Source organism: Porphyrobacter sp. SLTP (assembly GCF_009905735.1).
GTDB lineage: Bacteria > Pseudomonadota > Alphaproteobacteria > Sphingomonadales > Sphingomonadaceae > Erythrobacter.
In genome coordinates, this window is record NZ_JAAALE010000018.1 from 1 (window position 1) to 56,209 (window position 56,209).

At 66.0% G+C, this 56,209-nt stretch carries 53 protein-coding genes (1 of these 53 cut by a window edge); 36 read left to right on the plus strand and 17 right to left on the minus strand.

The window, feature by feature from the left end; genetic code table 11:
- On the minus strand, window positions 1–349 hold a 349-nt coding region (locus GVM20_RS13415; RefSeq protein ID WP_166547700.1), incomplete at its 3' end, for a phosphotransferase.
- Between the two features lie 15 nt (window positions 350–364).
- On the minus strand, window positions 365–1,354 hold the full coding sequence (ispH, locus tag GVM20_RS13420; protein ID WP_166547701.1) for a 4-hydroxy-3-methylbut-2-enyl diphosphate reductase: 990 nt from the start codon (window positions 1,352–1,354) through the stop codon (window positions 365–367).
- Between the two features lie 71 nt (window positions 1,355–1,425).
- Between ispH and GVM20_RS13425 the strand changes: the two genes are divergently transcribed.
- The 9 genes from GVM20_RS13425 (at window position 1,426) to tatC (ending at window position 8,961) form a co-directional block, all read left to right on the plus strand.
- Complete coding sequence (locus GVM20_RS13425) at window positions 1,426–2,076, plus strand: hypothetical protein (protein WP_166547702.1); 651 nt, start codon at window positions 1,426–1,428, stop codon at window positions 2,074–2,076.
- A 201-nt stretch (window positions 2,077–2,277) separates the two neighbouring features.
- Window positions 2,278–4,026 (plus strand): arginine--tRNA ligase, encoded by a 1,749-nt coding sequence (gene argS, locus GVM20_RS13430; RefSeq protein ID WP_166547703.1) that lies wholly within the window; start codon window positions 2,278–2,280, stop codon window positions 4,024–4,026.
- Window positions 4,027–4,068: 42 nt separating this feature from the next.
- Window positions 4,069–4,749, plus strand: coding sequence for an SPOR domain-containing protein (locus tag GVM20_RS13435; RefSeq protein WP_166547704.1), 681 nt, complete (start codon window positions 4,069–4,071; stop codon window positions 4,747–4,749).
- Between the two features lie 144 nt (window positions 4,750–4,893).
- Complete coding sequence (nagZ, locus tag GVM20_RS13440) at window positions 4,894–5,916, plus strand: beta-N-acetylhexosaminidase (protein WP_166547705.1); 1,023 nt, start codon at window positions 4,894–4,896, stop codon at window positions 5,914–5,916.
- Window positions 5,913–6,701: a segregation and condensation protein A gene (locus GVM20_RS13445; protein WP_166547706.1), complete on the plus strand. Its 789-nt coding sequence runs from the start codon at window positions 5,913–5,915 to the stop codon at window positions 6,699–6,701. Before nagZ ends, GVM20_RS13445 begins: the two co-directional genes overlap by 4 nt.
- Entirely contained in the window at window positions 6,698–7,321 is a 624-nt protein-coding gene (gene scpB / locus GVM20_RS13450; protein WP_166547707.1) for an SMC-Scp complex subunit ScpB, read from the plus strand. Before GVM20_RS13445 ends, scpB begins: the two co-directional genes overlap by 4 nt.
- A 107-nt stretch (window positions 7,322–7,428) precedes the next feature.
- Window positions 7,429–7,677 (plus strand): twin-arginine translocase TatA/TatE family subunit, encoded by a 249-nt coding sequence (locus GVM20_RS13455; RefSeq protein WP_166547708.1) that lies wholly within the window; start codon window positions 7,429–7,431, stop codon window positions 7,675–7,677.
- A 38-nt stretch (window positions 7,678–7,715) separates the two neighbouring features.
- On the plus strand, window positions 7,716–8,162 hold the full coding sequence (gene tatB / locus GVM20_RS13460; RefSeq protein ID WP_166547709.1) for a Sec-independent protein translocase protein TatB: 447 nt from the start codon (window positions 7,716–7,718) through the stop codon (window positions 8,160–8,162).
- Entirely contained in the window at window positions 8,155–8,961 is an 807-nt protein-coding gene (tatC, locus tag GVM20_RS13465; protein WP_166547710.1) for a twin-arginine translocase subunit TatC, read from the plus strand. The genes tatB and tatC overlap by 8 nt, the downstream gene beginning before the upstream one ends.
- Here the strand turns inward: tatC and GVM20_RS13470 are convergent, their stop codons facing one another.
- Entirely contained in the window at window positions 8,962–10,617 is a 1,656-nt protein-coding gene (locus tag GVM20_RS13470) for an amidohydrolase (RefSeq protein WP_166547711.1), read from the minus strand. It lies immediately after the preceding gene.
- A gap of 154 nt (window positions 10,618–10,771) precedes the next feature.
- Here GVM20_RS13470 and GVM20_RS13475 point away from each other — a divergent pair, with 154 nt between their 5' ends.
- The 4 genes from GVM20_RS13475 to GVM20_RS13490 all read left to right on the plus strand — a co-directional run bounded on the left by GVM20_RS13475 (window position 10,772) and on the right by GVM20_RS13490 (window position 19,682).
- Window positions 10,772–12,034, plus strand: a complete 1,263-nt coding sequence (locus GVM20_RS13475) for a threonine ammonia-lyase (protein WP_166547712.1) — start codon at window positions 10,772–10,774, stop codon at window positions 12,032–12,034.
- 208 nt (window positions 12,035–12,242) lie between these two features.
- Window positions 12,243–13,100 (plus strand): arginyltransferase, encoded by an 858-nt coding sequence (locus GVM20_RS13480; protein ID WP_166547713.1) that lies wholly within the window; start codon window positions 12,243–12,245, stop codon window positions 13,098–13,100.
- Window positions 13,069–15,450: an autotransporter assembly complex protein TamA gene (locus tag GVM20_RS13485; RefSeq protein ID WP_166547714.1), complete on the plus strand. Its 2,382-nt coding sequence runs from the start codon at window positions 13,069–13,071 to the stop codon at window positions 15,448–15,450. The genes GVM20_RS13480 and GVM20_RS13485 overlap by 32 nt, the downstream gene beginning before the upstream one ends.
- A complete protein-coding gene (locus GVM20_RS13490; RefSeq protein ID WP_166547715.1) occupies window positions 15,450–19,682 on the plus strand; it encodes a translocation/assembly module TamB domain-containing protein in 4,233 nt (1,410 codons plus the stop codon). The genes GVM20_RS13485 and GVM20_RS13490 overlap by 1 nt, the downstream gene beginning before the upstream one ends.
- On the opposite strand, the gene GVM20_RS13495 is transcribed toward GVM20_RS13490, so the two are convergent.
- On the minus strand, window positions 19,676–20,227 hold the full coding sequence (locus tag GVM20_RS13495; protein ID WP_166547716.1) for a lysozyme: 552 nt from the start codon (window positions 20,225–20,227) through the stop codon (window positions 19,676–19,678). The two genes, GVM20_RS13490 and GVM20_RS13495, sit on opposite strands and share 7 nt — an antisense overlap.
- A 204-nt stretch (window positions 20,228–20,431) precedes the next feature.
- On the opposite strand from GVM20_RS13495, the gene GVM20_RS13500 reads away from it, so the two are divergent.
- Both GVM20_RS13500 and GVM20_RS13505 read left to right on the plus strand, forming a co-directional pair.
- The gene (locus GVM20_RS13500) at window positions 20,432–20,638 is read left to right on the plus strand and encodes a helix-turn-helix transcriptional regulator (RefSeq protein WP_166547717.1); all 207 of its coding nucleotides are present in this window, start codon (window positions 20,432–20,434) and stop codon (window positions 20,636–20,638) included.
- Window positions 20,638–21,291 (plus strand): hypothetical protein, encoded by a 654-nt coding sequence (locus GVM20_RS13505; protein ID WP_166547718.1) that lies wholly within the window; start codon window positions 20,638–20,640, stop codon window positions 21,289–21,291. The genes GVM20_RS13500 and GVM20_RS13505 overlap by 1 nt, the downstream gene beginning before the upstream one ends.
- 31 nt (window positions 21,292–21,322) lie before the next feature.
- Here GVM20_RS13505 and GVM20_RS13510 read toward each other — a convergent pair whose 3' ends face one another.
- From GVM20_RS13510 to GVM20_RS13540, 7 genes are all read right to left on the minus strand, one after another.
- A complete protein-coding gene (locus GVM20_RS13510; RefSeq protein ID WP_166547719.1) occupies window positions 21,323–24,490 on the minus strand; it encodes an autotransporter domain-containing protein in 3,168 nt (1,055 codons plus the stop codon).
- A gap of 123 nt (window positions 24,491–24,613) precedes the next feature.
- Window positions 24,614–25,573 carry a calcium/sodium antiporter gene (locus GVM20_RS13515; RefSeq protein WP_166547720.1) on the minus strand — a complete coding sequence of 320 codons (960 nt, stop codon included), beginning with the start codon at window positions 25,571–25,573 and terminating at the stop codon, window positions 24,614–24,616.
- Window positions 25,574–25,729: 156 nt separating this feature from the next.
- On the minus strand, window positions 25,730–27,139 hold the full coding sequence (gene glnA, locus GVM20_RS13520; RefSeq protein WP_166547721.1) for a type I glutamate--ammonia ligase: 1,410 nt from the start codon (window positions 27,137–27,139) through the stop codon (window positions 25,730–25,732).
- A 68-nt stretch (window positions 27,140–27,207) separates the two neighbouring features.
- The gene (locus GVM20_RS13525) at window positions 27,208–27,546 is read right to left on the minus strand and encodes a P-II family nitrogen regulator (RefSeq protein ID WP_086608397.1); all 339 of its coding nucleotides are present in this window, start codon (window positions 27,544–27,546) and stop codon (window positions 27,208–27,210) included.
- 220 nt (window positions 27,547–27,766) lie between these two features.
- The gene (argC, locus tag GVM20_RS13530; protein ID WP_166547722.1) at window positions 27,767–28,696 is read right to left on the minus strand and encodes an N-acetyl-gamma-glutamyl-phosphate reductase; all 930 of its coding nucleotides are present in this window, start codon (window positions 28,694–28,696) and stop codon (window positions 27,767–27,769) included.
- A 4-nt stretch (window positions 28,697–28,700) separates the two neighbouring features.
- The gene (locus GVM20_RS13535; protein ID WP_166547723.1) at window positions 28,701–29,063 is read right to left on the minus strand and encodes a hypothetical protein; all 363 of its coding nucleotides are present in this window, start codon (window positions 29,061–29,063) and stop codon (window positions 28,701–28,703) included.
- Window positions 29,064–29,154: 91 nt separating this feature from the next.
- Window positions 29,155–30,540 (minus strand): leucyl aminopeptidase family protein, encoded by a 1,386-nt coding sequence (locus GVM20_RS13540; protein ID WP_166547724.1) that lies wholly within the window; start codon window positions 30,538–30,540, stop codon window positions 29,155–29,157.
- A 64-nt stretch (window positions 30,541–30,604) separates the two neighbouring features.
- Here GVM20_RS13540 and GVM20_RS13545 point away from each other — a divergent pair, with 64 nt between their 5' ends.
- Together GVM20_RS13545 and map are read left to right on the plus strand one after the other, a co-directional pair.
- The gene (locus GVM20_RS13545; RefSeq protein ID WP_166547725.1) at window positions 30,605–31,447 is read left to right on the plus strand and encodes a PdaC/SigV domain-containing protein; all 843 of its coding nucleotides are present in this window, start codon (window positions 30,605–30,607) and stop codon (window positions 31,445–31,447) included.
- A 32-nt stretch (window positions 31,448–31,479) separates the two neighbouring features.
- Window positions 31,480–32,307 carry a type I methionyl aminopeptidase gene (gene map / locus GVM20_RS13550; RefSeq protein ID WP_166547726.1) on the plus strand — a complete coding sequence of 276 codons (828 nt, stop codon included), beginning with the start codon at window positions 31,480–31,482 and terminating at the stop codon, window positions 32,305–32,307.
- 58 nt (window positions 32,308–32,365) lie between these two features.
- Here map and GVM20_RS13555 read toward each other — a convergent pair whose 3' ends face one another.
- The 3 genes from GVM20_RS13555 to ccmA are packed head-to-tail and all read right to left on the minus strand — an operon-like array spanning window position 32,366 to window position 34,295.
- On the minus strand, window positions 32,366–33,028 hold the full coding sequence (locus tag GVM20_RS13555) for a hypothetical protein (RefSeq protein ID WP_353653165.1): 663 nt from the start codon (window positions 33,026–33,028) through the stop codon (window positions 32,366–32,368).
- The gene (locus GVM20_RS13560) at window positions 33,028–33,678 is read right to left on the minus strand and encodes a heme exporter protein CcmB (RefSeq protein WP_166547727.1); all 651 of its coding nucleotides are present in this window, start codon (window positions 33,676–33,678) and stop codon (window positions 33,028–33,030) included. The genes GVM20_RS13555 and GVM20_RS13560 overlap by 1 nt, the downstream gene beginning before the upstream one ends.
- On the minus strand, window positions 33,678–34,295 hold the full coding sequence (gene ccmA, locus GVM20_RS13565; protein ID WP_166547728.1) for a heme ABC exporter ATP-binding protein CcmA: 618 nt from the start codon (window positions 34,293–34,295) through the stop codon (window positions 33,678–33,680). The genes GVM20_RS13560 and ccmA overlap by 1 nt, the downstream gene beginning before the upstream one ends.
- 65 nt (window positions 34,296–34,360) lie before the next feature.
- Here ccmA and GVM20_RS13570 point away from each other — a divergent pair, with 65 nt between their 5' ends.
- The gene (locus GVM20_RS13570; RefSeq protein ID WP_166547729.1) at window positions 34,361–34,660 is read left to right on the plus strand and encodes a 4a-hydroxytetrahydrobiopterin dehydratase; all 300 of its coding nucleotides are present in this window, start codon (window positions 34,361–34,363) and stop codon (window positions 34,658–34,660) included.
- Entirely contained in the window at window positions 34,657–35,805 is a 1,149-nt protein-coding gene (locus tag GVM20_RS13575) for a hypothetical protein (RefSeq protein ID WP_166547730.1), read from the plus strand. The genes GVM20_RS13570 and GVM20_RS13575 overlap by 4 nt, the downstream gene beginning before the upstream one ends.
- 105 nt (window positions 35,806–35,910) lie before the next feature.
- Here GVM20_RS13575 and GVM20_RS13580 read toward each other — a convergent pair whose 3' ends face one another.
- From GVM20_RS13580 to GVM20_RS13590, 3 genes are all read right to left on the minus strand, one after another.
- On the minus strand, window positions 35,911–36,717 hold the full coding sequence (locus GVM20_RS13580; RefSeq protein ID WP_166547731.1) for an SDR family oxidoreductase: 807 nt from the start codon (window positions 36,715–36,717) through the stop codon (window positions 35,911–35,913).
- 83 nt (window positions 36,718–36,800) lie between these two features.
- Window positions 36,801–38,753, minus strand: a complete 1,953-nt coding sequence (locus tag GVM20_RS13585) for a S9 family peptidase (RefSeq protein ID WP_166547732.1) — start codon at window positions 38,751–38,753, stop codon at window positions 36,801–36,803.
- Window positions 38,754–38,814: 61 nt separating this feature from the next.
- Window positions 38,815–39,432: a DNA-3-methyladenine glycosylase family protein gene (locus GVM20_RS13590; RefSeq protein ID WP_166547733.1), complete on the minus strand. Its 618-nt coding sequence runs from the start codon at window positions 39,430–39,432 to the stop codon at window positions 38,815–38,817.
- Window positions 39,433–39,538: 106 nt separating this feature from the next.
- On the opposite strand from GVM20_RS13590, the gene GVM20_RS13595 reads away from it, so the two are divergent.
- From GVM20_RS13595 to murB, 17 genes are all read left to right on the plus strand, one after another.
- The gene (locus GVM20_RS13595; protein WP_166547734.1) at window positions 39,539–39,856 is read left to right on the plus strand and encodes a 2Fe-2S iron-sulfur cluster-binding protein; all 318 of its coding nucleotides are present in this window, start codon (window positions 39,539–39,541) and stop codon (window positions 39,854–39,856) included.
- A gap of 31 nt (window positions 39,857–39,887) precedes the next feature.
- Window positions 39,888–40,256, plus strand: a complete 369-nt coding sequence (locus tag GVM20_RS13600) for a DUF1905 domain-containing protein (RefSeq protein ID WP_166547735.1) — start codon at window positions 39,888–39,890, stop codon at window positions 40,254–40,256.
- A 195-nt stretch (window positions 40,257–40,451) separates the two neighbouring features.
- Entirely contained in the window at window positions 40,452–41,492 is a 1,041-nt protein-coding gene (locus GVM20_RS13605) for a cysteine synthase A (protein ID WP_166547736.1), read from the plus strand.
- Window positions 41,489–41,908 (plus strand): hypothetical protein, encoded by a 420-nt coding sequence (locus GVM20_RS13610; RefSeq protein WP_166547737.1) that lies wholly within the window; start codon window positions 41,489–41,491, stop codon window positions 41,906–41,908. Before GVM20_RS13605 ends, GVM20_RS13610 begins: the two co-directional genes overlap by 4 nt.
- Window positions 41,889–42,695 (plus strand): motility-associated ABC transporter substrate-binding family protein, encoded by an 807-nt coding sequence (locus GVM20_RS13615; protein ID WP_166547738.1) that lies wholly within the window; start codon window positions 41,889–41,891, stop codon window positions 42,693–42,695. Before GVM20_RS13610 ends, GVM20_RS13615 begins: the two co-directional genes overlap by 20 nt.
- 387 nt (window positions 42,696–43,082) lie before the next feature.
- Window positions 43,083–43,580 (plus strand): division/cell wall cluster transcriptional repressor MraZ, encoded by a 498-nt coding sequence (locus GVM20_RS13620; RefSeq protein ID WP_166547739.1) that lies wholly within the window; start codon window positions 43,083–43,085, stop codon window positions 43,578–43,580.
- On the plus strand, window positions 43,577–44,521 hold the full coding sequence (gene rsmH / locus GVM20_RS13625) for a 16S rRNA (cytosine(1402)-N(4))-methyltransferase RsmH (protein WP_166547740.1): 945 nt from the start codon (window positions 43,577–43,579) through the stop codon (window positions 44,519–44,521). Before GVM20_RS13620 ends, rsmH begins: the two co-directional genes overlap by 4 nt.
- Window positions 44,518–45,075, plus strand: coding sequence for a hypothetical protein (locus GVM20_RS13630; RefSeq protein WP_166547741.1), 558 nt, complete (start codon window positions 44,518–44,520; stop codon window positions 45,073–45,075). Before rsmH ends, GVM20_RS13630 begins: the two co-directional genes overlap by 4 nt.
- Window positions 45,072–46,814: a peptidoglycan D,D-transpeptidase FtsI family protein gene (locus GVM20_RS13635; RefSeq protein WP_199799614.1), complete on the plus strand. Its 1,743-nt coding sequence runs from the start codon at window positions 45,072–45,074 to the stop codon at window positions 46,812–46,814. The genes GVM20_RS13630 and GVM20_RS13635 overlap by 4 nt, the downstream gene beginning before the upstream one ends.
- Window positions 46,811–48,280 (plus strand): UDP-N-acetylmuramoyl-L-alanyl-D-glutamate--2,6-diaminopimelate ligase, encoded by a 1,470-nt coding sequence (locus GVM20_RS13640; RefSeq protein WP_166547742.1) that lies wholly within the window; start codon window positions 46,811–46,813, stop codon window positions 48,278–48,280. The genes GVM20_RS13635 and GVM20_RS13640 overlap by 4 nt, the downstream gene beginning before the upstream one ends.
- Window positions 48,280–49,770, plus strand: a complete 1,491-nt coding sequence (locus tag GVM20_RS13645) for a UDP-N-acetylmuramoyl-tripeptide--D-alanyl-D-alanine ligase (RefSeq protein ID WP_199799615.1) — start codon at window positions 48,280–48,282, stop codon at window positions 49,768–49,770. The genes GVM20_RS13640 and GVM20_RS13645 overlap by 1 nt, the downstream gene beginning before the upstream one ends.
- Window positions 49,771–49,792: 22 nt before the next feature.
- Window positions 49,793–50,863, plus strand: coding sequence for a phospho-N-acetylmuramoyl-pentapeptide-transferase (gene mraY / locus GVM20_RS13650; RefSeq protein ID WP_166547743.1), 1,071 nt, complete (start codon window positions 49,793–49,795; stop codon window positions 50,861–50,863).
- Window positions 50,864–50,875: 12 nt separating this feature from the next.
- The gene (murD, locus tag GVM20_RS13655) at window positions 50,876–52,246 is read left to right on the plus strand and encodes a UDP-N-acetylmuramoyl-L-alanine--D-glutamate ligase (protein ID WP_166547744.1); all 1,371 of its coding nucleotides are present in this window, start codon (window positions 50,876–50,878) and stop codon (window positions 52,244–52,246) included.
- Window positions 52,243–53,472 (plus strand): FtsW/RodA/SpoVE family cell cycle protein, encoded by a 1,230-nt coding sequence (locus GVM20_RS13660; protein WP_166547745.1) that lies wholly within the window; start codon window positions 52,243–52,245, stop codon window positions 53,470–53,472. The genes murD and GVM20_RS13660 overlap by 4 nt, the downstream gene beginning before the upstream one ends.
- Window positions 53,469–54,704, plus strand: a complete 1,236-nt coding sequence (gene murG / locus GVM20_RS13665; RefSeq protein ID WP_166547746.1) for an undecaprenyldiphospho-muramoylpentapeptide beta-N-acetylglucosaminyltransferase — start codon at window positions 53,469–53,471, stop codon at window positions 54,702–54,704. Before GVM20_RS13660 ends, murG begins: the two co-directional genes overlap by 4 nt.
- The gene (gene murC, locus GVM20_RS13670) at window positions 54,701–56,146 is read left to right on the plus strand and encodes a UDP-N-acetylmuramate--L-alanine ligase (protein ID WP_166547747.1); all 1,446 of its coding nucleotides are present in this window, start codon (window positions 54,701–54,703) and stop codon (window positions 56,144–56,146) included. Before murG ends, murC begins: the two co-directional genes overlap by 4 nt.
- Window positions 56,143–56,209 carry the start of a UDP-N-acetylmuramate dehydrogenase gene (murB, locus tag GVM20_RS13675; RefSeq protein ID WP_199799616.1) on the plus strand. The gene runs 899 nt beyond the window's last position, so only the first 67 of its 966 coding nucleotides appear in the window; its start codon is at window positions 56,143–56,145; its stop codon lies off the right edge, out of view. Before murC ends, murB begins: the two co-directional genes overlap by 4 nt.

Genomic DNA, 56,209 nt, shown 5'->3' on the forward strand with positions numbered 1-56,209 from the left:
GGGTGGGGGAGACGCCGGGGAGAAATTCGATCAGTGCGGCGGCCTTGCCTTCCACCATGCGGAACGACGCGCCCGCGCGGTCGTGCATGGTGCGCGGCACCGGACAGCCTTTGCCCGCCAGATGATCGAGCAGGTCGAGGAAATAGGGCAGATCGGCATAGTCGATCCGCCGTTCGTAGAGCGTCAGGATGAAGCGGGTGCCGCCACCATCGCGGCCCGTGGTCTCCACCAGCCAGTTCGAATTGGACACGCCCTCGGCAATGCCCTTGGCCGAGACCAGCTCGCCCACGTCATATTGCGCGATCAGCCGGGCGAGATCCTCCGCCCCGAGATGGGTATAGACCGCCAAGCGTGCCCCCGAAGCCTATTCGGTCAGCTGGCGCGGCAGCTTGAACACCATCTTCTCTTCGGCTGCGGTGATGGTCTTCTCGCTGATCGGGCGATAGGCCGCCAGCGCATCGACCACTTCGCGCACCAGAATTTCAGGCGCCGAAGCCCCGGCGGTGAGGCCCAGCGTCTTCACGCCTTCAAGCCAGCTGAAATCGATCTCGGTCGCGCGCTGGATCAGCTTGGCAGGCGTGCCCAGCCGTTCGGCCACTTCCACCAGGCGCAGCGCGTTGGACGAATTGGGCGAACCGATCACCAGCACCAGCTCGCAATCCTGCGCCAGTTCCTTGACAGCGGCCTGCCGGTTCGAGGTGGCGTAGCAGATGTCCTCCGCCCTCGGCCCCGAGATGTTGGGGTAACGCCATTCGAGCGCCTGAATCACTTCGCGCGTATCGTCCACCGACAGGGTGGTCTGGGTGAGGTAGGCCAGTTCCTCGTCGGAATCGAACGGCAGCTTGTCGACATCCTCGATCGTCTCGACCAGCGTCATCTGACCCGGCTCGACCTGACCCATCGTGCCGATCACTTCGGGGTGGCCTTCATGGCCGATGAAGATGATGTGGCGACCCTTCTCGATCTGGCGTTCGGCCTGACGGTGGATCTTGCTCACCAGCGGACAGGTGGCATCGACATAGAGCAGCTGGCGGCGGCGGGCTTCGGCCGGGATCGCCTTGGGGACGCCGTGGGCGCTGAACACCACCGGCGCATCGTCGGGCACTTCGTCCAGCTCCTTGACGAAAATCGCGCCCTTGGCCTTCAATTGCTCCACGACATACTTGTTGTGGACGATTTCGTGCCGGACATAGACCGGTGAGCCATAGCGTTCGAGCGCCTTCTCGACGATCTCGATCGCCCGGTCGACCCCGGCGCAGAACCCGCGCGGGGCGGCGATCAGCAGGTTGAGGGGTGGGCGCTCGGCAGTGGTGTCTGCGGTGGCGGCATCGGATGCTTGAAAGGGCGCGTTCATGTCGCTCCCTCTAGCGCTTTCATCACGTCCTCGCTAGGGCGCACGGGATCGTAAATTCGAGGACGGCTTTGATGATGCTTCGCGCACGCGCCTTTTTTGCCCTTTCCGCCGTGGCCGCGCTCGCGGCCTGTTCGAACGAGGGCGAGCTGGTGATCGATCAGGGCGTCGGTATCGCCAGCGTGCTGACCCTGTGCCCCTCGGTCGGCATTCCCGACTACACCGGCGATGTCACCACCTTCCGCAACCCGGCGGACACGACCACGGCCAGTCTGGATGTGAGCGCGGCGATGACCAATCTGCGCGCCACCTGCAACGACACGGGCGAACAGGTCTATTCCGAGGCGACCTTCACCGTGAACGCCCGCCGCAGCGACACCCGCGGCGCGCGCAATGTCGAACTGCCCTATTTCGTCACCGTCCTGCGCGGCGGCAGCGCGGTCGTGACCAAGCGGGTCGGCACTGTGACCCTCGCCTTCGCCGATGGGCAGGAACGCGCCACGGCGAGCGGCAAGGCGGGCAGCTACATCAACCGCGCCGATGCCGCGCTGCCCGAGGATATCCGCGAAAAGATCACCCGACGACGCCGCGCCGGCGACACCGAAGCGGCGCTCGATCCGTTGGCTGATCCCGAAGTGAAGGCCGCCATCGCTCGCACCCGCTTTGAAATGCTCGTCGGCTTCCAGCTGACCGAGGCGCAGCTGGCGTATAATGTGACGCGTTGATTTGTTGCGAAGGCGCCTCCGCGCCTTCGTCCTCGGTGCGTTGCCGCCGCTTCGCGTCGGAGCACCTGCGGGCGGCCGGTCGGCCTTACGGTCACTTCGTGACCGTTTGCCTCGTCACACTTCCCCCGTCCCGGGCTTGACCCGGGACCCCGCTTCCTATCTTGCACGCGCGATATTCCGCGCACATCGCACGAGACAACCATGACCCAACCCAAGACCCTTTATGCCGCCTATTCGGCGCTCATCGAAACCGTGCTGACCGATCTGGTCGCTGAAGGGGTGCTGCCTGCGGGCACTTCCTTCGCCAACGTCACGCTCGAACCGCCGCGCGATGTGTCGCATGGCGATCTGGCGACCAACGCCGCGATGGTGCTGGCCAAGGGAGCGGGCATGAACCCGCGCGCGCTGGCCGAGGCGATCACGGCCAAGCTCGCCGCGCATCCCACCATCACCAGCGCCGACATCGCTGGGCCGGGCTTCATCAACCTCCGGCTCGCGCCGCAAGCGTGGCTCGATGAATTGCAGGCGATCGTTGCGCTCGGCGATGATTACGGCCGCTCGGCGATGGGTGAGGGCCGCAAGGTCAATGTCGAATACGTCTCGGCCAACCCCACCGGCCCGATGCACATGGGCCATTGCCGCGGGGCGGTGGTGGGCGATGCGCTGGGCTCGCTGCTCGAATTCGCGGGGCATGACGTGATCCGCGAATACTACGTCAATGATGCGGGCGCGCAGGTCGATGTGCTCGCCCGCTCGGTGCATATGCGGTATCGCGAGGCGCTCGGTGAGGACATCACCATCCCCGAGGGCTTGTATCCGGGCGATTATCTCGTGCCGGTCGGCCAGCAGCTCGCTGCCGAGTTCGGCGAAAAATACGCCGCCGCGCCGGAAAGCGACTGGCTGATCCTGTTCCGCACCCGCGCGGTCGCGGCGATGATGGACATGATCCGCGCCGATCTGGCGACGCTCGGCATCCAGCACGACCTGTTCTCCTCCGAGGCCGAGTTGCAGGCCTCGGGCAAGGTCGACGCCGCCGAAGCGTGGCTGCGCGCGCACGACCTTGTCTATGACGGCGTGCTCGAAGCCCCCAAGGGCAAGGCCCCGCCGGAAGATTGGGAGCCGGTGCAGCTCCCGCTGTTCCGCTCAACCAAGTTTGGCGATGATCAGGATCGCCCGATCAAGAAGTCGAACGGGGCGTGGACCTATTTCGGCGCGGACTTGGCCTACCACTTCCAGAAGGCGCAGACCGCCGATGCGCTGGTGGACATCTGGGGCGCGGATCATGCGGGCACGGTGAAGCGGATCAAGGCCGCCGTCGCCGCGCTGACCAGCGCCGATGGCGCGCCGCCCAAGCCGTTCGAGGTCAAGCTCGTCCAGATGGTGCAGCTGCTGAAGGGCGGCCAGCCGTTCAAGATGTCCAAGCGGTCGGGCAATTTCGTCACGCTGGCGGACGTGGTCGACATGGTCGGCAAGGATGTGGTGCGTTTCACCATGCTCACTCGCAAGCCCGATGCGCAGATGGACTTCGATTTCGACAAGGTGGTTGAGGCGTCCAAGGACAATCCGGTGTTCTATGTGCAATATGCCCATGCCCGGATCCGTTCGACGTTACGCAAGGCAGCTGACGCCGGGCTATCACCGTCTGACGCAGATATCGCGCGGCTCGGCGCTGAGGAAATGGCGCTCATCGCCCGTGCGGCGCAGTTCCCGCGCGAGATCGAGGCCGCTGCCCGCGCTCGCGAACCGCACCGGATCGCGTTCTATCTCTATGATCTGGCGGCCGATCTCCATTCCTACTGGAATCTGGGTAACGACCGGCCGGAAAAGCGCTTCATCGTGGAACAGGATCCAGAGCTCACCGCGGCAAGGCTTTTCCTCGGCAGCGCAATCGGGCAAGTGATCAAGGGTGGTCTCGCCGTGTTAGGCGTCGAGGCTGTCGAGAGTATGTGACCGGGAGTTTTTGGCTCTTCGGGGGGGAAGCGAAAGATCACCATGATCGAGGCTGAGTACGAAGAACTGAACGACGATGGCGGCGAGCTGGATCTTGCTAACACGGACAGCCTGCCGTGGCTCGAATCCGATGAGGATGAGAGCGAAGCCGGTGGGCTTGATCCGGGGCAGATCATGCTGTTCGCCGCTGCACTGGTGCTGTTGCTCGGCGCGGTGGTCGGCGGGGTGTGGTTCATCTCGAACCGGGCCGCGGGCGGCGATGTGGTGGCCGATGGCAGCGTGATCCCTGCGCCTGAAGGCCCGGTCAAGCAGCGCCCTGATGATCCGGGTGGCAAGGAATTCGCCGGTACCGGCAATGTCGCGCCCGTGGTGGGTGAAGGCGGCTCGCGTCCGGCGGTGGTCGCCGAAGGCCCCGCGCCAACGCCGAGCGCTGTGCCCAAGCCGAGCGTCTCGACCGTTCCGATGGCGGTTCCGGCCGCGGGCGATATCCCCGGCGTCGGCGTGCAGCTCGCCGCCTACGGCACCCGCGCCCGCGCCGAACAGGGCTGGAGCGACGTGACCCGCCGCACCGATGCACTGACCGGGGTCAAGTACCGGATCGTCGAAGGCAAGGTCGACATTGGCACGGTCTATCGCTTGCAGGCCGTGGCCGGCAGCCGTGCCGAGGCGGATCGGTTGTGCGCGGCGCTGAAGGCTGACGGGGTCGATTGCCAGGTGAAGTGAACGCCCCTGCCAGTGGCGGGGCAGTTGCAGGGTCATTGCCGGGTCATTGCCCAGTCGTTGCTGGTGCATTGTCCGGCTTTTCCCCGCTCTTGACCCCCTCTGGACCTTGCTAGACCCCGGTGAGCCTGCGATTTTGCGCGTCTTATGATTCCGGCAATCTTCGGCCTCAGCGGCCCGCATCTGACAGCGGACGAACGCGCCTTCTTCCGCGATGCGGACCCGGCGGGCTACATCCTGTTCGGACGCAATTGTGTCGATCCTGAGCAGCTGCGCGCCCTGACGGATGAGCTGCGCAGCATCCACGGGAGAGATCGCCTGCTGGTCTCGATCGATCAGGAAGGTGGCCGCGTCGCACGCCTCAGGCCGCCGCTGTGGGCGGGCTATCCTGCGGGGCAAGCCTTTGAGAAATTGTACGAAATCGCCCCCGCCAGCGCGATCGAAGCGGCCCGCGCCAATGCCACTGCGATGGGCCTCGAACTGTCCGCTATGGGGATCACGGTGGACTACCACCCCCCGCTCGACCTGCGCGTTCCCGGTGCCCATGATGTGATCGGCGATCGCGCCTTTGGAGCTGATCCGGTGCAAGTGGCGGCGCTGGGTCGGGCCGTGCTCGAAGGGCTGGCGGCAGGCGGCGTGACCGGCTGCATCAAGCATATGCCGGGCCACGGCCGTACCGATGTCGATACTCACAAGGCGCTCCCGACTGTGACGGCGTCGGTGGAAGACCTGGAAGACGACCTCATCCCGTTTTGCACGCTGAATCATGCACTTATCGGCATGACCGGACATCTCGTCTTCACCGCATGGGATGCAGAGAACCCGGCAACCCTTTCGGAAACCGTGATCCGCGACGTGATCCGGGGATCGATCGGGTTCGATGGCCTGCTGCTGACCGACGATATCGACATGGAAGCGCTCGGCGGCAGCATTCCCGAACGCGCCGCCCGCGCTCATGCGGCGGGGTGCGATATCATCCTCAATTGCTGGGCGAAAATGGACGATATGCAGGGCATCTGCGCCGTGCTTCCTGCAATGTCCGATGCCACCGCCGCGCGGCTCGACCGGGCGCTGGCAGGCACTCGCATCGCTTCGAGCATCGCGCCTGAAGCTGCTGAATTGCTGGCGAAACGCGACGCCTTGCTGGCACTCACCGGAACTCCTGCATGAGCGCTGACGAACCCTTCATGTTCCCGCCCGATGCTGGCCGCGCCGATGCGGACGCGCTCTATCTGGAGCTCGACGGCTGGGAAGGCCCGCTCGATCTGCTGCTTGATCTCGCGCGGCGACAGAAGGTTGATCTCCGGCAGATTTCGATCCTTGCGCTGGTCGATCAGTATCTCACCTATATCGAGCGCGCGGGCGCGATGAAGTTGGAACTGGCCGCCGATTACCTCGTGATGGCGGCTTGGCTCGCCTACCTCAAATCCGCGATGCTGCTGCCCAAGGCCGAGCAGGAAGATCCTTCGCCGGAAGAACTCGCCCTGCGTCTGCAACTGCGGCTGCAACGCCTTGGCGCGATGCGCGAAGCGGCGGCGCGGTTGATGGGGCGTGACCGGATCGGGCGCGATGTGTTTCTGCGAGGGCTCCCCGAAGGCTTGCGCACCGACCGCAAGACCGTGTGGCGCAGCGATATCTTCTCGCTGATCCAGGCCTATGGGCAGGTGAAGGCCCGCACCGCGCCGCGCATCTATCACGTCGCCAACCGCCCGGTGATGACGCTGGATTCCGCGCTGGAGCGGGTCTCGGCCATGCTGGGCGTGACGCTCGAATGGATGGAAATCCGCGACTTCCTGCCGCCCCATGCTTCGCCGGAACTGAAGCGTTCAGCGCTTGCCTCCAGCTTCGTCGCGGCGCTGGAATTGGCCAAGCGGGGCCGGGCCGAGATCGCGCAGGACGGCGCTTTCACCCCCTTGCGCATCCGCCGCTTGAAAGAAGGCGCCGCCGCCGTATGAGCGACGAGCCCGGCACTCTCGAACGCGCCGTGGAAGCCACGCTGTTTGCGTCGGAGGAGCCGCTCACCGTCGATGCGCTCGCCGCCCATCTCGGCGGGATTGCGCCCGGCGATGTGCAGGACGCGCTGGCAACGCTCGAAGCGCGCTACCGCCTGCGCGGGGTGCATCTGGTCGAGCGCGGCAAGCGCTGGCATTTCGAGACCGCGCCCGATCTTGCCCACTTGCTCCGGCGCGAGAAGGAGCAGGTCCGCCGCCTCAGCCGTGCGGCGACCGAGGTGCTGGCGATCATCGCCTATCACGAGCCTGTCAGTCGCGCCGAGATCGAATCGATCCGCGGGGTGCAGACCAGCGCGGGCACATTGGACGTGCTGATGGAGGCGGGGTGGATCAAGCTCGCCGGTCGCCGCGAAGTGCCGGGCCGCCCGGTGATTTACGCGACAACGCCCGAGTTTCTCGACCACTTCGGCCTCGCCAGCCGCCGCGATCTGCCGGGGATCGACGAATTGCGCGCCGCAGGGCTGCTCGATCCGGTGGATGAGGCGATGGAGGCCGCCATGCGCTTCGATCCCGACGACGCCGACGAAAGCGATGCGGCAGACGACGAGAATCTGGCAGACTGACTCGCAATTGCCGAAGGCTTGCCCTAAATGAGCCTCTAGCGAACGCCGGACAGCGATCCGGCCATGCGGCACCCACGCACCCCCGCCGCAGTTCAGGAGTTAAGACCATGGGTTTTTCGTCGATTTGGCACTGGGTCATTGTCCTGCTGATCGTGCTAATCCTGTTCGGACGCGGCCGCATTGCCGAGATGATGGGCGATTTCGGCAAGGGCATTTCGAGCTTCAAGAAGGGCCTCAACGAGACCGAGGACACCGCTGCCAAGGCGGTTCAGATCGAGCCGCCGGCTGCTGCGCCTGCCCCGACCGAAGCCCCGGCTGCCGCCCCGGCTGACAAGACCGACACCACCGGCGCCTGATTTCTCCCTTCTGAGGAGGCGGCGCGGCCGCATCTGACATGTTCGATATCGGCGTTGGAGAGCTGCTGGTCATTCTGATCGTCGCGGTCGTGGTGATCGGGCCGAAAGACCTGCCGCTTGCCATGCGCACGGCGGGGCGCTGGATCGGCAAGATGCGCCGGATCTCCGCCCATTTCCGCTCCGGCATCGACACCATGGTGCGCGAGGCCGAGCTGGAGGACATGGAAAAGAAGTGGAAGGCGCAGAATGAGGAAATCATGCGCCGTTCCGCCGCGCTCACCGAAGCCGAAGCTGGCGCGCCGGTGATGACCGGCCCGCCGCCGGTGGAGACGCCGCCGGTCAAGGCGCCGTCGCTGGAAAAGGCGCCAGCCGAGACACCGCCGGCCGATGTGCCCGCCGCCGAACTGACTCCAGAAACTGCCGCGCAGCCGCTGGCGCAGATGCCCACGCCTGAACCTGCGGCAAAGGGTAGCGCCGATGTTTAAGGTCGAGGATCTCGACGAGACCCGCGCCCCGCTGCTCGACCACCTGATCGAGCTGCGCACCCGCGTGATCCGCGCGCTGCTGGCGCTGGCGGTGGGGTTTGCGATCTGCCTCTATTTCGCGGACGAGATCCTCGGCATTCTGGTCTGGCCGCTGAAGCAGGCCTTCCCCGCGGGTGAGGGCCAGTTGATCTTCACGAAGCTGCCCGAAGTGTTCTTCGTCGAGCTGAAGGTCGCTCTGTTCGCGGGCTTCATGGTCAGCTTTCCGATCATCGCCAATCAGCTCTGGGCCTTCGTTGCGCCGGGGCTCTATGCGCGCGAGAAGAAGGCATTTCTGCCGTTTCTGTTCGCCACCCCGGTGCTGTTCGCAGCGGGCGCTTCGCTCGCCTATTTCGTGGTGATGCCGACCGCTTTCACCTTCTTCCTCGGGTTCGGGGGGACGGCAGGCGGGCTGGATGTGCAGGCTTTGCCCAGCGCGGGCGACTACCTGAACCTCGTCATGCAGTTCATCCTTGCCTTCGGGCTGACCTTCCTGCTGCCGGTGCTGCTGTTGCTGCTGCACCGCGCCGGGATCATCAGCCGCGCGCAGATGGTGGCCGCGCGGCGTTATGTGATCGTTGGCATCTTCATCATCGCCGCAGTGGTGACGCCGCCCGATCCGGGCTCGCAGATCATCCTCGCGATCCCGCTGTGGCTGCTGTTCGAAGCCTCGCTGCTGCTGATGCGCTTCCAGGAGAAGGCCGTCGCAGCGGACAAGGCCGCGCGTGAGGCGGAACTGGCAGCGCAGCAGGCGGCGGAATAGTTACTCCGCCTCGCGCACTTTCACGCCGCCGATCCACACCTGAAGCACCTTTGTTTCCCGCAAAGCCTCGGGCGAGGCGAAGAGCGGGTCGCGGTCGACCAGCAGGAAATCCGCCCGCTCTCCGGGGAGGAGACGTCCGAAGCGGCCTTCCGCAAACCCGGCAAAGGCGGCGTCCGAGGTATATCCGGCCAGCGCCTGTTCGCGGTTCACGGTTTCCTCGGGGAACCACCCGCCGAAGGGCTGGCCACTGGCATCCACGCGGCTGATCGCGGCGGCCATCCCCGCGAAGGGATCGGCGGGCTCAACCGGCGCGTCCGACCCGAAGGCGAGCCTGCCGCCAACGGTGATGACAGAGCGCCACGGATAGGCGCCATCCAGTCGGTTGGGCCCCAGCCGCGCTTCGGCCATCAGCCGGTCGGAGGTCTGGTGGAGCGGCTGCATCGAGGCGATCACCCCGTGCTTGCCCAGCCGCGCGATATCGACCGGGTCGATGATCTGCGCGTGTTCGATCCGCCAGCGCCGGTCGCCGGTGTAGCTTTCCGACAGTTCCTCAACCGCGGCGAGCACTTCGGCATTGGCCGCATCGCCGATCGCGTGAACGGCGGTCTGGAAATTGTCCATCGCCGCGCGGCTCATCAGGTTGCGCAGCTGCGCAGGGGTCAGCAGCGGCAGGCCCTTGGCGCCCGGATCGTCGTGATAGGGTGCCTTCAGGCTCGCCCCGCGCGATCCCAGTGCGCCGTCGAGATAGAGCTTGATCCCGCCCATCCGCAGCTTGTCGTCATAAAGCCACACGGTCGGCTCGGGCCCGGCGACGGTCTCCAGCGTCTCGAACGAATTGGCGTAGGACATGATGCGAATCTGCAAGCGGCCCGCATCGCCCGCGCGGCGATAGGTCGTCCAGTCGGGCATCTTGGTGCCCATGTCCGCAACTGCCGTGACACCGTAGCCGAGCAGCACCTCCTGCGCCTTGGCGAAGGCGAGGTCGCGGTCTTCGGGGCGGGGCGGGGGGACAACCTTGCCGACCAGCTGCACCGCATTGTCCACAAACACGCCCGCCGGGGCGCCCTTGGCATCGCGGATGATCTTGCCGCCCTCCGGGTCCGGCGTCTTGGCGGTCACACCCGCCGTGGTGATGGCGAGTGTGTTGCCCCAGTTGGCGTGATTATCCGCGCGTTCGAGCCACACCGGGCGGTCTGAGACCGCTGCGTCGAGTTCCGCCGCCGTAGGGAAGCGGCCCAAACCCCACTTCTCCTGATTCCACCCGCGCCCGATAATCCAGGGGCGGCCGGGATTGGCTTCGGCGAAGGCCTTGATCCTGGCGAGCGCGTCTTCGAGCGAGGTCGTGTTCGACAGGTCCAGCGTCAGCGCGGCAAAGCCGATATCCATCACGTGGACGTGGGCGTCGATCATGCCGGGGATCATCACGCGCCCCTCACCATCAAGGCGGTAATCGACCTGCGGGCGCTTGTCGCTGCGGGTCAGGACCTGCGTGATCTTGCCGTCCTCGTCGAACACGAGGCCGTTGAAGCGCTTGACCTTGCCCGCTTCGTCGATGGTGATCCCATCGACATTGTCGACCAGCGTATCGGCCCAGGCGGGTGCGGCCAGCACGAGAGCGGATACGGCAGCAAGAGCGGCGGAAACGGTGCGGAGCATGGCGGTCCTTGAACTTTCAGGAAAACACGTAAGGCAGCGGTGCCTATCGCTTTGCCGCGCGCTTGCCAACGGGGCTTGCCAGGACGGGGCGCATACGAAATCCGCGCAGGCCCGATTGCCCTTACGGCTGCAAGCCTCTAATCGCCCGGTCGCTATGTCGACACAAACAGCCTCAGCCAGCCCCAAGGGTGCCGCCGCTTCGCCGGCCGACCTGACCCTCGATCACGTGCGCGCCGCTGCGGCCCGCATTCGCGGCGCGGTGGTCGAAACGCCGATGATGCGCTCGATCACGCTGTCGGAGATTACCGGCGCGGATATCTGGCTGAAATTCGAGAACCTCCAGTTCACCGCCGCTTACAAGGAGCGCGGGGCGCTCAATGCGCTGCTGCTGCTGACCGAGGAACAGCGGTCGCGCGGTGTGATTGCGGCTTCGGCGGGGAACCACTCGCAGGGCCTCAGCTATCACGGCACCCGGCTGGGCGTGCCCGTCACCATCGTGATGCCGAAGCCCACGCCGACGGTGAAGGTGATGCAGACCGAAAGCGTTGGCGGCAAGGTGCTGCTCGAAGGCGAGACCTTCGATGAAGCCTATGCCTTTGCACGCAAGCTGGAGGGCGAGCTTGGCCTGACCTTCGTCCATCCGTTTGACGATCCCGACGTGGCCGCCGGTGCCGGCACGGTCGCGCTCGAAATGCTGGAAGTGAAGCCCGATCTCGATTGCATTGTCACGCCGATCGGCGGGGGCGGGCTGATTTCGGGGATGGCGACAGTTGCGAAGGCACTGAACCCCGACATCGAGGTCGTGGGCGTGCAGGCGGCGCTGTTCCCCAGCATGTTCGACCGGATCAAGGGCGCGAACTTGCCGTGCGGTGGGGACACGCTGGCCGAAGGTATCGCGGTTAAGGTGCCGGGCGATTTCACCGCCAAAGTGATCGCCGAAAAGGTCGACGACATTCTGCTGGTTGATGAACCCGCGCTCGAAAAGGCGGTGGCGCTGCTGCTCCAGATCGAAAAGACCGTGGTCGAAGGCGCGGGCGCTGCGGGGCTCGCGGCGGTGCTGGGCAGCCCCAAGCGGTTCAAGGGCAAGAGCATCGGTCTGGCGCTGTGCGGCGGCAATATCGACACACGCTTGCTCGCCAATGTGCTGCTGCGCGATCTGGCGCGGCAGGGGCGTCTGGCGCGGCTGCGGATTACGTTGCAGGATCGCCCCGGCGCGCTGTTCAAGGTGATGCGCCTGTTTGACGAGCACAACGTCAACATCATCGAAATCTATCACCAGCGCATCTTCACGACGCTACCGGCCAAGGGCCTGATCACCGATATCGAATGCGAAGCGCGCGACGCCGAGCAGGTCGAACGGCTGGTCGAAGGCCTGCGCGCGAAGGGCTACACCGTCCAGCTCGTCGAACTGGGCTGAAAATCCCGGCCAGAATGGAGGGGCGGGACGCGTGATCGTCCCGCATTGCGCCTGCTTGTCCGCATTTTTGCGGCGGGTTTCGCGTGTGCCTGAATAATTCGCGATATTTTCATGGTTAAAGGACTTTTACCGGAGCACGGGTGCGGGCATAAGATTTTCTTAACGATTTCGATCCCGCGATTCAGCGCAAGAAGGACTGGCCCCACACGTGACGGCACCAATCCGCTTTCCCCGGTTCTTCGTGACCAGCCCCGCGCCGTGTCCCTATCTTCCGGGTCGGAGCGAGCGCAAGGTCTTCACCGAACTGAAGGGACCGCACGCCGATCAGCTGAATGAAGCGCTCGGGCGGATCGGGTTCCGGCGCAGCCAGACGGTCGCCTATCGTCCGTCCTGCCTTGACTGCCAGTCCTGCGTTTCGGTGCGCGTGCTGGCGACCAAGTTCCAGCCCTCGGCCACCCAGAAGCGCGATCTGAAGCGCAATTCCGATCTCATCGTAACCGAATGCCGCCCCTGGGCGACGGACGAGCAATTCGAATTGCTGGCCCGCTATCTCGGCCACCGCCACCCAGATGGCGGGATGTCGGCGATGGACGAGCTCGATTATGCGGACATGATCGAGCACACTCCGGTCTCGACCGTGGTGACCGAATATCGCGAGCCGCTGCCCAACGGAAAGCCCGGACGGCTGGTGGGTGCCTGCCTGACCGACCGGCAGGGCGACGGGCTGTCGATGATCTATTCCTTCTATGAACCCGATTACCCGGCGCGAGCGGGCCTCGGCAATTTTATTATCCTCGATCATATTCGCCGGGCCGCGGCTGAGGCATTGCCTTACGTGTATCTCGGATATTGGGTCGAAGGCAGTCCGCGCATGCAATACAAGGTTCGCTACCGCCCCCTTGAGCGCCTGACGCGCGAGGGCTGGCTGCTGATGGAGCCGGGGGAGCAGCACCGGCTGATCGCGGCTGCCACCGCGCCGCGGCAGGCGCAGGACGAAAGCCCGGTCGAAATGGGCGCGGGCGTTCGGGGCAAGGATGGCCAACCTGTCAAGTTCTCGGCCAGTTGAAGCCCAGCGGCTTCTCAAACTCGGTCTCGCCATTGTTGCCGGATTGGGTCAGGGAGCGCTGGCGTTAAGCGCCTGTCCGGCGGCCGCGCAGCAGGCGGCCCCGGATGACGAACCGCGTCCGCTGCCCGCGCAGCCGCCCGAGGATGAGGCGGAAGACACGCCTGCACCCGCGCCGATTTCGATCCTCGATCCTGAGCCCCAGCCAGAACCTGTGCCGCAATCGCTCGACGATCTGATCCCGGCTGACGCTGTCACCAATCCCGATATCTGGGCCGCCGCCGGAGTGGCTGACTCTTCGCCGGTGGTGGTGCCCGATAGCGCGTTGGCCGATGCCGACAGCCCGCTGTCGGATGACGTCTTGGCCGAGTTTCTGCCCCCGCCAGACCCGGCCTTGCAGCCTGCGATCGACGGCATTTTTGCCGATTTCGCGCTGGAGGAGCCGCAGCCGCTCGACCCCGATCCCGAGCTTGAGGCGCTGGCGTCGATCGCCGCCCCGGTGCTGGGCGAATTGCCGGAACTGGCCGAAACCAAGATCGGCAACACCCTGGTGCTCGCTCTGCCGGCCGCCGCCGATGCCTTCCCCGAGAAGGACCAGTTCATTGAACGCTTCAAGGATCTCTCGACCTTGCGCGAATTCGACGATGGGGAGGAATCGCGCCCGCAAGTTGCCGCCCGCGCCCGCGCTGACGAGGAACTGCTCGGCGATATCCTGCGCACCTACGGCTATTACGATGGCGAGGTGGTGCGCCAGCTTTCGGGCGGTCGGCGCGCGGGCAATAACTCTGACGAAGCCGAACGGGCCGCAGAAAACGCCGCTCGTGAACCGAGCGTCCGCTTCGATATCCTCCCCGGCCCACGCTACAGCTTTGGCCGGATTGATCTTGGCGCGCTGCCTGCCCTGCCGGAACCTGACGCCAGTCGACTGACCGCCGCTTTCGGGATCAAGCCGGGTGACCCGCTTTATGCCGACCGCATTATCGAGCGGGAACTCGAACTGCGCGTTGCGCTCGGCGAAAGCGGCTATCCCTTCGCCGAATTGGCCGAGCCGGAATTGCTGATCGACCATGCCCGCACCGAAGGCGATCTGTCGCTGCTCGTCCAGCCGGGCGGCAAATTCGTGTTCGGCGAAGTCGTCAGCGCTGATCCCGGCTTCCTGTCGGGCCGGCACCTGTCGCGCATCGCCCGCTTCGATGAAGGCGACGTGTTCCAGCAAAGCCTTGAGACCGATTTGCGCCGCGCGATCATTGCCACTGGCTTGGTCTCCAGCGTGACCGTCACCCCGCGCGAAACCCGCGCGCCGCAGGATGGACAGCCGGGGGAAGTCGCGCTCGACGTCGCGTTCGAACGCGCACCCTTGCGCACCATCGCGGGCGCCATCGGCTACGGGACCGAGGACGGCTTCAAGCTCGAAGGTCGGTGGGAACATCGCAACCTGTTCCCGCCCGAAGGCGCGCTCAGGCTGCGCGGCATCCTCGGCACGCGTGAGGCGCTGGCGAGCGTCGGCGTCCGCCGCAACAATTTCCGCGGGCGCGATCAGGTGCTGACCGTGGATGTCTTCGGCAGCGACATCACCACGCAGGCGGTGGATTCGCGCGGCTTCGGGACGCGGGCGACGTTCGAGAAAGTGTCGAACATCCTGTTCCAGAAGCCGCTCAGCTGGCAAATCGGGGGTGAGCTGCTCTACACCGATGAACGCAACCGCACGGTGCGGGATGCGCCCGGCATCCCGTTGCCGCGCCGCACGTTCCTCATCGGCGGGGTGTTCGGCAGTGTGACGCTGGATGGCAGCGACGATCTGCTCGATCCGAGCGAAGGGTACCGCGCCACCCTGTTCCTCGCGCCCGAAGCATCGCGCTCGGAAGGCAGCCAGTCCTTCTATCTGCGCTCGCAGGCCGATGCGAGCTACTACAAGTCGATCGGATCGACGGTGCTCGCCACGCGCGTGCGGGCGGCGACGATTGTCGGCGCATCCTTCGATGACATCGCGCCATCGCGCCGGCTCTATGCAGGGGGCGGCGGTTCGGTGCGCGGTTACGGCTTCCAGGGTGTCGGCCCGCGCAATGATCGCGGCGAATCCACTGGCGGTGCGTCGCTGCTCGAATTCTCGCTCGAAGCGCGGATCGAAACGCCGCTGTTCGATGGCGCGGTCGAAGTCGTGCCGTTCTTCGATGCGGGCACCGTGGGGCTGGGCAGCACGCCCGACTTCCGCTTCATCCGCTACGGTGCGGGCGTCGGTCTGCGCTACAAGACCACCTTCGGCCCGATCCGCGTCGATGTGGCGACCCCGATCAACCCAACTGAGTTCGATAGCCCGGTGGTGGTCTATGTCAGTCTGGGTCAGGCGTTCTGATGGCCGAAGACACCGCAACCCCGCCGGACGTCGCGCCGCCCGCACGGCGACCCCGCGCGCGGCGCTGGGGCAAGCGGCTCGGCTGGGCGCTGGCGATTATCCTCGCGCCGTTCCTCCTCACCGCGCTGTTCTTCGCGACCCCGATTGGCAAGCGCTTCATCGCCGATCAGATCGCAGCCGTAGCCCCCGCTTCGGGCCTGCGCTTTACGGTCGGGCGAATCGAGGGTGATCTCTACGGGCAGGCGGTGCTCCGCACGGTGGTGGTGAGCGATCCCAAGGGCGCGTTTTTGACGATACCCGTGGTGCGGCTCGACTGGCGGCCTCTGAACTGGCTGTGGACCGGGCTCGATATCCGGGAAGTCACCGCACAGCGCGGGCGGCTGACACGGCTGCCTGAGCTGCTGCCGGGCGATCCCGATGCGCCGCTGCTGCCCGACTTCGATATCCGGGTCGACAAACTGGTGGTCGAGGATCTGGTGATCGCCAAAGGCGTCGCCACGCCGCAGGACGAGCGCGCCAATTTGACCGCACAGATCGATATCCGGCAGGGCCGCGCGCTGATCGACGCCAAGGCGCGGCTGGGGGCGCAGGATCGGATCACGCTGCTGCTCGACGCCGAACCGGATGGCGACCGCTTCGAACTCGCCGGAGACGCGCGTGCGCCTGCGGGCGGCGTGCTGGCCGGGCTGGCGGGGTTGGAGACGGGCTATGTCGGCCGGATCGTCGGCGATGGCACGTGGAAACGCTGGCGCGGTGCGGCAGCGGTGCGGCGCAGCGGCGCAGAAAGCGAACCGCCGCTCGCCGCCTTCCGCATCAGCAATGACGCAGGCACTTACGGCGTGCTCGGGCAATTGCGCGCAGGGCTGGGGGACGAGACCTTCACCGGCCGCGCGCTGGGGGAGACCCTGTCGCTAGCCGCGCGCTTCCAGCTTGAAAACAGTGTGGTCGAGGGCCGCGCGGCCGCCGTCTCCTCGGCGCTCGATTTGCGGGCGGCGGGCGTGGTCAACCTGGCCGACAATGTGGTCGACGGCGCGCGGGTGCGCCTCGCCTTGCGCGATGCCGATCTCTTGGGTGAGACCGTGCGGATCGAGGGCGGACGGTTTGCCGCGAACCTCGTCGGCGCTTTCGATGATCTTGCGATCAAGCACGAGATCGCGGTGGCAAAGCTCACCGCCTCTGGCGTCATTGCCACGGGGTTGGCGCAGGACGGCGCCGCGCGGTTTGACGGGACAGTGCTCAGCGTGCCCTTGGCGCTCACCGCCGAGCGGGTGACGACCGGCAATGCCTTTGCCGATCCGCGCCTTGTGAAGGGCCGGGCCAATGGCATGTTGACCTATGACACGGCCGCCCAGAAACTCGCGATTGACCGCACGCAGATCGTCTTCCCGGGGCTTGAGGCCACGCTCGCCCTGCGCGGCGATATTGGCGCGGGGGCCTATGCCATCGCCGGGCCAGTCACAGCCAGCCGCCTTGCCATCGAAGGCGCGGGCGATGTAACCGCCAATGCCAAGATCCTCGCCAAATTCGGCCCCTCGATCCCGTGGAGCCTGCGCGCCAATCTGGCGGGCGTGCTGAGCCGGATCGGCAATGCCACTATCGTCAACCTTGCGGGCGAGCAGGTGCGCTTCAAGGGTGAGCTGGGCATGGGCGCGGGCCAGCCGATCGTGCTGCGCAACACCGTGATCACCTCGCCCCGCCTCAATGCCAAACTGGACAGCAGGGTTGTTACCGGCGGCGGCGTGACCCGCACCGTGCTCGCCGGGAGCGGACGGCAGGCGCAATATGGCCCCTTCACCTTTGACGCCGAGATCGCAGCGGACGGTCCGCGCGCGGTGCTGGTGCTGGCCGATCCCTTGCCCGCCGCAGGCCTGAAGGACGTCCGCATCGCACTTGCTCCAAGCAAGGAAGGCTTCGGGCTGGATGTGGCGGGCGGATCGCTGCTCGGCCCGTTCGAAGGCGCGCTGCAATTGATCCTGCCCGCCAATGCCCCGACCCGCGTCATGATTGACCGGTTGGAAGTCTATCGCACCACCGTCACCGGCGAAGTGGTGCTGGCCGATGCGGGGCCTTCGGGTGATCTGCGTCTCGCGGGCGGCGGCGTGAACGGCACGGTCGCCTTCCGCCCGCAGCCGGGCGATGCCATCGGCTTTGCCGTCGATCTCGCCGCCCGCAATGCGCGCTTCGGCGGAGAGACGCCGATCAGCATCACCCGCGCCGATATTGCCGCGACCGGGCGCTATGACGACGGCAACACCAGTGTGGACGCTGACATTTCCGCGGCCGGGCTCGAATATGGCGGGCTGAGCCTCGCCAATCTCACCGCCAAGGCCGCTATCACCAATGGCCGCGGCAAGGTGACAGGCACGGTTGCCGGACGCCGGGCGGACCGCTTTGCGCTCAATTTCGACGCGAACGTTGCGCCTAACCAGATCGCGGCGGCCGCGCGCGGGCAATATGGCAACGCGCAGATCACCATGCCGCGCCGCGCGGTGCTGACCGCACTGGATGGCGGCGGGTGGAGCCTTGCCCCTTCGCAGGTCGGTTTCGGCGGCGGCTTTGCCATTGCGCAAGGCACCTTCGGCACTGGTACGACCGAACTGCAAGTCAAGCTCGCGCGGATGCCGCTGCGGCTGCTCGATCTGGTGGGGGCCGATCTGGGCCTTGGCGGGCGCCTGACCGGGGTGGTTGATTACCGCCAGCAGGGCCGCGCCCCGCCGACTGCCACCGCGCGCGGACGGATTGACCGCTTCAGTCGCGCTGGTCTGGTCTTGTCCTCGAAACCGATCAACGTGCTCGGCGTGGTCGATCTCTCGGCCGAGCGGATGACAGCGGCCGCGCGACTGTTCGAGGGTGACGCACGGCGCGGCGATGTCGCGCTGCGGATCGATGGCTTGGCGCAGGATGGCGCGCTGACCGACCGGTTGATGCGCGGCCGGCTTGGCGCGCGCCTCGCGTTTGACGGCGCGGCCGAGACCCTGTGGCGGCTCGCCGCGATCGAGGCGTTCGATCTCTCCGGCCCGCTGCGCATCGCCGCACGGGCGACCGGCACGCTCGCCGATCCGCGTATCACCGGCACCCTCGCAAGCGATGACCTGACCGTCGAAAGCGCGCTCACCGGCACGCGGGTCACCAATGTCAGCGCGCGCGGCCGCTTTGCCGGATCGCGGCTGGAATTGGTGCGCTTTGCCGGAGCGACGGCGGGCGGCGGCACGATCAGCGGGAGCGGCACGGTCGATCTGGCGGGCATCAGCGCCGCGCGCGGGCCGAAGCTCGATCTGCGCGCGTCGGTGAAGGATGCGCGCCTGCTCAATGCCAATGGGCTTGAGGCGACGATCACCGGCCCCTTGCGGATTGTCTCCAACGGGTTGGGCGGGACGATTGCCGGGCGCGTCAACATCAACCGCGCGCGCTGGGCATTGGGCATCGCGGCCGAGGATGTCGCTCTGCCGCGCATCGCCACGCGCGAGATCAATGACGATGACGGCCGCGCCCGCACCCAGGTCTCGGGCCGCGATGCGGCGTGGCGCTACCTCGTCAACGCCAGCGCGCCCAACCGGGTCGCGGTCGAAGGGCTGGGGCTGGAAAGCGAATGGGGCATCGACATCGCGCTCCGCGGCACGGTCGATGATCCGCGCATCGGCGGCACCGCCAAGCTGGTGCGTGGCGATTACACCTTTGCCGGTACGCGGTTCGAACTCACCCGTGGCCGTATCCTGTTCGACGTGGGTGAGCCGATCAACCCGCGGCTCGACGTGCTGGCCGAGACCGCGAAGAACGGCACCAATGTCGATATCGCGATCACCGGCAACGCCCAGTCGCCCAGCATCGCCTTCTCCAGCGATCCCGCGCTGCCCGAAGAGGAAATCCTGTCGCGGCTGCTGTTTGGCGGCTCGGTAACGTCACTGTCAGCGACCGACGCAGTGCAGCTGGCGGCCGCACTGGCGGCCCTGCAAGGCGGGGGCGGGGGGCTTGATCCGATTGGCAGCCTGCGCCGTTCGATCGGGCTCGATCAGCTGCGGATCATCAGCGCCGACCCGCTGATCGGGCGGGGCACCGGTATTGCCATCGGCAAAAATATCACCCGCGACATCTACGTCGAACTGGTGACGGACGGACGCGGCTACAGTGCCACCCAGATCGAATATCGCATCACCAGCTGGCTCGCGTTGCTGGGCACGGTGTCAACCATTGGGCGCGATTCGGTGCTGGTGCAGGTCTCGCGCGATTACTGAGAGTAGAGTTCGGCCTCTGCGGCGCGGCGCCTGACGAGGCCCTTGAGCACTCTGCCTCCCGCCCGATTCCAGCGGGCGAATTCGCGCGCGGCCCCCTGATGATCGCCGGCAATGTGGCGCTGGGTCAGCGTGGCGCGGGCAATTGCGCCGGTGTTGTAGTGGAAGCTGACCAGCGCATCGAACTGCGCCTGCGTGGTGGGGGCGGTGCCAATCGCAGCGGCAACCTCGGCGGCGAAACGTGTGAGATCCTGCTCCAGCCGCGCGTCACACTGGGCCTGCGTCCAGCACGTGCCGGGGCCGATCATACCGCCGCCAAAGCAGTCCCGCCCCGTCGCGCCCCAGCCGATGGTCCACGGCGCGCCGCCAGTGCCGGGATCGGGATAGGCTTCGACCAATCCGTCAGATCGCAGCCGCCCGCAGCCTTCGAACCGCTTGAAGAGAGCGATCCCCGCCTGACTGACGCGGCGTTGGGACTCTGCTGCGGCCGGCAGCGCCGCGAGCTTGCGCATCAATGCCAGCAGCGGGGTTGACGGTTGATAGGGCATGGTGGGGGCCTCCGGTTGCAGGTGAGGCGGGGCAATTAGGCACGCTTGCGGCGGGTAGGAAAATGGATTCTCGCGCAGGGTGACAAGAGCTCTTGACTGACAAGAGTTCTTGTCTGTAAAGAGCTCTTGTCAGGGCAGGGGCGAGTCGCATCGCACCGCACGCAAACGCCAAAGCCCTTCAACCACTCGCCGGTCAGGACCCACGTGGAAAATCGTCTGAAGCATTACCGCGAAGCGCAAGGCTGGAGCCAGGGCGAGCTGGCCCGCCGCCTCGGCGTGTCGCGGCAGACGATCAACGCGGTCGAGACCGACAAATACGATCCCTCTCTGCCGCTGGCGCTGCGCATGGCGCGCCTGTTCGACGTCGCGGTGCCGGAGCTGTTCATCGATCACTGGGAGCCTGAAGCGTGATGACCGATAACCAAACGTCCTCCACCCCCCGCTGGGTGCGCAAGCTGCTGATCCCGGCCCTGATCGGCGCCGTCGCAGGCTTTGCGGCGAGCGCGGGGATGATGGAATTCATCGACAGTTCGGCGGTTGGCGGGTTGGACATGTCGGCCACGGTCGCGGCGCTGGTGGGCATGGTTTATGTCGTGATCGGGTTCGGCGTCGCCTTCGGCAGCGCCAGTCCGCAGGTCGGCGCGAAGTTCCTCAATGTCGAGGATGCCGATGAGCTGCGCGAACAGAAAAAGGTGCTCGGCCTGTCCGGGGTGGCCATGCTGATGTGGGGCGCGGCGCTGGTCGCTTTGGCGCTGGCCGCACCAGATGGCCCGGTGCCGCAAGGGGTTGCGCTGGCGGTCGGTCTGACCGGGCTGGTGATCGGGACGGTGCTGTCGATTCAGGTCTACCGCGCGTCGGACGAGCTGATGCTGGCGGTCAATCTGGAAGGCGGGGCGCTGAGTTACGGGCTGGTCTTCGTGGTGGTGGGCGGCTGGGCGATGCTGGCGCACCTCGGCTATACCGCTGCGCCTGCGCCGCTCGATCTGCTCAGCCTGTTCTATGTGCTGGTGTTGGTGGCGAGCTTTGTTGCGGTCGGCCGACGCGGGATGCTGACCATCCGCTGACCTCGCGCCGCTTTTGCACCTGTCCGACAGATCAGAAGCGGTAGGTCGCCGTGCCGCGGAACAGCTGCGCATCTGCGTTGTCGCGGCCGATGGTGGTGTCTGCCCCAACTGTCAATTGGAGCGGGCCACGGCCCACGGTCGCGCTGATCCCGACCTCGCCCCAGGTGTGGTCAGCCGTGTCGTGCACGAAATCGGCATTCGGCCCGATGCCCGAGGCGAAGTTGGCGGCCAGCAGTTGCGGGCCATCCTCGAATTCCCACACCAGCTGGGCGTTGGCGTTGACCGCGACACCCTTGCCGCGCTTTTCGTAATCGAAGCCGAAGCGGGCCTGCTTGCTCTCGAACCTTTCGCGCGCCACTGCGAGGCCGACACTGCCGCCGGTTTCCCGCACGGTGCCAAGGCTGACGCGGGCAATCCGCCCCTCAATGCGTGGCGAGACAGTGCCGATACTGCTTTTCAGATCGTAGGAGATGCCGAGCGCGCCCGAGACCAGCAGGTCGTCCGAGGAGGACTCGAGCATCTGCGTTGCGCCGAGGAATGGCACGGAGCGCCGGGTGTCGAAGCCCATGCTGCCCATGCTGAACTGGCCATCGATCACCGGCCCGCCCTCAACGGCATGACGCAGGTTGAGCGAGGCCGCGTAGGTTTCGCCGTCCACGCGCTGACCGAGCGGAACGTCGGCTTCGAGCGCGGTGTAGGTGCCTGACAGCCCGACCATCGTGTTGTCGCCCGGGTAGAACTCGATCCCGCCCGCGATAAAGTAGCCGGAGAGATCGGTCTGCTGCGTGAAGCCGGGCAGGCTATCTGCATTGGCGGAGACATAACCGCCTGACAGAAACAGGCCGACGTTCTCCGGCAGGCTCGTCTCGGTCTCTTCGGTGGTGTCGCCGCCGTCCTGCATCGCCATCAGCGCGCCACCGAGCGGTTGGCCCACCGCGGCAAGGTTCATCTGTGCCAGATCGAGCGGACGCCCGGTGACAGCCACCTTGCCGCCCGCCCGCGACTTGTCCGCTTCCCGTTGACGCGCGGCGTTGACGTTCTGGAGCAGGTTGAGCGACTGGGCCGCGAGCGAGCGCACCGCCTGCTCGTTCACCGGCGCGAGGCCCGTAAAGGTGCTGCGGATCGTACCGACCGAGGCGAAGTCGAGGCCATACAGGCTCGCCAAGGATGCGTTCGTGCGGTTCTGATCGAACAGCTGCGCATAGCCCGCCTGCACCGGATCTTTGCCGTCGATCACCGTGGTGTAGCTCGCCGTGCTGAACTCCATCAGCACCGCATTGGGCTGATAGATGAAGCGCTGGCTGATGATCGCTGACAGCGAACGGGGCGTGAAGGTGCCGGTCACGCCGCCGGTGCCGGTGACGATGGTGTAACGCTCGCCATGGCCGTTGACCTGTCCGTTCACAGCCGAGTCGATGTTCACGATCCCGCCCACATTGGCGATGCCGGTGACAGCGAGCCGATCTGACGCCGCGCCGGGGCCAAGATCGACATTGAACTGCGCGCCCGACGACATCACCAGATTGCCGTCAATCGTCAGCGTGCCGATCGTGCCCATCGAGCCGGGCGAGAGCACGCCCGTCACGCTGGTCAGGAACGGTGCGGTGATCGTGCCGGTGCCTTCGAGCATCCCGGCAAACAGCGTGTAATCGCCGACCGAGGCGATGCCGCCATTCACATTCACCCGGCCGCCGAACTGGTTGATGTCGATCAGCGCGGTGAGATCGCCCGCCGCATTGACTGTCAGCCCGGCATTGCCGCGCACGGTCAGCCGGTCGATGGTGACGTCGCTGCTGAGCGAGGTGGTGCCATCCTGGCTGAGCGTGACATCGTAGTAGCGCGGATCGATGCGCACGGCCGAGGTGGTGACGGCGTCGACATTGTTCGGCGGGAAGCCGCTCGCCCCCGGCAGGCCATTGGCCAGCGTGGGGGCGGGCAGGGTGCCTGTGGCAGCGAAGGGTTCGCCGGTCGCGAGATCGGTGCAGAGGTCGTCGGGATCGCCAGACACACGGCAGACCGCGCCAAAATCGCCGCCGGTTCCGTCAGGGCCGAGTTCCGGTGTGGTGGGGAGGCCATTCACCACCTGACCCTGCGCGTTGATCACGCGGTACATCGGGTCGAGCTGCGTGACCCAGTGGTCGTCGTCCTCCCAGTTCCCGTTGCCCGCCTTGGCGGCCACATAGCGGTAGGGGTTATTCGCGATGATATACTGCCAGTGGAGCGACAGCGGCTGGTAGAAGCTGGGAGTGCCGAGCGAGCTGAACGGCTGGCTGGCGCCGAAGAAGCGCGAACCTCCCGACAGGACGCCGATCACCAGATCTTCGTTGGACAGCGCATTGTTGGCGGCATCGAGGATCAGTGGGCCGCCCGAATCTCCGCCCGCCGTAATGCCTTCGTTGGGAAGGGCATCGTCCCGATAGACGTTGAAGTCGCGGGGGAAGTCACGATCCTGCGAATCGAAGTCGATCTGGTAGAGGTTCTGCGGGAAGGTCGGTGTACTGGGGCCGAAGACGATGTCGTCACGATCATCGAGTGAGAAGAAGCCGCCCAGCATGTTCTCGGCCGCGCGGCGACGCCAGTCGATTCCGAGCACGGCGCCCTGCACCGCGTTGCCGGTGGCGCCGTAGCCGACGATGTTCACGCGATAGCCGGTGCCACGTGCCGGATCGCTGGTCGCGGGCGCGGGCAGGGTGCTGAACAGCAGCGCCCAGGTCGGGATGCCAACCGCCGGCGTGTCGAGGCTGGCCAGCGCGACGTCGGCTTCGATGAAGCCGAGACCGAAGGCGTCCTGCGTCGAACGCGCATTCCAGACAATCCGGTTGACGTTGAACACCGCCAGATCGGGATTGCTGGCGAAGTTATTGGCAAACCAGTTCTGAAAGCCAGGCAGCGCGTTGACGTTGAACGACCATGCGGCCGAGACACCGTCGACGTTATACTGCTCCTCAGGGATGTCATTGACGCAGTGCGCCGCGAACAGCACCGTGCGCGGATTGATCAGCGAGCCGGTGCACACGAAACCGTCAGCACGGAAAAACATGCCGACCCCGCGGTATTCGTCCGCGTTGTCAACGATATCGGCCGGAGTCTTGTCTTCGTTCGGCACAACTGCCAGCGCGGGGGCGGCTATGATCGAAAAGGCCGCATAGGCCGTGCCTGCCAGCAGCAGTCTGCGGTTAAGGGGCATCGGAAAGCTCAAGCGGCTGTTTCCTTAAGGCGGCAGGCAGAGCCGCCGAATGTCCCTTCATGAGACATATAAGGCATTATTTCAATTGGATTTTCGGCCAAGCGCAGTGCGTTCGCGATGCGGCGCAAGAAGGCCTCAACGCGTCGCAAGAAACAGCGTGTAGGCGGCATAGAGCACCACCAGCACGCCGCCCTCGACCCGCGTCAGTCGCCAGCCACTGCGCAGTTGCGCGAGCAGCAGCAGCGTCACCCCGAGCATCACCCAGATATCGAAACTGGCGATCTCGGCTGGCACAGCGATCGGCTTGATGACGGCGGTAATGCCGAGGATACCGAGGATATTGTAGATGTTTGAGCCGACAATATTGCCGAGCGCGACGTCCTCGTGCTTGCGCAGGACGGCGATCACGCAGGCAATCAACTCGGGCAAGCTGGTACCAACCGCGACCACGGTGAGGCCGATGACGCTCTCGGAAACGCCGGCAGCGCTCGCCAGCACAGTCGCGCCGTCGACCAGCAGGCCTGCGCCAATGATCGCCGCAGCAAGCCCCGCCACGATCATGCCGCCAAGGACCACCGGGCCGGTGTCGGGGGGGACGGGGCGGTCCTCGGCCTCGGCCTCGTGGCGCGCGCCTTCAGGGCAGGGGGCGGCGCTTTCGGACTTGTAAGCGTACCAGACATAGCCGACGAGGCAGGCGATCAAGGCCAGGCCAACCACAGGCCCGATAACACCAAGCATCACTGCGCCAGTGCACAGCAGCGCCGACCCGCCCAGCGCAATCGCATCGCGTTGGAATGCCGCCGGATTGACATTCAGCGGCAGAATCACGGCCGAAAGGCCGAGGATGAACAGGATGTTCGCGATGTTCGATCCCACGACATTGCCGATTGCGATGCCCGGCGATCCGGCCAGTGCCGCCTGCACGCTGGTCGCCAGTTCGGGTGTCGAGGTGCCGAAACCGACGATCGTCAACCCCGCCAGCAACGGCGAAATGCCCAGCCGCGCCGCCATGCCGACTGCACCGCGCACCAGCAATTCGCCGCCCAGCGCGAGCAGGACGAGGCCACCGGCCACCAGCAGGAGCGATTCGGTCATGGGCGTCCCTTGAAAAATGCGTTCAGGGTGTTCCTAACGCCAGCATGAGCGCTGCGAAAGCCCGACCCCAACAAGAAAGCCGCCCGGTTTCCCGGACGGCTTTGCCTGTCAGATCCATCTGCCGCCGCACATAAGGCGCAGCAGCGACGGGCCGGATTACATCGAGTAATACATGTCGTATTCGACCGGGCACGGGGTGGTTTCGGTGCGGATCACCTCTTCCCACTTCAGCTCAGCATAGGCTTCGATCTGGTCCTTCGTGAACACGTCGCCCTTCAGCAGGAACTCGTGGTCAGCGGCCAGGCTGTCGAGCGCTTCACGGAGCGAACCGCACACAGTCGGCACCTCGGCGAGTTCGGCCGGCGGCAGATCGTAGAGGTTCTTGTCCATCGCCTCGCCCGGGTGGATCTTGTTCTCGATCCCGTCGAGCCCGGCCATCAGCAGCGCCGAATAGCACAGGTAGGGGTTGGCCATCGCGTCGGGGAAGCGGAATTCCACGCGCTTGGCCTTGTCGCCCGTGCCGTACGGAATGCGGCATGAGGCCGAACGGTTGCGCGCCGAATAGGCCAGCAGCACCGGCGCTTCGAAGCCCGGCACCAGACGCTTGTAGCTGTTGGTGGTCGGGTTGGTGAAGGCGTTCAGCGCCTTGGCATGCTTGATCACGCCGCCGATGAAGTAGAGGCACATTTCCGACAGACCGGCATATTCATTGCCGGCAAACATCGGCTTGCCATCCTTCCAGATCGAGATGTGCGTGTGCATTCCCGAGCCGTTATCGGCCTTGATCGGCTTGGGCATGAAGGTCGCGGTCTTGCCGTAGGCATGGGCGACCTGATGCACGACATACTTGTAGATCTGCATCCGGTCAGCGGTCTGCACCAGCTTGCCGAAGGTCAGGCCCAGCTCGTGCTGAGCGGCGGCGACTTCGTGGTGGTGCTTGTCGCAGGGCAGACCCATTTCGAGCATGGTCGAGACCATCTCGGCGCGGATGTCGACTGCCGAGTCGACCGGCGCGACCGGGAAGTAACCGCCCTTGGCACGCGGGCGGTGGCCCATGTTGCCATTCTCGTATTCCTTGCTGGTGTTACCCGGCAGTTCGATATCGTCGATCGCGAAGCCCGATCCGGCATAGCCGTCTTCAAAGCGCACATCGTCGAACATGAAGAATTCGGCTTCGGGGCCGACATAGACGGTGTCACCGATGCCGGTCGACTGAAGGTAGGCTTCGGCGCGCTTGGCCGTGGTGCGCGGATCGCGCGAATACCAGTCGCCGGTCGAAGGCTCGACGATGTCGCAGTTGATGATCAGCATCGGCGTGGCGCTGAAGGGATCGATCCAGGTTTCGCTGAGATCGGGCTTCAGGATCATGTCGGATTCGTTGATCGCCTTCCAGCCGGCGATGGACGAACCATCGAACATCAAGCCGTCTTCAAGCTCGTCTTCGCCCATCACGCTGGCGACCATGGTGAGGTGCTGCCACTTGCCCTTGGGGTCCGTGAAGCGCAGATCGACCCACTCGATTTCCTCGTCCTTGATCAGCTTCAGGACGTCTTTTGCTTTCGACATTTGTGTAGTGCCTCCGAGATAAATTCAGGCCGGCCCGCCGGTCTGGCTGGGCAGGAGAGGGTGGAAAATCAGATCGCGTCGTCGTTGGTTTCGCCGGTGCGGATGCGCAGTGCGCTTTCGATCGGGGTGACGAAAATCTTGCCGTCACCGATCCGCCCGGTCTGCGCGGCGGCGGCGATCGCTTCGACCACGCGCTCGGCCTGATCGTCGGCGACGACCACTTCGAGCTTCACCTTGGGCAGGAAGTCGACGACATATTCGGCGCCGCGATAGAGTTCGGTATGGCCTTTCTGGCGCCCGAATCCTTTGGCTTCGGTGACGGTGATTCCGGACACGCCAATTTCATGCAGCGCCTCCTTCACTTCGTCGAGTTTGAAGGGTTTGATGATCGCTTCGATCTTTTTCACGTCGTCCCCATCCGCGCTTGGCTGATTTGCTGACAGATTCTTAACAAGAACCGTGCCAAGCTCTAAGGTGGTGGCTGCGAACGATCCTTGCCGCTTGAAGACTCAAGGGTAGGGATGTCTTTCGCCGAAGACCTGCGGTTAGCAAGATTATGGTGCACTGCGCAATGGTGCACAGCATCTGACCGGGGGTTGCCTAAATTTTAAGCAAGAGTGCGCGTTGTCAGAGGCGCAGGCCGGTGGTCTCGGGCAGGCCGCACATGATGTTGAGGTTCTGGATCGCAGCCCCCGATGCGCCCTTGCCGAGGTTGTCGAGCCGGGCGATCAGGCGGGCCTGCGTGCCATCGGTCGAACCGCAGACGTGAAGCGTCAGGCCGTCCCACGGCGCAGCCGATTTCAGCAGCAACAACTCACCGGGAACCGGATCGAGCGGTGCGACAGCGACAAACGGACTGTCCGAATAATACGCCGCCAGCGCTGCATGGAGCGCGGCAGGGGTAGGGCGACCGGGAAGAGCAGCGAGCGGCAGCGGTACATCGACTACCATACCCCGGTGCGCCGAAATCACGCTCGGCGAGAACACCGGCGCGTGGGTAAGGGCTGCATAGGTCTGCATCTCGGCGAGATGCTTGTGACCCATCTGGAGCCCGTAGGCGCGGAAGGCGATGTCGGTGTCCTGCTCAAACCGCTCGATGAGCGCATTGCCGCCGCCCGAATAACCACTCACCGCGTTGACGGTGTAGGGCCAGTCGGCGGGCAGCAGCCCTGCACGGACCAGCGGTGCGACCAGCGCCAGAAAGCCAGTGGGGTAGCACCCCGGATTGCTCACGAATTGGGCAGCGGCGATTTTGGCGTGCCCGATCAGCTCTGGAAAGCCGTAAGTCCACCCCTCGGCCACGCGGTGCGCGCTGGACGCGTCGATGATGCGCGTTGCTGACCCATCGGCCAGTCGTACCGCATCCTTTGCCGCATCATCGGGCAGGCATAGGATCGCGATGTCGGCGGCATGAAGCGCGTCGCGGCGGGCGCTCTCGTCCTTGCGCTGGGCATCGTCCAGCACGATCAGATCGAACTCGCTACGCCCCTGCAACCGCTCACGGATTTCCAATCCGGTGGTGCCCACCGCACCGTCGATGAACAGGCGGATCGCCATCGTCTTAGGCTTCTGCGGGAGCGAGTTCGCTCGCCCGGCACCAGCCGCTCGGCCCTTGCGGACCCGGGCAACCCCACACCCATTCGCCCGCCACGTCGAGCAGTTCGAACCGAGTGCCGGGAGCAAGTTGCACGAACACCTCGGCGTCACCGCGCGGGTTCAGCCGCAGACCGGCTCCGGCCGAGCCGACAGCATGAACATGCGGGATCACGTAATGCGCGGCGAGGTGGATGCCCGCCAGCGCCATATGCGCCAGATCACCGCGCAACGGCAGCGTGCCGGGCGCAGGCTTCTCGACCGGGCCTTTCAGGCCCAGCACGCCGGCCGGCACTGCGTATTCCGAATTGTCGCGCGCCGCGCCGTTCATCTGCGTTCCGTTGGCCTTTGCCGGTAGAGCCGTGCGTTCCCCCGCTTCGGCGTGGCAGGCCCGTTAGCGGCAAGTCGCCTCTGGAGCAAGCTCAGGTGCTGTAGCGGGCGCGGAGCGCGTGCCACGATGCGCGCAACCCCAACCCGCGCCCACCGCGTGCGCGCCCCGGCTTGGGGGCGGGCGACCAGGCGAAGGTGTCGAAATGCACCCAGTCGATGCCGTCACCGACAAACCGGTCGAGGAACAGCCCGGCGACGCTCGCCCCGGCGAAGGGATTGGCGGCGGAGTTCGCCATGTCGGCCACATCGGAGGCGAGGTATTCGCGGTAGGCCTCGTGCAGCGGCAGGCGCCAGGCAGCGTCGTCATTGGCTTTGCCTGCGGCCAGAAAGCTCTCTGCGGTTTCGTCACGCCGGGCGAAGAGGGCGGGCAGATCGGGGCCGAGCGCCACCCGCGCCGCGCCCGTCAGCGTGGCGAAATCGACGATCAGGTCGGGGTTCTCTTCCGAAGCGCGGGTCAGCGCATCGCCGAGGATCAGGCGGCCCTCGGCATCGGTGTTATCGATCTCGACCGTCAGCCCCTTGCGGCTGGCAAGCACATCGCCCGGCCGGAAGGCGCCGCCGGAAATCGCGTTCTCGACCGCGGGGATCAGCAGATGCAGCCGCACCTTCAGCCGCGCCGCCATGATCAGCCCGGCCAGCGCCAGGGCATGGGCCGCGCCGCCCATGTCCTTCTTCATCAGCCGCATTCCGGCGCCCGGCTTGATGTTGAGTCCCCCGCTATCGAAGCACACGCCTTTGCCGACCACCGCCAGAACGGGGTGGGCCGGATCGCCCCAGACAAGGTGCATCAGCCGCGGCGCATGGTGGCGCGATGCCGCCCGGCCCACCGCGTGGACCATCGGATAACCTTGTTCCAAGGCATCGCCGCGCACCACGGTCAGCTCCGCCTTGTGCGCTTTGGCGAGCTTCTCGCATTCGGCCTCCAGCGCGGCGGGGCCCATGTCTTCAGGGGGCGCATTGACCAGGTCGCGCACCATGCATTCGGCCTGCGCCTCAGCGAGAAAGCCGTCAATCTGGCCGACCTGCCCGGTCAGCAGCACGCGCGGGCCCTGACTCTTATCGTCGCTCTTGTAGCGGGAGAAGCGGTATTGCCCCGTCACCCACCCGAACATCGCCGGGCCGGGGTCTCCGGTGGCGACGCGATAGACCCCCTCAGGCAATTCCTCGGCGAGCTTCGCAAGGCACCAGCTGGACAGGCTTTCGGGGTTCGCCACGCCGCTGACGACGAACCACGAATCCCCCTCGGGAATGATCGCATACTGATACCCGCCGCCTTCGAATTTCTGCGCAGCAAGACTGGCGCGCTGGCCTGCCGTCAGGCTCTTGGCAAAGGCTTCGAAGCTGTCCTTGTTCACCAGATGAATGGCAATCGCATCCTCGCCGCGGTCGGGCCGGATCAGTGCTTTGGGTTCGCTCATTCCCGTTCCATAATCGCCCCGGCATTATTGTCACCAGCAGATTCGGACAGGAGGGAGAGGCCTGATGACCACCGCATTGTTTCCCATCGGACATGGGACGAGCCTGATGTTGGCATTGATGCTCGCAGGCTGTTCCGCGCCCGAAGATAAGGCTGCCAGCGCTGGCACCGACCAAGCCGCTGCGCCTGCTGCGCCAGCATCACCTGACGCGCCGTCCGCCCCCGCTCCCGGCGCAACCAACTTCACCGACAACGAAGATGAAGGCGAGGCGAAGCGCGAGTTCAGCTACAGCTGGCCGGCCAAGGTCTCCGCCATCCCCGCATTGACCAACCGCCTGACCGCCGAGCGGGACAAGCTGCTCGCCGAACAGAAAGCCGAGTGGCAGGAATCCTTGCGCGAATTCGGCGACAGCGACTGCATCGCCTGCGTCAACCGTGATCTCCAGAAGTCATGGGACGTGGTCGCGGATGTTCCGCGCTTCCTGTCGCTGTCATGGGAACTCTATGCCTATACCGGCGGGGCGCATGGCAACAGCGGCTCGGGCGGGCTTGTGTGGGACCGTGAGGCCAATGCGGCGCTCGCGCCCAAGGACCTGTTCGTCTCCGAGGCCGCGCTCCAGGACGCGCTTTACACCCGCTGGTGCAAGGCGTTGCAGCGCGACCGCGTTACCCGGCTCGGTATGGAGCCAGCCGACAGCTCCACCTTCCCCTGTCCGCAGATCGCAGAGCTTACCGTGTTGCTCGGCTCGTCGAACAAGACCCACTTCGACCGGGTCGGCCTGATCGCCGATCCCTATGTCGCGGGCTCCTATGCCGAGGGAAGCTACGAGCTGACCTTCCCCGTCACCGCCGAGGTGCTGGCGGCGGTCAGGCCCGAATACAAGGCGGCTTTTGCGCTGGGAAAGTAGCTTTTTGGCGCGGCCCTCGCTATGTAGGCCCGATGCACGAATATCAAATTGTCGACGGCGACCAGACCGTCCTTCGCGATGGCACCATCAAACTGCATGGGCCGGATGGCTTTGACGCGATGCGCAAGGCCGGGCGGCTCGCCGCTGAAATCCTCGACGCCTGCGCCGAACTGGTGCGCCCCGGCGTCACCACCGGCAGCATAGATGATGCGGTGCGGGGCATGATGCTGGATGCGGGCGCGGTGCCAGCCACGCTCGGCTACCGCGGCTATGCGCACTCATCCTGCATCTCGATCAACCATGTGATCTGTCACGGCATTCCGGGTGACAAGGTGCTGAAGGATGGCGACATCCTCAACATCGATGTGACACCGCTGGTCGATGGCTGGCATGGCGACAGCAGCCGGATGTTCTACGCGGGCGAGCCATCGCTGAAGGCGAAGAAGCTCGTGGAAGTGACTTACGAATGCCTGATGCTCGGCATCGCGGCAGCGCAGCCCGGCGCGCGGCTGGGCGATATCGGCGCGGCGATCGAGGCGCACGCGAACCAGTTCCGTTACGGCGTGGTGCGCGAATTCTGCGGGCATGGCCTCGGCCGCCTGTTCCACGACGCGCCCGAAGTGGTCCACGCGGCGAAGGCCGGGACGGGCCCTGAGCTCAAGCCGGGAATGTTCTTCACCATCGAACCGATGATCAACCTCGGCAAGCCCTGGGCCAAGGTGCTGGGCGACGGCTGGACCGCGGTGACACGGGACAAGAGCCTGTCGGCGCAATTCGAGCATTCGATTGCAATCACCGAAACGGGGAACGAGATTTTCACCAAGAGCCCGACCGGGCGTGATTGCCCGCCTTACTTTTGACCTATGCGATTTCAATGACGTCTCCCCGGGCTTGCCCCGGGGCCTCGCTCACTTGGCGCTACAAAAACAACACCGCCAGCGCCGCGCACATCACCACCACCAGCCCAACCGAAAACGCCAGCATCGCCATCGTCGGCCGGGTCACACGCCCGTGCAGCACCCAATCATAGCCCACCGCAATAGCAATCGTGATCGGCGGCTGTACTGCAATCGCGACCGGATCGGGCAGGCCGAGCACCTGCACCACGCGGGCATAGGCGGGGGTCATCAGCGCCAGCGTCGCGATCAGCATCGCCTGGCGGTGCGCGGCAATGTCTCGCCTGCGGGCGAAGTGCAGGGCGGCGAAATACAGCGGGAGAAAGGTCGCGAAGGCGGCGAGGTTCACCACCGTCACCTCGGGGCGGCCGAGTTCCAACCCGATCCGCCACGATATCACCGACCCGCTCACCAGCATCGCGCCCACCAGCGCAATTGAGGCGCGGCCCGTGGCGCGGTGGGCGGCCAGCTTGAAGCGCGCGGCGGCGAAGGCCTGCATGGCGAGCAAGCCCAGCCAGGCGACCATGCTCATCGCGTGGAACACCACAATCGGGGTGTAGCGTACCTGCACCTCAGGGTGCGCCGCCGCCTTCAGCGCGAAAGCAAACAGCGTGAAGCCGAGCAGCCCCAATGCGATATTGCCCATCAATTCGTTCGCGCGAACGTGGCTTTCTGGCGCTCTCACTAATTCTCCCTTGCCGCCCGGATCGCGGCTCCGGCGGCAAACGGAGCGAGTGCCACCAGCGCGAGGCTTATGGCTCCAACGAAGCCGAGGCTGACTTGATCCTGACGGGCGAGCGCACCGGCACCGAAAATCAGGATGGGGAGGGCCAGCGGGATCAGCAGCAGGCCGGAAAGAGCTGCCCCTGCGCGCAATGACGCGGTCAGAGCGGCGATCATCAGCCCGATGGCGGCCAGCCCGGGCGTGCCTGCGATAAGCCCCAGCAGCAGGATCTGAAAAGTCTCGCCCTCGATCTTCAGCAGCGCCGCCGCCGGGAAGGTCGCCAGCACCAGTGGCGGGCCGAAGCTCAGCCAATGGGCGATGAGGCGCACCGCCATCATTGCCTCTTCCGCCATGCCCCGCAGCTTCAACTGGTCGAAGAAGCCGAGCTCAATGTCTCGCGCCACCAGCTTTTCCAGCGGCAGGATCGCGGCCAGCAGCGCCGCGATCCACACCACCCCGCCGCCAGTCTTGGCGAGGATGTTGGCGTCCGGTCCGACCGCAAAGGGGAACAGCATGGCGACGGCGACGAAGAACACCACGGGCAGGGCGGCGCCGCTCCCGGTGAAGGGGAAGAACTGCGCAAGGTCACGCCGCAGGAGTTGCACCAGCATCAGACCTCCGCCTCGGCTGGCGCGGGCGCGAAGTCCTCGATCGCAAAGCTCGTCATCCCCGGCACATCGAGCGGCTGGTGCGAGGCGATCAGCGCGATCCCCCCGCCGTCGCAGTGCTCGCGCACGAGCGTGCTGACCAGCGCCTGTGAGGCGACATCGAGGCCCGAGAGCGGCTCATCCAGCAGCCACACCGGCGCGGCCTGCCCCAGCACGCGGGCGAGCGCGGCGCGTTTCTTCTGGCCGGTGGAAAGGTAGCGCACCGGCACGTCCAGCAGGTTGCCGAGGGCGAGCCGGTCGCAACAGCTTTCCAGCGCGAGGTGCTCCACTGCGTCTATCTTCGCCCAGAACTCCAGTGCGCGGCCTAGCGGCAGGTCAGGGTCAAGCCCGGCGCGTTCATCCAGGAGCGCCAGCGCGCCCGTCCGCCGCACTTCGCCCGCATAAGGCGTCGTCAGCCCGGCCACCGCGCGGATCAGCGTGGTCTTCCCCGCGCCGTTCGCGCCCGTGACATGGCACGCTGCTCCTGCTTCGAGCGCGAACGACAGCCGCCGGAACAGCAGCCGGTCACCCCGACGGCAGGCGAGATCATGCGCGGACAGGGCGGGTGAGGGCGCTTGCATTGGCGCGCAGCGTTAGGGAAAAGGGGCGGCGCAAACAAGCGACGCCTTTTCAAGGAACCTGCCCCATGTCCGTCCCCGAGCTTACGAGCGAAGAAATCACCCAGCTGCTCGCCGATCACCCCGCATGGGCGCTGGCGCGCGAGGGCAAGGCGATCACGCGGACGTTCCAGTTCAAGGATTTCTCGCAGGCGTGGGGCTTTATGAGCCGGGTTGCCCTGCTGGCCGAGGCGCAGGATCACCACCCCGAATGGTTCAACGTCTATGCGAAGGTCGAAGTGACGCTGACCACCCATGACGCTGGCCATACCGGCGGCTTGTCCCAGCGCGATGTGACGCTGGCGCAAGCGATTGACGCGCTGGCGTGATGCGGACGGCTGGGTTCTTTGTCGCGCTTGCGCTGACAGCTGCGCCGGTCGTAGCGCAGGGGCCTCAGAACGAGGGGCGCATCTGGCGTGGCACGCTTGGCGCGACCGCGATCACCGCCTGCTTCTTCGACCAGGATTCTCGTGCCGGGGCCTATTATGCCGATGCCGTGCTGGAGCCGATCCGGCTGGAGCTGCCAGATGACAATGCGCCGCAGGTCGTCCGCGAAAGCCGCAGTTTTGACGATCAAACCGGGGCGACGTGGAGCTTGGCGCCCGACGCTGACGATCGCATCACGGGGGACTGGCACAGCGGCGACACAACGCTGCCCATCCGCCTGATCGCCGTCCCGGCCAGCATTCCCGAATACGGCTCTCCCTGCGAAAGCGAAGCCTTCCTTGCGCCGCTGCTGGCGGGGGGCGAGACCACGGCCAAGCGGGCCAGTTTCGACGGCACCGACTACACCGAACTGGCCTATGCCGGGCCCAAGCGTTCGGGGCTTGATGATTACGCCGTCACCAGCTTCGCGCTTGATCGGGTGCGGCCCGGCGACGCGGCGGTCAACCGCGCGTTGGCGGAGGCGCTGCCCGATGGCACTGCGGCGCATCTCGCCGGGCAATGCGCCGGGTGGAGCATGGCCAATGGCAGCGGCGCGGCAGGCTACCTGGAACAGGCGGTGGTGCCGATCCTGATAACGCCCCGCTGGCTGGGCGTCCGCGATAGCGGCAGCAGCTATTGCGGGGGCGCGCATCCCAATCATTTCACTGGCTTCGCCGTCTATGACCGCGATAGCGGCGTCGAGGTTGATCCGGCGGCTTGGTTCAAGAGCGGCGCGCTCGCGTTCTATGATGGGGAAGCCGAGACCGAACCGAAGGCCGCCAAGCGTCCGATTGCGGGCCTGTCCGAAGCGCTTGGGAAAGCTGTGCTGGCGCATTGGCCGGAGCGGGAGGACGGTGATGAATGCGGGATGGCCGATGGGTTTGGCGGCTCCGGCTGGCAGATCGGCCTCACCCGCGACGGCCCGGTGTTCGTGCAGCAGCTCCCGCACGTGATCTTCGCCTGCACCGAGGAGGTTGTCCTCCCGTGGGCCAAGGCCCGCCCGTTCCTCTCCGCGGAGGGCCGGGCGGTGATGGACAGCTTGCGCTGAATCCGGGCCTGTAAGGCCCGCAAGGCCGACTGGCCGCCCGCAGCGACGGTGGCGTAGCCAGCGTGAGCGAGGATTTCGCATCGCGGAGGCGATGCGGACAAAAATCTACCTTCCTAGCGGCCCCGAACTCGCGCGCAATTGCTTCCTGACCTTGCTCGGCATCCAGCGCTTGGCGAAGGCCATCCGCCTTGCTGTGGCGCCCACGAAGTAATCGAGCTTGTCGCCGTGGACCGCGTCCCAGATCGCCTTCGCCACATCCGACACGGGGCTGATCTCCAAACCGGCCGCCGTCACCCGGTCGCGAATCTGTTCGTTCGATTTGCGGTTGCCGGTGCCGTTGAGCAGCGGGGTGTCGATGAAGGCCGGGCAGACCGAGGCGACCGTGATCCTGTCTGGCGACCATTCCGCATCAAGGCTTTCACTGATCGCGCGGACCCCGAACTTGGTGGCGCAATAGACGCTCATGCCCGCTGAGCCTGCGATTCCCGCTGCGCTGGCAATGTTGACCAGCGCCGATCGCGGCGCGCTCGCTTTGAGGTAGGGATAGACCGCCTGCGCGCCGTAGAGCACGCCCTTGAGATTGATATCGAGGCAGCGGTCGATTTCCTCGGGGTCGAGCTCGGACAGCGATCCGCCGGTGCCGATCCCGGCATTGTTGACCAGCACATCGATCCGCCCGCCGGCAGCCGCGGCGAAGGACGATAGCGCTTCGTCCCATCCCTTGCGGTCGCGCACGTCGAGCTTGCCCGACCACTTGGTCTCACCCGCAATCTGGCCGAGGGTTTCGGCCATCCCGGCCTCGTTGATGTCGGCCACGCCCACGTACCAGCCGCGAGCGGCGAAATGCAGCGCGGTCGCACGGCCGATGCCCGATCCCCCGCCCGTGATGAAGATGCTGCGCTGGACGGTCATGGTAATCCCCTCTCGATTGCGTTTTGCAACCGTCTAGAGCGGACTGACACGCTTGTCAGCAGGCAGAATGGCGCTTGGCCGTGCTATCCCCCGAGCGCGGCCTTCAGCCCCTTCACATGGTCCGCTCCTTCGACGATCTGTGCGCTCGCCGGGGCCAGTGCATCGCCCAGCGGTTCGGCCCGCCCGCCCATGCATTCGGCGAGGAAATTCTCGGCGATGGCATAGAACGATATGTTGTTTTCCGGCCGGGCAAAGCCGTGGCCTTCATCGGGGTAGAGGACATAGGTGACCGGGATACCCGCCGCCTTCATCGCGCCCACAATCTGGTCGCTTTCGGACTGCTTGACGCGCGGATCATTCGCTCCTTGCGCGATCAGCAGCGGCTTGATGATCTTGTCGGCTTTGTAGAGCGGGCTGGCGGCCCTGAGCAGCGCGCGGCCTTCCTCGGTGCGCGGGTCGCCCATGCGTTCGTGGAAGGTCTTCACCAGCGGCGCCCAATAGGGCGGGATGGTTTCGAGCAGGGTTTCGAGGTTCGACGGGCCGACGATATCGACCCCGCAGGCGAACACGTCCGGCGTGAAGGTCAGGCCGGCCAGCGTCGCATAGCCGCCGTAGGAGCCGCCCATGATCGCGACCTTGTCGCGCGCGGCGATGCCGTTCGCGATAGCCCAATCGACCGCGTCGATCAGGTCGTCGTGCATGGTGAGGCCCCACTGCTTGTTCGCCGCATTGAGGAAAGCCTTGCCGAACCCGGTCGAGCCGCGGAAGTTGACGCTGAGCACGCCGTAACCGCGATTGGCGAGCAGTTGGTGCACGCCATTGAAGCCATAAGTATCGCGCGCCCACGGCCCGCCATGCACCAGCAGCACCATCGGCACCGGCGTGTCGGGCTTGCCGTCGCCGTCCGGATCGCTACCCGGCGGCAGGGTGAGATAGCAGGGCAGGGTCAGACCATCGCGGCTCGCGATCTCAACCGGGTGCGTCGGCTGGAGCGGCGCTCCCTCCAGCTCGGGGCGTGAGACGTAGAACGGGATGAGCGTCTGGGTGACGCGGTCATAGATGAAGGTGCGCACCGGCTTGGTCAGCGGGTCATTGGCGATGATCCACACGCTGTCATCATCGGTGCGGCTCTGCACGCTGAATTCGCCCTCCAGCCGCTCACGCAGCCACGCGAGTGCAGCGCCAATGCCCGGATCAATCGCGGTCCATTCGGTGGAAAGGTAATTGACCGCAAAAGCCTCAACCACGCCGGTGACGGGGTGACGCAGCGTATTGCTGATATCGGCCCGGTCGTCGGCGGCGATCAGGCGGCGCTCCCCCGTGGCGGTGTCCTGCGCGAACAGCGCCGCAGTGTTTCGCCCGCGGCTGTCGAGCCAGTAGAGCGTCGCCCCGTCGCTGGTGTATCCGGCAGGCGAGGTGGTGAGCGCATCCTCCATCGCCGAGGTTTCGAAGGGATCGGGCTCGACCACGTTGTCCACCACGCGGAAGTAATCCGTCCCGCCAACCTCATTCTGCTGCATCGCCATGCGCAGGGTCAGCGTGTCGTCCGCCTCAAACCCGGCATAGGCGTTGTTCTCCAAGACCAGCGTCAATTCGCCGGTCGTCAGGTCGAGCAGGTGGATATCGTGCCATTGCGGATCGCGGTTGTTGAGGCCGAGCAGCAGCTTGTCCTTCCGCGTGGTCGATGCGCCGACCAGCTGTACGCGGGTGTTTTCGAACGGGGTGAGAGTGGTCTCGGCCCCGGTGGTCACATCGACACGGTAGAGCAGGAAATTCTCGTCTCCGCCCTTGTCCTGAATATACATCACCGCGCTCGCATCGGGCGACCAGAAGTATTGGCGGATCGGGCGCTCGACGGCGTGCGTAACAGCGCGCGCGGCTTGCGGATCGCTGGCAGGCGCAAGCCAGATGTTGAGCACGCCGTCCTTGGGCGCGAGCCAGCTCAGCCATTGGCCATCGGGGCTGATCTGTCCGGCGGCGCGGGTCGGGTTGCCGAACAGAGCGGTGCGCGGAATAAGGGTGGCAGTGTCGGTCATGGTCTCTCCTGTATTGCGCAGTTAAGACACCATGCGGGCAGCTTCAAGCGGCCCTGCCGCGTTATAGCGCCGGGTTGGCGTAGAAATGCCAGGTGAAGATCGCCATGCTGCCGCGCTGCGGCGACCACGGCTCCGCCAGCTTGCGGGTAACGTTTTCTCCAGGGCGCTCCTCCAGATCGAGCAGACGCTTCACGCCCTCTTGCACCGCCAGATCGCCTGCGGGCCAGATGTCGGGGCGGCCCTCGGCGAACAGCAGGTAGATTTCCGCCGACCAGCGCCCGATCCCCTTGATCCGGGTGAGCAGTGCAATCGCCTCTTCGTCATCGGCGGGCAGGTTGTGCAGATCAAGCTCGCCCGATTGCGTCAGTTCGCACAGGGACCGGGCATAGCCCTGTTTCTGCCGCGACAGCCCGCAGGCGCGCAAGGCATCGAAATCGCGCGACAGCAGGCAGGCCGGGGTAAAGTCCGCGCCCAGTTCCGCCTCAAGCTTGTTCCACACCGATGCCGCCGACGCGACCGAGACCTGCTGGCCGATGATCGTGCGCAACATGGTTGCAAATCCGGCCTCGCGGACGCGCGCTTCGGGATAGCCGACCCGCTCTAGCGCCGCTGCCAGTTGCGGCTCTCGCAACGCCAGCGCGTCCAGATCATCGCGCAATTTTTTCGCTGTCAGCCCCACTGCCACTTTCCTTAACTTGCCTTGCGCGCCAGACTATCATAGCAGCCCGCGAGCACCCTCACAGCGCACATCCTTGCGCCCAATAGCCGAAAAGGAACTTCGATCCATGCCCAGACTGGTCGTCACCAACCGCGAAGGCGAAACCAGCGAGATTGCCGTCGGCGAGGGCCTTACGGTGATGGAAGCGATCCGCGACAATGGCTTTGACGAGCTGCTGGCCCTGTGCGGCGGGTGCTGCTCCTGCGCGACCTGCCACATTCATGTCGATCCGGCCTTCGCCGACAAGCTGCCGAAGATGAGCGAAGACGAGGACGACCTGCTCGAATCCTCCGATCACCGCGCCCCGACTTCGCGCCTGTCGTGCCAGATCCCGCTGACCGCCGATCTGGACGGTCTGCACGTCACGATCGCGCCGGAAGACTGAGTTTTCGAAGGGCGGGGGCAAAGCGGACAACGTGGACGCTGACCTCGCCCGGTTCCTGCGTGACGAGTTGGGCCATGTCTCCACCGGCTCCGTGGGGCCGTGGCAGGTACGTGGGCCCGTGTGGCTCTGGCAAGGCAGCGACGGCGCGCCTGCCAAAGGCTCATGGTATTTCCTGACCATTGATGGCGAGACCGCGCAGGCGATCCGCGCTGCTGCGACCAACGCCGCCGCCTGGGGCTCGGTCTATGTCGAGGCGACCATCGGCAACACCACGTGGCGCACCTCGCTGTTCCCGTCCAAACAGGCGGGTGGCTGGCTGCTCCCGCTCAAGGCTGCGGTGCGCAAGGCTGAGAAGATCGTCGAGGGGACAGAAGTCGAAGTGCGGCTGGCGCTGGCATGATAAGGTCTCTCCCCGTTGCGGAGCAATGGGGAGGTGGGCGAGGCCGCAGGCCTCGGTCGGAGGGGTGATGCCCAGCCGCCTACCCCTCCGTCACGCGCCTCGCGGCGCGCGCCACCTCCCCATTCCGACGGAACGGGGAGGGACTTTGCCTCTTCGACATTGCCCCGCGCCCCATCAGCGCCTAATTCAGTCCCCATGAACATTACCCGCCCCTTTGGCGACACGCTCGCGCTTATCGGCAATACCCCCATCGTCCGCCTCGCCGGCCCCAGTGCGGCGGCTGGCTGCGACATCTACGGCAAGTGCGAATTTGCCAACCCCGGCTCCTCGGTGAAAGACCGCGCGGCGCTTTGGATCATCCGTGATGCCGAAGCGCGCGGCGAATTGCTGCCTGGCGGCACGGTGGTCGAAGGCACGGCGGGCAATACCGGCATCGGCGTGGCGCTGGTCGCCAATGCCAAGGGTTACAAGACGATCATCGTCATGCCTGACAACCAGTCTAAGGAGAAGATGGACACGTTGCGCGCGCTGGGCGCGGAGCTGGTGCTGGTGCCGCCCACCAAGTTCGCGGACGCAGGCCACTTCGTCCACACCTCGCGTCGTCTGGCAGAGGAGACGCCCGGCGCGGTATGGGCCAACCAGTTCGACAACATCGCCAACCGCCGCGCCCATATCGAAGGCACCGCGCCGGAAATCTGGGAGCAGCTCGGCGGCCGCGTCGATGGCTTTACCTGCGCCGCGGGCACGGGTGGGACGATTGCAGGCGTGGGCCTCGGCCTCAAGGCGTTCGACGAGAACATCCGCATCGCGCTCACCGATCCGCACGGCGCGGCGCTCTACAATTACTACGCTCACGGCGAATTGCGCGCCGAAGGCTCCTCGGTCGCAGAAGGCATCGGGCAGGGCCGGATCACTGCCAACCTCGAAGGCGCGCCGATCGACACGCAGTACCGCATCAGTGACGAGGAAGGCCTCGTCTGGGTCGAGCGGTTGCTGAAGGAAGAGGGCCTGTGTCTTGGCCTGTCGTCCGGCATCAATGTCGCAGGCGCGGTGGCGCTGGGGCGGGAGCTGGTCGCCGAAGGTCGCCCCAATCCGCAGATCGCCACGATCCTGTGCGACACGGGCTTCCGCTATCTCTCCACGCTCTACAACGCCGACTGGCTGGCCGCGAAGGGCCTGCCGGTGTTCGACTGGCTCGCTCGCAGCACTGCGTCGGCCGAGGCGGTAAGCGCATGAGCCGCCCTTCGCTGATCGAGCGGTTGCGGCGGATGAATCAGCGCAGCCTGTTCGGCCCGGGCGTCCGGCGCATGGTCACCTCGTCGCGGACCGCAGGCGAGCCCGAGCCGGAGGATATCTCCACCGCAGGACAGGCTCGCGCTGAGGCGGTGCAACGTCTGCAAGTCGGCATGTTCGGGATCGGCGCGATGGTACTGCTGGTCGGGCTGGCGAGCATCATCGGCGGGCAGGCGGAGCTCAACGAAGACCTTGCCGTGCCTGAGGCGGCTCCCACCACCGAACCCAATTCTGTGCCCGCGCAGGCCAATCCGCTCGCCGATGCGGGCGTGGTGCCCGATATTGCGGCCGATCCCAGTGCTTCGCCCATGCCCGCGCTGCCGCCTCCCGCTTCGGGCAATGTCGCCCCTGAGCAATAGCATCCGTGCCGCCTTAGGCGCGGTGTTGCTGGGGCTGAGCGCGTGCAGCGCCTCTCCGGCAGTGACGGAGACTGGCGCTGACACAGACGCCAGCGCCGAGGCGTTCAATCGCCCCGCCACACGCTTGGGCCTGATGAGCAGCCTGCCGCTGTACTGGCCGCTGGGTGCCGATCTGGCCGCCATCGCGCAGGGGCAGGGCGAAGTGCCGTGGCAGCGTTCCGCTTTGGCGGGCAGCTATGCCGTGGAGCCGCTCGACACGCTGTCGCCCATTCCCGCGCTCGCTGCGGATCAGCCTGACCTTGACCCCCTTGCTGGACTGCGCCGGATTGCGATCATTCAGCCGCGCGGGCTTTCCGCCTCGGACAATGTCGCGCTGGATCGCTGGGTGCGCGCTGGTGGTCGCTTGCTGCTGGTGCTCGATCCGGCACTGACGGGCGAGTACGACCTGCCCTTGGGCGACCCGCGCCGCCCGGTTGATACCGCGCTGATCCCGCCAGTGGTCGCGCGCTGGGGGCTGGCGGTCAGCTTTGACGAGGATCAGGCCGTGGCCGTCACCACCGCCCCCCTAGGTGAAACCGCGCTGCCGCTGGCCCTGTCCGGCGCGATCGCCATCACCGATCCCACTGCGGCGGACTGCACCCTTCTCGCCAACGGCGCGGCGGCGCGCTGCCGGGTGGGCAAGGGTGAGGTCACGCTGATCGCCGATGCCGCGCTGTTCGAGCATGAGGCGCTCGCTGGCGAGGGCGGGGCGACCATGCGCGCCGTGATCGCGGGGGCGCTGCGATGATCGGGCTGCGGGAAAACGCGGGAACACAGGGACTCGGAGTCGGGCCAGGCGGGGGATTCTGCGGGAAACTGTGTGATTTCGGTGCGTTCGGCGGGGTTTCCGGGGTGAATCACCCGCCGGAAATGGCCTCAGGAAAAGACAAAAATATCAATATAATCATGTAGATATCAACTTTTCCCGTCCTTTCCCGGAAAATACCCTTCCAAACCCACATCTTCCCCGATATTACCGGGGTCCATCAGATATGCCTGTTTGCATCGCGTCCGACTGGTGGGGTCGGCGCACCGGCTGCGCATGCGCGCGGCCGGGACGGGGAGGGCATGTCTCGTCATGACGCGGAGCGCCCTTCGGGGTGGGCCGCAAGGGGTAAGAGGGGGCCGCAGGCACGTGTCTGCATTCGGAGGATATAATGGCCAAGCTTACTCGCCTTCGGGCGAGAAGGGCCGTTTTGTCCTTCCGCCAGCCTTCCGCAAAGCGGTCAAGGAAAGCTCCGGCGGCAGCCGCACCCTGTGCCTCACGGTGCATGACAAGTTCGATTGCCTGATCGGTTTCGGCCTGTCCCGGATCGACCAGCTCCACGCCAAGCTCGACCGCGAGGAAGACGCTGCCATCCGCCGCAACGACGACAGCTTTGATCGCGATGTCCGCGCCGCTCAGCTGTTCGGGTTCGAGCAGCTGTCCTTCGACGATTCCGGCCGCTTCATCATGCCGGAACACCTGCGCGACCTCGGCAAGATCGTCGACGGGGCCTATTTCCATGCGGCGGGCGACTTCTTCTTCGTCTGGGCGCCGGATCAGCTGATGGGCATGGGCCCCGAATGGAAGGGCGCGCAGGCCGCCTGTGCCAAGCTGATGGTCACCGCCAAGAAAGGGGCTGCGGAATGACCCAGCCCGCTCCGCACATCCCTGTGCTGCTCGACGAAGTGATCGCCGCGCTGGCCCCGCGTCCCGGCATGACCATTGTCGATGCGACCTTCGGCGCAGGTGGGTACACCACGGCGCTGCTGGAAGCCGGCGCCAGCGTCCACGCCTTCGACCGCGATCCTGATGCGATTGCTGCGGGCCAAGCGCTCGTCGCCCGCTTCGATGGTCGCCTGGCTCTCCACCCCGCGCGCTTTTCAGCCATGCGCGCCGAACTTGCCGCGATGGGCGTGACGCAGGTTGACGCGGTGGTGATGGATATCGGCGTGTCCTCGATGCAGCTCGACCAGGGCGAGCGGGGCTTTGCCTTCATGCATGACGGCCCGCTCGACATGCGCATGAGCCAGGACGGGGAAAGCGCCGCCGATTTCCTCAACACCGCCGACGAGGAAGCCATCGCCAACGTCCTCTACCATTACGGCGAGGAACGCCAGTCGCGCCGGGTGGCCCGCGCCATCGTCGCCGCGCGTCCGTTGGCGACCACGGGCGAGCTGGCCCGCGTGGTGCGCCGCGCGCTGGGCTACAAGCCGCACGACAAGAAAGACCCGGCGACCCGCACCTTCCAGGCCGTCCGCATCCATGTGAATGACGAGCTCGGCGAACTCGAAGCCGGGCTCGCGGCAGCCGAAGCCCTGCTGGCCGAAGGCGGCGTGCTGGCGGTGGTGAGCTTCCACAGCCTCGAAGACCGGATCACCAAGCAGTTCCTGCGCACCGCCAGCGGCGCGGGCCGCTCGATTTCGCGCCATCTTCCCGGGGAAATCCCCGGTCCCCCGCCTACCTTCATCGCGGTGTCCAAAGCTATTCGTCCGTCAGAGGCCGAAATCGCCCGCAACCCGCGCGCCCGTTCATCCACCTTGCGCCATGCCACCCGCACCGGCGCACCGCCCAGGAGCCAAGCCGCATGATGAACCGCTCTCAGGCCCGTTCGCTGGGTTGGGTCGCCGTGCTGGCGGTCTGCTTTGCTTTGGTGGTGGTGCTTAGCTTCAAGGTGCACGCGGTAAAAAGCGAAGTGCTGCTCGCCGAACGCCAGCTGATCGCGCTCGAGCGCGAGACGCTGCTGCTGGAAACCGAGTTCGAGACCCGCGCCAGCCAGCGCCAGCTCGCTGAATGGAACACGGTCGAATTCGGCTATGCCGCGCCGCGGGCGGGGCAGTTCCTCGAGGCCGAGCGCCAGCTCGCCAGCCTTGGTGAGACGCTGGGCCCTGATCAACCGGCACAGATCCGGCTGGCCCGCGCCGACAGCACCGATGTGGCCGAGGCCGCCAGCGATGCGCCGATGCGCTCGCCGGTTTCGGGCGCGAAGGTGACGCTCGCGTCGGCTTCGAGCGAGAAGGACGCTGGCGCAGTGTTCGCCGAGGCGTTTGGCGACTTCCTGATCGAAGCTTCGCCGATCCGCCCCGCGCGGGCTGAAACGCCGAAGTCCGGGGCGAAGGTCGCTGTTGCGGGTGTGGGCGAATGAACACGCTGGCGGCTCCGCTGGCCGCACGCGTCGCCACCCCTGTGATTCCCGCCGGCCGCTTGCCCAGCATGGGCCTGCGCGCGCATTTGCTGTGGACCGCGCGGGTTCGGGTGTTGTGGCTGCTAGGCGGCTTTTCCCTTATCGCGCTGATTGCGCTGCTGCGGATCGCCTCGCTCGGCCTGGCCGGTCAGGCGCCGCAGCGCACCAGCCTTGAAGATGCGCTGCTCCCGCCACGCGGTGAGATCACGGATCGCAACGGCGCCCCGCTGGCGCGTGCCTTCCCCGCCTATGCCCTGTGGTTCGAACCCAAGGCGATGGGTGATAGCGGCGCGCCGCTGGTGCGTTCCCCGGCCGAGGTCGCGCGCGATCTGAAGGCGATTTTCCCCGATATCGACGAAGCGCGCATGACCCGCCGCCTCGCCTCAGGCCGTCCGGGCTATCTGCGCCGCCGCATCCTCCCCGAAGAAGCCAACCGCGTCTTCGGCCTCGGCGAAATCGCGCTGGAAATCCCGCGCGAGACCGACCGCTACTATCCCCAAGGCACGCTGGCAGCGCATGTTCTGGGGTATGTGGTCGAGGACGAAGGCGGCAAGATCGGCATGGAAGAGGTGTTGCAGAAGCGCCTGAGCCACCCCGACCACCGGATGGAACCGGTCGCGTTGTCGATCGACGTGCGGGCGCAGGGCGCGCTTGAGGACGAATTGCGGCGCGGGATGCTGGCGACCAACGCGCTCGGCGCGGCGGGCGTCGTGCTGGATGTCGATACGGGCGAAGTGATGGCACTCGCCAGCCTGCCCGAATTCGATCCCAATACCGCGGGCGCTGCCGGGGCGACCAATGTCTTCAACCGCGCCACCAACGGGGTTTACGAACTCGGCTCGACCTTCAAGCCGCTGACCGTAGCTGCCGCGATTGATGCGGGCGTGGTGCGCGATCTGGGTCGGCAGTGGAATGCCGCTCCCGTGCCATACGGCAATGGCCGCACGATAAAGGATTCGCACGACATGGGGGCGAGCATGAACGTGCCCCAGGCGCTGGTGCATTCCTCCAACACCGTCACCGCCCGCGTGGCTGACGAACTCGGCCCGGAACGTATGCGCCGCGCCATGATGGATCTGGGCATGGACCGCCGTCCGTTCATCGAGCTGCCCGGCAAGGGCAGGCCGCTGTGGCCGAAGGGAAACTGGAGCCGCGTCACCAACATGACGGTGGGTTTCGGCCACGGCTTGTCGGTTACGCCGCTGCACCTCGCCGTCGCCTATGCCGCCATGGTCAATGGCGGGATCTGGCGCCCGGCGACGCTGATGAAGCTTGAGCCCACAAAGGTGCCGCGCGGTCGCCGGGTGTTCAAGGAATCGACCTCCTCGCGGATGCGCCAGCTGCTTCGAATGATCTCGCTCTATGGCACCGGCCGCAACGCCGATGCGCCCGGATACCGGGTGGGCGGCAAGACAGGTTCGGCGGAAAAGGCCGGGGTCGGGGGGTATAACAAGACCAAGCTCGTCTCATCCTTCGCTGCCGCCTTCCCGATGGACGCACCGCGCTATGTGGTGGTGGTGGTGGTCGACGAGCCCAAGGGCACCGTCGCCAGCAGCTTCCAGCGCACCGCCGCCTTCACCTCGGCGCCGATTGTCGGCCGTCTCGTGCCGCGTATCGGCCCGATGCTGGGCGTGCAGCCGGACGAGAACCGCGACGTCGATATCTCGGATCTGCGTTATCTGGTGGATAAGGGCGAATGAAGCTGGGTGAGCTTCTGGCAAAGGCGGGCCTGGCAGGCGGCGGCGACGAAAGCGTCACCGGCTTTGCCATTGATCACCGCAAGGTCGCCCCCGGAACCATATTCGGGGCCTTCGAAGGTGCGACCGTTAATGGCGAGGACTTCATCCGCCCGGCCATCGCAGCGGGCGCGATTGCTGTCGTGGCCCGCCCGGAAGCGCGCGTCGAAGGTGCGCTGCACATTGCCGATGCCACCCCCCGCCGCGCCTTTGCGCGCCTTGCTGCGGGCTTCTTTTCCCCGGTGCCTGCCACCCTCGTTGCGGTGACGGGCACTAACGGCAAGACCTCCTGCGTCGAGATGACCCGCCAGATCTGGCGGATGGCGGGCGAACGCGCCGCGAGCATCGGCACGCTGGGTGTGACCACGCCGGACGGCTCTGTTTCGACCGGGTTGACCACCCCTGACATCGTCACCTTCCTCGCCAACATGAGCGGGTTGGCGCGCGAGGGGGTGACCCACGTCGCCTATGAGGCATCGAGCCACGGCCTGTCGCAATATCGCAACGAGGGGCTGACGGTCTCCGCCAGCGCCTTCACCAATTTCAGCCGCGACCATCTCGACTACCACGGCACGATGGAGGCCTATTTCGCGGCCAAGATGCGGCTGTTCACAGAGGTTGTCACACCCGGCAGCCCGGCGGTGATCCATGACGCAGGCGACGGGTCGGAGTGGACCGCCAAGGCGATTGCCGAGGCCGAGGCGCGCGGGCTCAAGGTCATGAGCGTGGGCGAGGGCGGCACCTTCCTGCGCCTTGTTTCGCGTGAACCCGGACAGTTGGGGCAGCTTCTTCACATCGAACATGAAGGCGAAACGCGGAAGGTCAATCTGCCGCTGATCGGGGCCTATCAGGCCGCCAATGCGCTGGTTTCAGCCGGCCTCGCCATGGCGACCGGGGTTGCGCCGTCCACCGTGTTCGAAGCGCTGACCCGGCTGCAACCGGTGCGCGGGCGGTTGGAGCGTGCGGCGCTCAATCAGGCGGGCGCGCCGGCCTATGTCGACTATGCTCATACGCCCGATGCGCTCGAAGCCGCCATCGCCGCGCTGCGTCCGCATGTGGCGGCAGGCGGCAAGCTGATCGTGGTCTATGGCGCGGGCGGGGACCGCGATGCGGGCAAGCGCCCGCAGATGGGCGCAGTCGCCGCGCGCGCCGCTGACGTTGCCATTGTCACTGACGACAACCCCCGCAGCGAAGACCCGGCCGCCATCCGCGCCGCGATCATGGCCGGGGCCGGGCCCAACACCCGCGAAGTGGGTGACCGCCGCGCCGCCATCGCCGCCGCAATTGGGGAAGCCGGGGCAAACGACATTGTGCTCATCGCCGGCAAAGGCCACGAGCAGGGTCAAATATTCGGGTCTGGAGAAACAATGCGGATCGAAGCTTTCGACGATGTCGAAGTCGCGCGTGAATGTGCTGGAGGGCAGTGCTGATGAACATGCCCATCGCTCACCCGATGCTGCACCAATGGCCGGTCACCGCCCGCGACACGTTGCCGCTTGCCCTGTGGAGCGCGGCCGAAATCGAAGCGGCCACCGGTGGCATTGCCAGCCATGACTTTCAGGCGGCAGGCGTCGAGATGGACTCGCGCGATGTGAAGGCGGGCGATCTGTTCGTGGCCTTGAAGGGCGAGGCCATGGACGGCCACCGCTTCATCGAGGCGGCCTTTGCCAAGGGCGCGGTTGCGGCCATCGTTGACCGTCCCGTCGATGTTCCGCACGTGCTCGTCAAGGATACCACCGCCGCGCTCCACGCGCTTGCCCACGCTGCGCGCGACCGCGCGATTGAGGCGGTGCGGATCGGGATCACCGGATCGGTCGGCAAGACCGGGGTGAAAGAGGCAATCTTCGCCTGCCTCGACCGCGCCAGCCGCGGTGCGGCGCATCGGTCGGTGCGCAGCTACAACAATCATGTCGGCGTGCCGCTTTCGCTGGCGCGGATGCCCGCCCGCGCCAAGTTCGGCGTGTTCGAGATGGGCATGAACCATGCGGGCGAAATCGCCCCGCTTTCGGCCCATGCCCGTCCTCACGTTGCGCTGATCACCACCATCGCGCCTGCCCATATCGAAAACCTCGGCAGTCTTGAGGCTATCGCGGATGAGAAGGCGCAGATCTTCACCGGCCTCGTTGACGGCGGCGTCGCCATCATTCCCGCAGACAGCGAATGGGCCGAACGCATGATCGGCCACGCCAAGGCTTGCGGCGCGCATGTCATCACCTTCGGGCGCGCGAAGACCGCCGATGTGCGATTGCTCGATGCGATCCCGGCGGCAGGTGGCGGTTCGCTTGTCACGGCTGATCTCGGCGACCGGCGCATTTGCTACACCATCGCCGAACCGGGCGAGCACTGGATTGTCAATTCGCTCGGCGTCATGGCGGCAGTCCGCGCGGCAGGTGGCGATCTTGCGAGCGCGGGGCTGGCACTGGCCGAGATGGGCGGGCTGAAGGGTCGGGGCGCACGCCACACCATCGCGGCGCGTGGCGGCACGGCGCTGCTGATCGACGAAAGCTACAACGCCAACCCCGCTTCCATGCGCGCAACCCTCAAGGCGCTGAGCCAGACGCCTGCCACCCGCCGCATCGCGGTGCTCGGCAGCATGAAGGAGCTCGGCGACTTTGCCGACCGCTTCCACCGCCAGTTGGCCGAACCGATTGCCGACGCTGGCATCTCGCATGTGATCCTCGTGGGCGACGAGATGCGCGCCCTGGCAGACGAGTTGGGGAAAGCCGCCGCCGCAATGCTTGGCAACAGCGTCACCTTCGCCCATTGCGAAGGACCTGCCGAGGCGATCGCGGCGCTCGGGCAATTCGGTCTTGCGCAAGGCGATGCGGTGCTGGTCAAGGGGTCCAATTCAGTGGGTCTTGGTAGGCTGGTGTCACATCTTACCGAGACTGCCCGTGCACCAGGCGCAACCGGAGGCTGAGGCCGAGCCAAGGGACGACTGAATGCTTTATCTGCTTGCCGAGTGGCTTGGCTTCGAGGGCATCCTCAATCTGGTTCGCTACCAGAGCTTTCGTGCGGGCGCGACGCTGATGACGGCGCTGGTGATCGGCCTGATCATCGGCCCGCGCTTCATCAACCTGCTGCGCGTGCGGCAGGGCAAAGGCCAACCGATCCGCGAAGACGGCCCGCAATCGCACCTCGCCAAGCGCGGGACGCCGACGATGGGCGGGCTGATGATCCTCACCTCGCTGGCAGCGGCGCTGTTGTTGTGGATGGATCTGTCGAGCCCGTTTGTCTGGGCCTGTCTGGCGGTCACCATCGGCTTCGGGATCATCGGCTTCCTCGACGATTACGACAAGGTCTCCAAGAACAGCCATGCGGGCGTGCCGGGACGCGTGCGTCTGCTGGGCGAGTTTGTGGTGGCAGGCTTGGCGAGTTGGCTGATCGTCAGCCAGATTAACACCAACCTGTACCTGCCGTTCCTGACCGGGGTGAGCATTCCGCTGGGACCGGCCTATTACGTGTTCGCCGCCTTCGTCATCGTCGGCGCGGGCAATGCGGTGAACCTGACCGACGGGCTTGATGGCCTTGCGATCATGCCGGTGATCATCGCCAGCGGCACCTTTGCTATCATCGCCTATCTGGTCGGGCGTGCGGACTTCTCCACCTATCTTGGTATCCCGCATGTGCCGGGTGCGGGCGAGCTGGCGATTTTCTGCGCGGCGATCATGGGTGCGGGGCTTGCCTTCCTGTGGTTCAACGCGCCCCCTGCGGCCGTGTTCATGGGCGATACCGGTTCACTGGCACTCGGCGGGGCTTTGGGTGCGATTGCGGTCGCTTCGCACCATGAGGTCGTGCTGGCGATTGTCGGCGGATTGTTCGTGCTCGAAGCCGTCAGCGTGATCGTGCAGGTGTTCTGGTTCAAGCGCACCGGTCGCCGCGTGTTCAAGATGGCCCCGATCCACCACCATTTCGAACAATTGGGCTGGAGCGAGAGCAAGGTCGTGATCCGGTTCTGGATCATCGCCATCGTGCTGGCGCTGATCGGCCTTTCGACGCTGAAGCTGCGGTAGGGCGCCGCGCGGATGATCACCTCTCCCGCCTTTGCCGGTAAGCGTTACGCGGTGCTCGGCCTCGCGCGCTCGGGCGCGGCGGCGGCTGAGGCCTTGATCGCGAGCGGGGCGGAAGTGATCGGCTGGGACCGGCAGGATGTCGCGCGTGAGCCCTTCGTGGGCCGCTGCCGCTTGATCGACCCGCTGGAGCTGGACCTCACCGGTTTCGCAGGCGTGGTGGTGTCGCCCGGTGTGCCGCTGAACTCGCACCCCATCGCGCCACATGTGTGGCAATATGGCCTGCCCGTCATCGGCGACATTGAGCTGTTCGCCGCGGCCCGCGCACACCTTCCGCCGCACCGCGTGGTGGGCATTACCGGCACCAACGGAAAGTCGACCACCACCGCGCTGACCCACCACATCCTCGAAAGCGCGGGTGTGCCTTGCGTGATGGGCGGGAATATCGGCGATCCGATCCTCGGACAGGACCCGCTGCCGGAAGGCGGGGTCTATGTGCTGGAACTGTCGAGCTTCCAGATCGACCTCACCTTCACGCTCGATTGCGACATTGCCGCGCTGACCAACATCACGCCCGATCATCTCGACCGCTATGCCAGTTTTGAAGCCTATGCCGCGTCCAAGGAACGCCTGTTCGCAATGCAGCAGACCGGCACTGCGCTGATTTGTGACGAGGATGAACCCACCCGTGCGATCGCTGATCGGCTGGCAGCGACGGGCAAGCCGCTGGTGCGGGTCAAGACCGCCGATCTTGAAGCGGCGGGGCTGGCGGAGGGCCGCTCGCCCTCGCTCGCCGGGCCGCACAATGCCCAGAACGCCGCCGTCGCGGTGGCGATCTGCCGCCAGCTGGGGCTGACGGATGCGCAGATTGCTCACGGCCTTGCCACCTATCGCGGCCTTCCCCACCGGATGGAACGCGTGTGCGAGGTGGACGGCGTTACCTATATCAACGACAGCAAGGCGACCAACGCCGCTTCGGCCGCCCCGGCACTCGCTGCGTTCCCGCCTGACCCGGCCATCAATGACGGCGCGCCGCGCATCCACTGGATCGTCGGCGGATTGCCCAAGGAAGACGGGCTAGGCGCCTGCGCCGACCATCTCGGCAATGTCGCGGCGGCCTATACCGTCGGGGAGGCCGGGCCGATGTTTGCCGATCTGCTCGAAGGTCAGGTTCTGACCCACCGCTGCGAGCTGATCAGCGAAGCCGTGCGCCGCGCTGCCGAAGCAGCCCGTCCGGGCGAGGTGGTGCTGCTTTCCCCCGCCTGCGCCAGTTACGATCAGTTCCGCGATTACGAGAAGCGCGGCACCCACTTCCGCCAGATGGTCGGGGTCATCACCGGTTGCGACCCGTGCGGTGACGCGGCGAGCCGGAGCATTCTGCCATGACCGCTCCGGCCTATAGCTCTGCCCCCCGTGGGGCTGGCAATTTTCTCCCCCCCGTCCCGGTGCAGCGCCGCTGGCGTGATGCCCTGCGCATCTGGTGGCGTGAGATCGACAAGGTGCTGCTGCTGCTGATCGGCCTGCTGATGGCGATCGGGATAGTCGCGGTCGCTGCGGCCTCGCCTGCAAGCGCCGACCAGCTTTCGACCGCCAAAGAGCGCGTGGCTGATTTCATGTTCTTCAAGCGCCACATCGTGTTTCAGCTGATGGGGCTGACGCTGATGATCGGCTTGTCGTTCCTCAACCGCGATCAGGCCCGGCGGCTTGGCATTCTGGTCGGCGCGGTGATGCTGGCGCTGTTGTTCGTGGTACCGATCATCGGCGAGGAAAAGAACGGCGCCAAGCGCTGGATCAATGTCGGCATGAGCCTTCAGCCGTCCGAGTTCCTCAAACCTGGCTTTGCGATTATCTGCGCATGGATCCTGAGCTGGCGCCTGCGCGATCCGGGCCTGCCCGTGGTGTGGTATGTCACCGGGCTGATGGGGCTGATCGCGGGCCTCCTGATGCTGCAACCCAACCTTGGCGACGCGATCCTGTTTGGCGGGATCTGGCTGGTGATGGTGCTACTCGCCGGCGTCGCGTGGCAGCGCATCGGCGGGCTGATCGGCGCGGGCGTGGGCGCGCTGGGGCTGGCCTATGTGTTCTATGACAATGCCCGCCACCGCATCGACGGGTTTCTGGGCGGTGGCACGGCCTTCGATCAAGTCGACCTTGCCCAGCGCACCATCACGGCGGGCGGCTGGACCGGCACCGGCCTGTGGCTCGGCGTGCGGAAGATGAACCTGCCCGAGGCGCATACCGATTACATCTTCTCGGTCATTGGCGAGGAGTTCGGGCTCATCACCTGCGGGCTGATCGTGCTGCTCTACTGTGCGCTGGTGCTGCGGGTGTTGCTGCGGCTGGTGGGCGAGGACAATCTGTTTGCGCTGCTGGCGGCGACCGGACTCATCACGCAATTCGGCGGGCAGGCCTTCATCAACATGCTGGTGAACCTCAAGCTGTTCCCCTCGAAAGGGATGACCTTGCCGCTGATCTCCTATGGCGGTTCATCGACACTGGCGGTGTGCTTCACGCTTGGGCTATTGCTGGCGATCACCCGGCGCAATCCGTTCCTCGCTCGTGAGGGCGGCAGTTTGCGCGATCTGATCGAACGCAAGGAACCCGGCGCATGACCAGCCATACCCCGACCGGCGCTTCTCGCCATTATGTGCTGGCTGCAGGCGGCACCGGCGGACACCTGATCCCGGCCTTTGCGCTGGCGGCAGAGCTCCATGCGCGCGGCCATCATGTGGCGCTGATAACCGATGAACGCGGCGCGGCGATCCCGGGCAAGCCCGATTTCCTCACCGCCCATGTGCTGCCCGCCGGGCGCTTCGGCAAGAACCCGCTCGGCTGGCCGGCCGGGATCAGCGCCGTGCTGGAAGGCCGGGCGATGGCGCTGCGGTTGTTTGAAGCCTTCGCGCCGTCCGCTGTCGTCGGCTTCGGCGGCTATCCTGCGCTTCCCGCGTTGCTGGCGGCCACAGCGGTCAAATTGCCGAGCATCGTCCACGAACAGAACGCGGTGCTGGGCCGCGTGAACCGGCTGCTGGCGGGCCGGGTGGACGCGATTGCGACCTCCTATGACAAGGTCGACCGCTTGAAGCCCAAGCACGCCCACAAGGTGCGCCTGACCGGCAACCCGGTGCGCGCCGAGGTGTTGTCTCTGCGCGACAAGGACTTCCCGGCCTTCACCGAAGAAAGCCTGCTGCGCATTCTGGTGACCGGCGGATCGCAGGGCGCGCGAGTGCTTTCGGAGGTGGTGCCCGATGGCCTCGCCATGTTGCCGCCTGCGCTGCGGCAGCGCTTGCAGGTGACTCAGCAATGCCGTGCCGAGGATCTGGAGACGGTGCGGGCGCGCTATGCCAATCACGATATCCCGGCTGAACTCGGCACCTATTTCGAGGACATGCACGAACGGCTCGCTGACGCGCATCTGTTCATCGGCCGCGCGGGTGCTTCGACCATTGCCGAGCTGACCGCTGTGGGGCGTCCGGCGATCCTCATCCCGCTGCCGATTGCGACCGATGATCACCAGGCAGTCAACACCCGCGAGATGGTGAAGGCTGGCGGTGCGCGGATGATCCGGCAGGATGCGTTCCAGCCCAAGGAGCTGGCCAAGCAGATTCAGGCGATGGCGATGAACCCCGCCAGCCTCGCGAATGCCGCGCACTGCGCCTTCAATTGCGGGCGGCCCGATGCGGCGAAGGACCTCGCTGACCTCGTCGAAAGCATGAGCGGGATCGATCTGATGGACGTGATCCGGGTGGGCGAAGGCGCGCACCGCGCCGCGCAAGCCACGACCCGCCCGCAGGCCGCGACCCGCAAGGCGGCCAAGGACGCCGTCAATCAGGGGTCAGATGCATGAAGGGCGTCGGCACTGACATCGGCACGATCCACTTTGTCGGCATCGGCGGGATCGGCATGTCCGGCATTGCCGAGGTGATGCGCAACCTCGGCTACACTGTCCAGGGCTCCGACATTGCCGAAGGCCCCAGCGTCGAGCGTCTGCGCGCGCGCGGGATCACGGTGCATATCGGCCACGCCAAGGAGAATGTGGAGGGCGTCGCGGTGGTCGTCACCTCCACCGCCGTGCGCCGCACCAACCCGGAAGTCGCCGCTGCCTTGGAGGCCCGTATCCCCGTGGTGCGCCGCGCCGAGATGCTGGCCGAACTGATGCGGCTCAAATCCACCGTTGCGGTGGCAGGCACGCATGGCAAGACGACGACGACCAGCATGATCGCCACGCTGCTCGATGCAGGCGGGGTTGATCCGACCGTCATCAACGGCGGCATCATCGAACAATATGGCTCGAACGCCCGGCTCGGCGATAGCGACTGGATGGTGGTCGAAGCCGACGAGAGTGATGGCAGCTTCCTGCGCCTCGATGGCACGATCGCAGTTGTTACGAACATCGACCCCGAACACCTTGATCACTACGGCGATTTCGATGGGGTGAAGCGGGCCTTCGTGGAGTTCATCCACAACGTCCCGTTCTACGGCGCGGCGGTGCTGTGCGTGGACCACCCCGAAGTGCAGGCGGTGATCGGACAGGTGCGCGATCGCAAGGTCGTAACGTACGGCTTCTCGCTGCAAGCCGATATCTGCGGCGTGAACATCCGCAGCCTTGATGGCGGCAATAGCTTCGACGTAATCGTGCGCCAGCGCGGGCCGAAGGACAGCCGCGAGGATCGCCGGATCGAAGGCGTGCATCTGCCGATGCCGGGCCGTCACAATGTCCAGAACGCATTGGCCGCGATTGCCGTGGCGATTGAAATGGGCTGCTCGGACGAAGTGATCCGCACCGGCTTTGCCCGCTTCGGCGGCGTGCGGCGGCGGTTCACCAAGGTCGGCTCTGTGGCGGTGGATGGCGGCGCTGTGACGGTGATTGACGATTACGCCCACCACCCGGTCGAAATCCGCGCCGTGCTCAGCGCCGCGCGTGAGGCGGTGGCGGGGACCACGGGCCGCGTGATCGCGGTCGCCCAGCCGCATCGCTATTCGCGCCTCAACGACCTGATGGACGCCTTCCAGTCCTGCTTTGACGATGCCGACATCGCCTATGTCGCGCCGGTCTATCCGGCGGGCGAGGAGCCTTTGCCGGGGGTCGATCACACGGCGCTGGTTGCCGGGATGAAGGCGCGCGGGCATCGTGCGGCACGCGAGATCGCCGGGGCGGATGCGCTAGCGGCAACACTGGCGGGCGAAATCCAGCCGGGCGACATGGTCGTGTGCCTCGGCGCGGGCGACATCACGCGTTGGGCGGCGGGTCTCGCGCCTGCCATCACCGCCAAGCGGGCTGCGGCATGAACCAGCCGGGCGACAGCTACGAATATGATAATGGCGCCGCCCCGACCTGTGCGGTCGAAGGCG

What these genes read in the sequence shown, in the direction of transcription:
- GVM20_RS13640 (WP_166547742.1), top strand. Translation starts at nt 46,811, where the DNA reads ATGAAGCTGGGTGAGCTTCTGGCAAAGGCGGGCCTGGCAGGCGGCGGC.
- GVM20_RS13535 (WP_166547723.1), bottom strand. Translation starts at nt 29,063, where the DNA reads ATGAACGGCGCGGCGCGCGACAATTCGGAATACGCAGTGCCGGCCGGC.
- murC (WP_166547747.1), top strand. Translation starts at nt 54,701, where the DNA reads ATGAAGGGCGTCGGCACTGACATCGGCACGATCCACTTTGTCGGCATC.
- GVM20_RS13635 (WP_199799614.1), top strand. Translation starts at nt 45,072, where the DNA reads ATGAACACGCTGGCGGCTCCGCTGGCCGCACGCGTCGCCACCCCTGTG.
- scpB (WP_166547707.1), top strand. Translation starts at nt 6,698, where the DNA reads ATGAGCGACGAGCCCGGCACTCTCGAACGCGCCGTGGAAGCCACGCTG.
- GVM20_RS13485 (WP_166547714.1), top strand. Translation starts at nt 13,069, where the DNA reads ATGGCCAACCTGTCAAGTTCTCGGCCAGTTGAAGCCCAGCGGCTTCTC.
- GVM20_RS13595 (WP_166547734.1), top strand. Translation starts at nt 39,539, where the DNA reads ATGCCCAGACTGGTCGTCACCAACCGCGAAGGCGAAACCAGCGAGATT.
- GVM20_RS13545 (WP_166547725.1), top strand. Translation starts at nt 30,605, where the DNA reads ATGACCACCGCATTGTTTCCCATCGGACATGGGACGAGCCTGATGTTG.
- GVM20_RS13470 (WP_166547711.1), bottom strand. Translation starts at nt 10,617, where the DNA reads ATGCTCCGCACCGTTTCCGCCGCTCTTGCTGCCGTATCCGCTCTCGTG.
- GVM20_RS13435 (WP_166547704.1), top strand. Translation starts at nt 4,069, where the DNA reads ATGATCGAGGCTGAGTACGAAGAACTGAACGACGATGGCGGCGAGCTG.
- map (WP_166547726.1), top strand. Translation starts at nt 31,480, where the DNA reads ATGCACGAATATCAAATTGTCGACGGCGACCAGACCGTCCTTCGCGAT.
- ccmA (WP_166547728.1), bottom strand. Translation starts at nt 34,295, where the DNA reads ATGCAAGCGCCCTCACCCGCCCTGTCCGCGCATGATCTCGCCTGCCGT.
- GVM20_RS13570 (WP_166547729.1), top strand. Translation starts at nt 34,361, where the DNA reads ATGTCCGTCCCCGAGCTTACGAGCGAAGAAATCACCCAGCTGCTCGCC.
- murD (WP_166547744.1), top strand. Translation starts at nt 50,876, where the DNA reads ATGATCACCTCTCCCGCCTTTGCCGGTAAGCGTTACGCGGTGCTCGGC.
- glnA (WP_166547721.1), bottom strand. Translation starts at nt 27,139, where the DNA reads ATGTCGAAAGCAAAAGACGTCCTGAAGCTGATCAAGGACGAGGAAATC.
- argC (WP_166547722.1), bottom strand. Translation starts at nt 28,696, where the DNA reads ATGGCGATCCGCCTGTTCATCGACGGTGCGGTGGGCACCACCGGATTG.
- GVM20_RS13585 (WP_166547732.1), bottom strand. Translation starts at nt 38,753, where the DNA reads ATGACCGACACTGCCACCCTTATTCCGCGCACCGCTCTGTTCGGCAAC.
- tatB (WP_166547709.1), top strand. Translation starts at nt 7,716, where the DNA reads ATGTTCGATATCGGCGTTGGAGAGCTGCTGGTCATTCTGATCGTCGCG.
- GVM20_RS13580 (WP_166547731.1), bottom strand. Translation starts at nt 36,717, where the DNA reads ATGACCGTCCAGCGCAGCATCTTCATCACGGGCGGGGGATCGGGCATC.
- GVM20_RS13605 (WP_166547736.1), top strand. Translation starts at nt 40,452, where the DNA reads ATGAACATTACCCGCCCCTTTGGCGACACGCTCGCGCTTATCGGCAAT.
- GVM20_RS13610 (WP_166547737.1), top strand. Translation starts at nt 41,489, where the DNA reads ATGAGCCGCCCTTCGCTGATCGAGCGGTTGCGGCGGATGAATCAGCGC.
- nagZ (WP_166547705.1), top strand. Translation starts at nt 4,894, where the DNA reads ATGATTCCGGCAATCTTCGGCCTCAGCGGCCCGCATCTGACAGCGGAC.
- GVM20_RS13615 (WP_166547738.1), top strand. Translation starts at nt 41,889, where the DNA reads ATGTCGCCCCTGAGCAATAGCATCCGTGCCGCCTTAGGCGCGGTGTTG.
- GVM20_RS13630 (WP_166547741.1), top strand. Translation starts at nt 44,518, where the DNA reads ATGATGAACCGCTCTCAGGCCCGTTCGCTGGGTTGGGTCGCCGTGCTG.
- tatC (WP_166547710.1), top strand. Translation starts at nt 8,155, where the DNA reads ATGTTTAAGGTCGAGGATCTCGACGAGACCCGCGCCCCGCTGCTCGAC.
- GVM20_RS13660 (WP_166547745.1), top strand. Translation starts at nt 52,243, where the DNA reads ATGACCGCTCCGGCCTATAGCTCTGCCCCCCGTGGGGCTGGCAATTTT.
- GVM20_RS13455 (WP_166547708.1), top strand. Translation starts at nt 7,429, where the DNA reads ATGGGTTTTTCGTCGATTTGGCACTGGGTCATTGTCCTGCTGATCGTG.
- GVM20_RS13445 (WP_166547706.1), top strand. Translation starts at nt 5,913, where the DNA reads ATGAGCGCTGACGAACCCTTCATGTTCCCGCCCGATGCTGGCCGCGCC.
- GVM20_RS13515 (WP_166547720.1), bottom strand. Translation starts at nt 25,573, where the DNA reads ATGACCGAATCGCTCCTGCTGGTGGCCGGTGGCCTCGTCCTGCTCGCG.
- mraY (WP_166547743.1), top strand. Translation starts at nt 49,793, where the DNA reads ATGCTTTATCTGCTTGCCGAGTGGCTTGGCTTCGAGGGCATCCTCAAT.
- GVM20_RS13505 (WP_166547718.1), top strand. Translation starts at nt 20,638, where the DNA reads ATGACCGATAACCAAACGTCCTCCACCCCCCGCTGGGTGCGCAAGCTG.
- rsmH (WP_166547740.1), top strand. Translation starts at nt 43,577, where the DNA reads ATGACCCAGCCCGCTCCGCACATCCCTGTGCTGCTCGACGAAGTGATC.
- murG (WP_166547746.1), top strand. Translation starts at nt 53,469, where the DNA reads ATGACCAGCCATACCCCGACCGGCGCTTCTCGCCATTATGTGCTGGCT.
- GVM20_RS13490 (WP_166547715.1), top strand. Translation starts at nt 15,450, where the DNA reads ATGGCCGAAGACACCGCAACCCCGCCGGACGTCGCGCCGCCCGCACGG.
- ispH (WP_166547701.1), bottom strand. Translation starts at nt 1,354, where the DNA reads ATGAACGCGCCCTTTCAAGCATCCGATGCCGCCACCGCAGACACCACT.
- GVM20_RS13645 (WP_199799615.1), top strand. Translation starts at nt 48,280, where the DNA reads ATGAACATGCCCATCGCTCACCCGATGCTGCACCAATGGCCGGTCACC.
- GVM20_RS13475 (WP_166547712.1), top strand. Translation starts at nt 10,772, where the DNA reads ATGTCGACACAAACAGCCTCAGCCAGCCCCAAGGGTGCCGCCGCTTCG.
- GVM20_RS13495 (WP_166547716.1), bottom strand. Translation starts at nt 20,227, where the DNA reads ATGCCCTATCAACCGTCAACCCCGCTGCTGGCATTGATGCGCAAGCTC.
- GVM20_RS13540 (WP_166547724.1), bottom strand. Translation starts at nt 30,540, where the DNA reads ATGAGCGAACCCAAAGCACTGATCCGGCCCGACCGCGGCGAGGATGCG.
- argS (WP_166547703.1), top strand. Translation starts at nt 2,278, where the DNA reads ATGACCCAACCCAAGACCCTTTATGCCGCCTATTCGGCGCTCATCGAA.
- GVM20_RS13425 (WP_166547702.1), top strand. Translation starts at nt 1,426, where the DNA reads ATGATGCTTCGCGCACGCGCCTTTTTTGCCCTTTCCGCCGTGGCCGCG.
- GVM20_RS13560 (WP_166547727.1), bottom strand. Translation starts at nt 33,678, where the DNA reads ATGCTGGTGCAACTCCTGCGGCGTGACCTTGCGCAGTTCTTCCCCTTC.